The organism is Ignavibacteriales bacterium, assembly GCA_026390775.1.
GTDB lineage: Bacteria > Bacteroidota > Ignavibacteria > Ignavibacteriales > Melioribacteraceae > Fen-1258.
Genome location: JAPLFF010000007.1, coordinates 1326446 through 1384116, shown reverse-complemented (window position 1 = coordinate 1384116; position 57671 = coordinate 1326446). Strand labels below are relative to the sequence as shown.

At 35.8% G+C, this 57671-nt stretch carries 46 protein-coding genes (2 of these 46 running past the window's edge); 26 read left to right on the top strand and 20 right to left on the bottom strand.

Annotated elements, in window-relative coordinates; all coding sequences use genetic code 11:
* From NTZ27_11295 to NTZ27_11260, 8 genes are all read left to right on the top strand, one after another.
* Nucleotides 1-453 carry the 3' portion of a GDSL-type esterase/lipase family protein gene (locus NTZ27_11295; GenBank protein MCX6175327.1) on the top strand. 276 nt of this gene lie to the left of the window's left edge, so the window shows 453 of its 729 coding nt (coding positions 277-729); the start codon falls outside the window, past its left edge; the stop codon is at nucleotides 451-453.
* 7 nt (nucleotides 454-460) lie between these two features.
* Nucleotides 461-754: a hypothetical protein gene (locus NTZ27_11290; protein MCX6175326.1), complete on the top strand. Its 294-nt coding sequence runs from the start codon at nucleotides 461-463 to the stop codon at nucleotides 752-754.
* Nucleotides 755-805: 51 nt separating this feature from the next.
* Nucleotides 806-2230: a hypothetical protein gene (locus NTZ27_11285; protein ID MCX6175325.1), complete on the top strand. Its 1425-nt coding sequence runs from the start codon at nucleotides 806-808 to the stop codon at nucleotides 2228-2230.
* A gap of 32 nt (nucleotides 2231-2262) precedes the next feature.
* A complete protein-coding gene (locus NTZ27_11280) occupies nucleotides 2263-3990 on the top strand; it encodes an AMP-binding protein (protein ID MCX6175324.1) in 1728 nt (575 codons plus the stop codon).
* Nucleotides 3990-4223, top strand: coding sequence for an acyl carrier protein (locus NTZ27_11275; GenBank protein MCX6175323.1), 234 nt, complete (start codon nucleotides 3990-3992; stop codon nucleotides 4221-4223). Before NTZ27_11280 ends, NTZ27_11275 begins: the two co-directional genes overlap by 1 nt.
* 96 nt (nucleotides 4224-4319) lie before the next feature.
* Nucleotides 4320-5819 carry an MBOAT family protein gene (locus NTZ27_11270; protein MCX6175322.1) on the top strand — a complete coding sequence of 500 codons (1500 nt, stop codon included), beginning with the start codon at nucleotides 4320-4322 and terminating at the stop codon, nucleotides 5817-5819.
* A 210-nt stretch (nucleotides 5820-6029) separates the two neighbouring features.
* Nucleotides 6030-8948, top strand: a complete 2919-nt coding sequence (locus tag NTZ27_11265; protein MCX6175321.1) for a tetratricopeptide repeat protein — start codon at nucleotides 6030-6032, stop codon at nucleotides 8946-8948.
* Nucleotides 8949-9003: 55 nt separating this feature from the next.
* On the top strand, nucleotides 9004-9816 hold the full coding sequence (locus tag NTZ27_11260; GenBank protein MCX6175320.1) for a M23 family metallopeptidase: 813 nt from the start codon (nucleotides 9004-9006) through the stop codon (nucleotides 9814-9816).
* A gap of 7 nt (nucleotides 9817-9823) precedes the next feature.
* Here NTZ27_11260 and NTZ27_11255 read toward each other — a convergent pair whose 3' ends face one another.
* Nucleotides 9824-10456, bottom strand: coding sequence for an HAD family hydrolase (locus tag NTZ27_11255; protein MCX6175319.1), 633 nt, complete (start codon nucleotides 10454-10456; stop codon nucleotides 9824-9826).
* A 168-nt stretch (nucleotides 10457-10624) separates the two neighbouring features.
* On the opposite strand from NTZ27_11255, the gene NTZ27_11250 reads away from it, so the two are divergent.
* The 5 genes from NTZ27_11250 (at nucleotide 10625) to NTZ27_11230 (ending at nucleotide 16507) form a co-directional block, all read left to right on the top strand.
* Nucleotides 10625-12289 carry an amidase gene (locus NTZ27_11250; GenBank protein ID MCX6175318.1) on the top strand — a complete coding sequence of 555 codons (1665 nt, stop codon included), beginning with the start codon at nucleotides 10625-10627 and terminating at the stop codon, nucleotides 12287-12289.
* Nucleotides 12290-12430: 141 nt separating this feature from the next.
* Nucleotides 12431-13180 carry a cytidylate kinase-like family protein gene (locus NTZ27_11245; protein ID MCX6175317.1) on the top strand — a complete coding sequence of 250 codons (750 nt, stop codon included), beginning with the start codon at nucleotides 12431-12433 and terminating at the stop codon, nucleotides 13178-13180.
* Nucleotides 13181-13241: 61 nt separating this feature from the next.
* Complete coding sequence (locus NTZ27_11240) at nucleotides 13242-13403, top strand: hypothetical protein (GenBank protein MCX6175316.1); 162 nt, start codon at nucleotides 13242-13244, stop codon at nucleotides 13401-13403.
* 127 nt (nucleotides 13404-13530) lie between these two features.
* Nucleotides 13531-15309 (top strand): hypothetical protein, encoded by a 1779-nt coding sequence (locus NTZ27_11235; GenBank protein MCX6175315.1) that lies wholly within the window; start codon nucleotides 13531-13533, stop codon nucleotides 15307-15309.
* Between the two features lie 115 nt (nucleotides 15310-15424).
* Nucleotides 15425-16507 carry a serine protease gene (locus NTZ27_11230; protein MCX6175314.1) on the top strand — a complete coding sequence of 361 codons (1083 nt, stop codon included), beginning with the start codon at nucleotides 15425-15427 and terminating at the stop codon, nucleotides 16505-16507.
* A gap of 64 nt (nucleotides 16508-16571) precedes the next feature.
* Here the strand turns inward: NTZ27_11230 and NTZ27_11225 are convergent, their stop codons facing one another.
* On the bottom strand, nucleotides 16572-17882 hold the full coding sequence (locus NTZ27_11225; protein MCX6175313.1) for an aminotransferase class V-fold PLP-dependent enzyme: 1311 nt from the start codon (nucleotides 17880-17882) through the stop codon (nucleotides 16572-16574).
* 186 nt (nucleotides 17883-18068) lie between these two features.
* Between NTZ27_11225 and NTZ27_11220 the strand changes: the two genes are divergently transcribed.
* From NTZ27_11220 to NTZ27_11210, 3 genes are all read left to right on the top strand, one after another.
* Complete coding sequence (locus NTZ27_11220; GenBank protein ID MCX6175312.1) at nucleotides 18069-19286, top strand: peptidase C1; 1218 nt, start codon at nucleotides 18069-18071, stop codon at nucleotides 19284-19286.
* A 70-nt stretch (nucleotides 19287-19356) separates the two neighbouring features.
* Nucleotides 19357-19818, top strand: coding sequence for a methylglyoxal synthase (locus NTZ27_11215; GenBank protein MCX6175311.1), 462 nt, complete (start codon nucleotides 19357-19359; stop codon nucleotides 19816-19818).
* 9 nt (nucleotides 19819-19827) lie between these two features.
* A complete protein-coding gene (locus NTZ27_11210) occupies nucleotides 19828-20337 on the top strand; it encodes a DinB family protein (protein MCX6175310.1) in 510 nt (169 codons plus the stop codon).
* 173 nt (nucleotides 20338-20510) lie between these two features.
* Here NTZ27_11210 and NTZ27_11205 read toward each other — a convergent pair whose 3' ends face one another.
* The 3 genes from NTZ27_11205 to NTZ27_11195 form a co-directional block, all read right to left on the bottom strand.
* Nucleotides 20511-20930, bottom strand: a complete 420-nt coding sequence (locus NTZ27_11205; GenBank protein ID MCX6175309.1) for a cytochrome c — start codon at nucleotides 20928-20930, stop codon at nucleotides 20511-20513.
* Nucleotides 20931-21016: 86 nt separating this feature from the next.
* Complete coding sequence (locus NTZ27_11200; protein ID MCX6175308.1) at nucleotides 21017-22618, bottom strand: N-acetylmuramoyl-L-alanine amidase; 1602 nt, start codon at nucleotides 22616-22618, stop codon at nucleotides 21017-21019.
* Nucleotides 22619-22623: 5 nt separating this feature from the next.
* Nucleotides 22624-23220, bottom strand: a complete 597-nt coding sequence (locus NTZ27_11195; protein ID MCX6175307.1) for an isoprenylcysteine carboxylmethyltransferase family protein — start codon at nucleotides 23218-23220, stop codon at nucleotides 22624-22626.
* Nucleotides 23221-23442: 222 nt separating this feature from the next.
* On the opposite strand from NTZ27_11195, the gene NTZ27_11190 reads away from it, so the two are divergent.
* The 3 genes from NTZ27_11190 to NTZ27_11180 are packed head-to-tail and all read left to right on the top strand — an operon-like array spanning nucleotide 23443 to nucleotide 25941.
* The gene (locus tag NTZ27_11190; protein MCX6175306.1) at nucleotides 23443-23946 is read left to right on the top strand and encodes a hypothetical protein; all 504 of its coding nucleotides are present in this window, start codon (nucleotides 23443-23445) and stop codon (nucleotides 23944-23946) included.
* Between the two features lie 6 nt (nucleotides 23947-23952).
* Nucleotides 23953-24552 (top strand): hypothetical protein, encoded by a 600-nt coding sequence (locus tag NTZ27_11185; GenBank protein ID MCX6175305.1) that lies wholly within the window; start codon nucleotides 23953-23955, stop codon nucleotides 24550-24552.
* Nucleotides 24553-24555: 3 nt separating this feature from the next.
* Nucleotides 24556-25941 (top strand): hypothetical protein, encoded by a 1386-nt coding sequence (locus tag NTZ27_11180; GenBank protein MCX6175304.1) that lies wholly within the window; start codon nucleotides 24556-24558, stop codon nucleotides 25939-25941.
* 1 nt (nucleotide 25942) lies between these two features.
* Here the strand turns inward: NTZ27_11180 and NTZ27_11175 are convergent, their stop codons facing one another.
* A complete protein-coding gene (locus tag NTZ27_11175) occupies nucleotides 25943-26077 on the bottom strand; it encodes a DUF1731 domain-containing protein (GenBank protein ID MCX6175303.1) in 135 nt (44 codons plus the stop codon).
* A 188-nt stretch (nucleotides 26078-26265) separates the two neighbouring features.
* On the opposite strand from NTZ27_11175, the gene NTZ27_11170 reads away from it, so the two are divergent.
* From NTZ27_11170 to NTZ27_11160, 3 genes are all read left to right on the top strand, one after another.
* Nucleotides 26266-28683, top strand: a complete 2418-nt coding sequence (locus tag NTZ27_11170) for a DUF5686 family protein (protein MCX6175302.1) — start codon at nucleotides 26266-26268, stop codon at nucleotides 28681-28683.
* A gap of 15 nt (nucleotides 28684-28698) precedes the next feature.
* Complete coding sequence (locus tag NTZ27_11165; GenBank protein MCX6175301.1) at nucleotides 28699-30534, top strand: alpha-amylase family glycosyl hydrolase; 1836 nt, start codon at nucleotides 28699-28701, stop codon at nucleotides 30532-30534.
* A 153-nt stretch (nucleotides 30535-30687) separates the two neighbouring features.
* On the top strand, nucleotides 30688-33138 hold the full coding sequence (locus NTZ27_11160) for a PAS domain S-box protein (GenBank protein ID MCX6175300.1): 2451 nt from the start codon (nucleotides 30688-30690) through the stop codon (nucleotides 33136-33138).
* A gap of 267 nt (nucleotides 33139-33405) precedes the next feature.
* Here the strand turns inward: NTZ27_11160 and NTZ27_11155 are convergent, their stop codons facing one another.
* From NTZ27_11155 to NTZ27_11090, 14 genes are all read right to left on the bottom strand, one after another.
* Entirely contained in the window at nucleotides 33406-35106 is a 1701-nt protein-coding gene (locus NTZ27_11155; GenBank protein MCX6175299.1) for a hypothetical protein, read from the bottom strand.
* Nucleotides 35107-35108: 2 nt separating this feature from the next.
* Nucleotides 35109-36413, bottom strand: coding sequence for an MFS transporter (locus tag NTZ27_11150; GenBank protein MCX6175298.1), 1305 nt, complete (start codon nucleotides 36411-36413; stop codon nucleotides 35109-35111).
* A gap of 122 nt (nucleotides 36414-36535) precedes the next feature.
* Nucleotides 36536-37285 carry a 4Fe-4S binding protein gene (locus NTZ27_11145; GenBank protein MCX6175297.1) on the bottom strand — a complete coding sequence of 250 codons (750 nt, stop codon included), beginning with the start codon at nucleotides 37283-37285 and terminating at the stop codon, nucleotides 36536-36538.
* A 51-nt stretch (nucleotides 37286-37336) separates the two neighbouring features.
* Nucleotides 37337-38815, bottom strand: a complete 1479-nt coding sequence (locus NTZ27_11140; protein MCX6175296.1) for a hypothetical protein — start codon at nucleotides 38813-38815, stop codon at nucleotides 37337-37339.
* Nucleotides 38812-40266 (bottom strand): proton-conducting transporter membrane subunit, encoded by a 1455-nt coding sequence (locus NTZ27_11135; GenBank protein ID MCX6175295.1) that lies wholly within the window; start codon nucleotides 40264-40266, stop codon nucleotides 38812-38814. Before NTZ27_11135 ends, NTZ27_11140 begins: the two co-directional genes overlap by 4 nt.
* The gene (locus NTZ27_11130) at nucleotides 40266-40898 is read right to left on the bottom strand and encodes a hypothetical protein (GenBank protein MCX6175294.1); all 633 of its coding nucleotides are present in this window, start codon (nucleotides 40896-40898) and stop codon (nucleotides 40266-40268) included. Before NTZ27_11130 ends, NTZ27_11135 begins: the two co-directional genes overlap by 1 nt.
* Before the next feature lie 7 nt (nucleotides 40899-40905).
* Nucleotides 40906-41829 carry an NADH-quinone oxidoreductase subunit H gene (locus NTZ27_11125; GenBank protein ID MCX6175293.1) on the bottom strand — a complete coding sequence of 308 codons (924 nt, stop codon included), beginning with the start codon at nucleotides 41827-41829 and terminating at the stop codon, nucleotides 40906-40908.
* A complete protein-coding gene (locus tag NTZ27_11120) occupies nucleotides 41820-43802 on the bottom strand; it encodes a proton-conducting transporter membrane subunit (GenBank protein MCX6175292.1) in 1983 nt (660 codons plus the stop codon). The genes NTZ27_11125 and NTZ27_11120 overlap by 10 nt, the downstream gene beginning before the upstream one ends.
* A complete protein-coding gene (locus NTZ27_11115; protein MCX6175291.1) occupies nucleotides 43799-44473 on the bottom strand; it encodes a PTS sugar transporter subunit IIA in 675 nt (224 codons plus the stop codon). Before NTZ27_11115 ends, NTZ27_11120 begins: the two co-directional genes overlap by 4 nt.
* A gap of 344 nt (nucleotides 44474-44817) precedes the next feature.
* Nucleotides 44818-45855, bottom strand: a complete 1038-nt coding sequence (gene arsB / locus NTZ27_11110) for an ACR3 family arsenite efflux transporter (GenBank protein MCX6175290.1) — start codon at nucleotides 45853-45855, stop codon at nucleotides 44818-44820.
* Nucleotides 45852-46286 carry an arsenate reductase ArsC gene (locus tag NTZ27_11105; protein MCX6175289.1) on the bottom strand — a complete coding sequence of 145 codons (435 nt, stop codon included), beginning with the start codon at nucleotides 46284-46286 and terminating at the stop codon, nucleotides 45852-45854. Before NTZ27_11105 ends, arsB begins: the two co-directional genes overlap by 4 nt.
* Before the next feature lie 90 nt (nucleotides 46287-46376).
* A complete protein-coding gene (locus tag NTZ27_11100; GenBank protein ID MCX6175288.1) occupies nucleotides 46377-47186 on the bottom strand; it encodes an arsenite methyltransferase in 810 nt (269 codons plus the stop codon).
* On the bottom strand, nucleotides 47165-47512 hold the full coding sequence (locus NTZ27_11095; protein ID MCX6175287.1) for a metalloregulator ArsR/SmtB family transcription factor: 348 nt from the start codon (nucleotides 47510-47512) through the stop codon (nucleotides 47165-47167). Before NTZ27_11095 ends, NTZ27_11100 begins: the two co-directional genes overlap by 22 nt.
* 132 nt (nucleotides 47513-47644) lie before the next feature.
* Nucleotides 47645-49240 (bottom strand): M20/M25/M40 family metallo-hydrolase, encoded by a 1596-nt coding sequence (locus NTZ27_11090; protein ID MCX6175286.1) that lies wholly within the window; start codon nucleotides 49238-49240, stop codon nucleotides 47645-47647.
* A 310-nt stretch (nucleotides 49241-49550) separates the two neighbouring features.
* Here NTZ27_11090 and NTZ27_11085 point away from each other — a divergent pair, with 310 nt between their 5' ends.
* The 4 genes from NTZ27_11085 to NTZ27_11070 all read left to right on the top strand — a co-directional run.
* A complete protein-coding gene (locus NTZ27_11085) occupies nucleotides 49551-52835 on the top strand; it encodes a PDZ domain-containing protein (GenBank protein ID MCX6175285.1) in 3285 nt (1094 codons plus the stop codon).
* A 236-nt stretch (nucleotides 52836-53071) separates the two neighbouring features.
* A complete protein-coding gene (locus tag NTZ27_11080) occupies nucleotides 53072-56368 on the top strand; it encodes a glycosyl hydrolase (protein MCX6175284.1) in 3297 nt (1098 codons plus the stop codon).
* Nucleotides 56369-56502: 134 nt separating this feature from the next.
* The gene (locus NTZ27_11075; GenBank protein MCX6175283.1) at nucleotides 56503-57162 is read left to right on the top strand and encodes an NAD(P)H-dependent oxidoreductase; all 660 of its coding nucleotides are present in this window, start codon (nucleotides 56503-56505) and stop codon (nucleotides 57160-57162) included.
* A 182-nt stretch (nucleotides 57163-57344) separates the two neighbouring features.
* Nucleotides 57345-57671, top strand: partial view of an alpha/beta hydrolase gene (locus NTZ27_11070; GenBank protein MCX6175282.1) — the beginning only. 456 nt of this gene lie beyond the right edge of the window; the window shows 327 of its 783 coding nt (coding positions 1-327); its start codon is at nucleotides 57345-57347; its stop codon lies beyond the right edge, outside the window.

The following is a 57671-nucleotide window of genomic DNA, read 5'->3' as shown; positions in this document are numbered from 1 at the left end:
GTTCTTTACGGTTTTGAAGCGCGTCTCGGTTCAATTTATAAACTTAATCCGAAAATCGTTTTCATTATGGGAGGACTAAATGATATTTACAACTGGACTCCGGTTGAAGATATTTTTTCGATATACGTTAGAATTATCAGCGCATTAAAATCAAAAAATATAATTCCTGTGATTCAGTCAACAACTTATGCTTCTAAAACATACGGTAAGGAGTTTGGTGGATCACCTGAAGGGAACTTTGGAAGGAACAGGGAAGTTGATAAGCTTAACAAACTTCTTTCCGATTACGCAAAGAAAAACAACATATTCTTTATTGATTTAAATTCTCTTACTGCCGGTAAAGACGGATTTCTCCGTCCCGAACTAACCTGGGATGGAATTCATTTCAAGGCAGATGCATATAAAATTTGGGCGCGTGAAGTAGAAAAAGTTTTAGCGAAATATAATTTGTAATATTATTATGTCTCAACAAAATTTAAATAAATCAAAAATATTAAAGGAACTGCAAGTTATTCCCAGTATCGGTAAAGCATGTGCGCTTGATTTATGGAATCTTGGAATAAGAAAAGTTTCTGATTTAAAAGGAAAGAATCCAAAAACATTATATAATAGATCAAATAAGTTGGTTGGCATCAAACAGGATCCTTGTTTACTATATACTTTCCGCTGTGCGGTTTACTTTGCATCGGAAAAAAGATTGACTAAGGAAAAATTGAATTGGTGGTATTGGAAAGACAAAACTTATAATGAATAGTTCTATTATTTCACAATCAGTAAAAAGTTTATAAAATTCAGAAAGGTAAGAATGAATAACGAAAACAAATTTAGACACCCGTTGATTATTCTTGGAGTTACAATTGCAATTCTTTACGCGATCTCCTTCATTAATTTAGATTACGAAATTCCAGTGATCAACTTTAAATTGAAGAGTGTAGATTTTCTAAGCGACATAAAAGATATTAATCTAAACGAACCGTCATCGCTAAATTCACAAAAAAATAATTCTGCAGAAGAATCATTAAAAATCACCGAAGCATCTTTAGGTTTTTCAAATCTTTTTGTTGAAGCAATATCATTTTTCGAAAGCAAGCCCGATAAAACTGATTATGCAGACGCATTGGTTCCTCAAGGGAAAAGAATTTCTATTACCGGAAATGTTAAACAATTAAGTTATTTCTTTGATGCACTAAAAAATTCTAAAATAAAAACCGTCCGCGTAGCGCACTTTGGCGATTCTGCTATCGAAGGGGATTTAATCACATCAGATATACGCGAAGCTTTGCAAAATAAATTCGGCGGTAACGGTGTGGGATGGCTCGGTATTACTTCGCAGGACATTGCATTCAGACAAACAACAAAACATTCATTCTCAAGCAATTGGGAATCTGCTGCGCTTTATACAAACAATCCAAATGGTCTTCCTTTGGGAATCAGCGGCGAAGTTACTATTCCAAAAGGTAATGCGTGGGTTCAATATGAAACTACACGCTCAAAAAGATATTTAAAAGATTTTAGTGTTGTTCATTTGTATTACAGCAATGCAAAAAAATCTACAATCAATTATTCCTTTGATGGCGCTGTTAAACAAACCGCATCATTAAAAATGGGAAGCGGACTTCAAGAATTAACTTTGAAACCGGCATCCCGTGCAAAAACTATACGCATAGAATTTCCTCTTGCAGATCAAGCATACTTTTATGGTGTTACTTTAGAGAACGAAGCGGGCGTTTATGTTGATAATTTTCCTCTCCGTGGAAACACCGGTGTTGATCTTGGTTCACTTCAAGCAAGTATGTTAAAAGATTTTTCTAAATATCTTGATTATAAATTGATCATTCTTGAGTTCGGTTTGAACATTGCCGGATCCCGTAATACAGATTACAATTGGTATGAAAGAGAAATGATAAAGGTAATTAATAATTTAAAAACTGCTTTTCCAAAAACAAGTTTCTTGATGATCACAGTTCACGATAAATCTATGAAAAAAGGTTCCAACTTTGTAACTGATCCGACAATTCTAAGACTTCTTGAAACACAAAAGAATATTGCCAAACAAGCCGATGTTGCAATATGGAGTTTATTTGATGCAATGGGCGGAGAAAACTCAATGCCTAATTGGGTAAATGCAAATCCTCCTCTGGCGTTTAAAGATTTTATTCATTTCAACGATCAAGGTGCGGCAAAAGTTGCCGGTCTTCTAACAACCGCACTTTTAGAACAAAATAAATAGATAACTTTTTTGTGATCATAAAATGAATGCGTATGAGCAACTTTCAAATGGATGATTCTAAAACTCTTTGGCAAAGATGGAATAGAAATGCCGAACGAAATCCTGACAAAGAAGCAATCGTTCATTGGGTTGCAGGAGAAGAGCCGATACGCTGGACTTACAAAAATTTAATTGAGACTGCAAAAAAATTTTCCGTAAGAGCTAAAGAAGCCGGAATAAAACCCGGTGAAGTTTGCGCAATAGTAATGCATCACAATCCTTTTTTTTATCCATTGTATCTTGGTATATCGCGTGCCGGAGCTTTGCCTGCAGTTCTTGCTTATCCTAATCCGCGTTTACATCCCGATAAATTTCGCCAAGGATTAGAAGGAATGGCGCAGCGTTCGGGTCTGGATTATATTTTAACTGAAAGCGAACTCGATCCAATTATTCGTCCTTTAATTGAAAAACCCGGCAGTACAATCAAATCTGTTTTCTTTCCTCTTGAATGGGATTACAAAAAAGATGTTGATCAAAAACTTGATGCCGAAGTGGAACAGATAGCTTTATCAATTAAAGAAACTGATCCGATATTGTTACAGCATTCATCCGGCACTACAGGTTTGCAAAAACCCGTTGTTCTTTCTCACCGTGCAATATTAAATCATGTAAAAAATCTCGGCGATGCATTAAAACTTTCTGAGAAAGATAAATTTGCAAGCTGGCTGCCACTATATCACGATTTCGGTTTGATCGCCTGTTTTCAAATTCCCCTTGCATATGGAATTACAAGTATACAAATCAATCCTTTTGAATGGGTTTTGGCACCGATACTTTTACTTGAAGTAATAACAAAGGAAAAAGCTACCTTAACATGCCTGCCAAACTTTGCATATAATGTTCTGGCAGAAAAAATTCACGATGATGAGTTAAATGAAATTTCTCTTTCCAGTTTAAGAGCCGTTGTCAACGGGGCCGAACCTATTCGGCATGATACTCATCAAAAGTTTACAGAAAAATTTAAGAATTACGGATTCAACCCTCTTGCTCTTTCTTGTTTATACGGAATGGCGGAAATAACATTGAGTCTAACCATTCACGAACCCGGTAAACCAATTCCGGAATTAGCCGTTGATAGAAATGAATTATCAAAAGGAGTAATGAAGCTTGCCGGTAAAAATTCTGTGGCACGCATATGTGTTTCATCCGGAAAACTTATCGGCGGATGTGAAGCACGGATTGTTGATGAAACCAGAAAAGATATTCCCGATGGAATTGTCGGCGAAGTTGCAGTAAAATCTGTTTCGATGTTTGACGGCTACCGCAACTATCCGGAAAAAACCGCAGAGGTTGTTGAGAACGGATGGTATTTTTCTGGTGATTACGGTTTCAGATATAATGATGAGTTTTTTATTATCGGCAGAAAAAAGGATTTAATTATTGTAGCCGGAAAAAATATTTATCCGGAAGATATTGAAGATATTATTAATCAAGTTGATGGTGTTGTCCCCGGACGTGTAATTGCTTATGGTGAAGAAGACGAAAAAATGGGTACAGAGCAGATTGCAGTTATTGCCGAGACAAAAGCTGAAAGCGAAAAAGGAAAAAATGATTTACGCCTTGCAATACTGAAAGCTGGAATGTCAATAGATGTTAATATTCATAAAGTTTATCTTGTCCCTTCAAGATGGTTGATAAAAAGTTCTGCCGGTAAACCGAGCAGAAAGGCGAATAAAGAAAGAATTTTAAGTCGTGAAGACAAACAAGTTTGGAGCAGATAATGATCTCGCAAGAATTAAAAAAAGTTATTCTCAAAGAATTGAATCTTGACGATTTCGATCTTCAAGACGAAACGATTGCCTCGGAGGTTCCGGGTTGGGATTCTTTAAATCATATAAATATCATTTTAGCCGTTGAAAAATCTTTCAATGTAAAATTTAAAAGCTATGAAGTGCTACGCCTTAAAAATGTTGGCGATCTACAGAAGCTGCTTGATACAAAGCTCGGCAAATGACAAAGTTATCCTGAGGATACGACAAAACCGGAACGAAGAATCTAAAATCATATTTTTCCAATTACATCTATACTATTACAAGAGAAATATTTTATAGTGCTGTCTAATATCAAAATAGAAAACATTTGGAATTTTCTTAAATATAAACCGGGCGATCCGCTATTATTTAATACAAGTCTTTTTTTAATTCTATTTTTCTTTTTCCTTATTGTTTATAATCTCTTAAAGAACAATAAGCCGGCACGTGTTCTCTCATTGATCATCTTTTCTTTTTACTTCTATTATTTGTCCGCCGGATATTTTACTGCGATACTAATCGTTTCGGCAGTTATCAATTTTTTTTTCGGAAAATGGATCGCTTCAACAGAAAGTTTTACTAAGAAGAGATTTTTTCTTGTTCTCACTCTTATTCTTAATCTTGCTCTTCTCGGTTACTTCAAATACACTAATTTTTTATTGCAAGCAATTAGCGATTTACGCGGAACGGGGTTCAGTCCGCTTCAAATATTTTTACCGATTGGAATTTCTTTCTATACTTTTAAAGCGCTTACATACATCTTCGATATTTATTACGATACACTAAAACCAACAAAGAATTTTCTCGATTTCGTTTTATATCTCTCATTCTTTCCAAATGTTTTGATGGGACCGATAGACCGTGCGGCTGATTTTCTTCCTCAGATAAATAAAGAGCTGTTCATTTCTAAAGAAGATATGGGCAAAGCAACATTTTTAATTTGTTCGGGATTACTCAAGACAGTTATTCTCAGCAGTTATCTTGAAGATAATTTCATCGGAAGAATTTTTGAATTTCCACTTCGATACACCGGCGTAGAAAATTTATTTGCAATCTATGCTTATGCAATTCGTCTCTATTGCGATTTTTCCGGTTATACTGATTTAGCAATCGGAATTTCCTTATTCCTCGGTTTTAAGATTATGGATAATTTCAATTCTCCTTTCAAGGCAACAAGCATTGCAGATTTTTGGAGACGCTGGCATATTTCACTTTCCAAATGGCTTCTCGATTATCTTTTCAAGCCGATACAAATTTCATTACGAAGTTGGAGAAATTTAGGCAATGTGATTGCACTCGTTGTTACATTTTTTGTCTGCGGTTTATGGCACGGTGCCGGATGGAATTTTATTCTTTGGGGATTATACTTCGGCGTGTTAATGTCCATCGCTTTGTTCTTACAAAAGCCGAAAGAAAAACTTTATAAAATGTTAAAGATCAATAACACAAAGTTTTTAAGATTCTTCCAGATTATAATAACATTTCACTTCATTGCATTTTCATTTCTGCTTTTTAGATTAAATGATTTGCCGATTGCGAAAGATATGATTTCACAAATTTTTGAATTCTTCCACGGTGAAGTTGCTTTACAATTTGTAGAAAAGATGCCGTTAATATTCGGATTGATTGTTCTCGGATTTGTTTCTCACTTCTTCCCGGTTAAAATTGAAACTGCAATCAAAAGATCAGTAACCGCGCTGCCGCTTGCGGGAAAAATAATTTTGCTCGCCTTAGTTATTTGGCTCGTTGCACAGTTTAAGTCTGCGGATATCCAGCCGTTCATCTATTTTCAATTCTAATATGAGATTTTCTCAAATTACCGTCTCACATTAGACCAAGATTTACCAACTCAAATTCCCCTTTAGATGAAAAACAAAGCTTAATCAAACATTTCTTCGTTCGTTACTTTTTGCATAATTTTTGATAAATTGGCTTAGGAAATAATGCCCGTGAATTAATAAGCATGAATCTGCTTGAGAAGGTTATAGGTTTTTATAATTAATATAAATATGATTAAATCTCGCATACAAATATCTATTCTCATTCTAATTTTGCTTTCGCAAATTTCTTTTACGCAGCAACAAAAAGTTGATATAGAAGTTTACAAGAGTACTGCTCTCCTGCACATGAACGCCGGACGTTACGGCGAAGCAATTGATCAATTGAACAAATACATCACCGCTCTGCCACAGGAATCCGAAGGTTATAATTTACGTGCAACATGTTTTGAAAAACGCCAGCAGTATGAATACGGACGTTTAGATTACAGACGCGCGATAGCTATCGAAACAAGAGACGCGGTTAAGAGAGCTGAATATGAAAAAAATCTTCAGCGTCTTATTGGTATCTGGTACCCGATACTTAACAAAAAAATTGAAGGACATTTACGCGAGATTGCTATCGATCCGAATCAACCGTTCAATTATTTAGAGATTGGCAAAACATATAAGTTGATGGAGATCTGGGATAAAGCTGAACAATGGTATGATGAATACTTAAAACGCGATGATAATGCTTCGCCTGATGAAATAATCCGTTACACGGAAGTTCTTGCAAAAACCGGAAGCATCGTTAAGGGTGAAAGAATTCTTAAAAAATTTACCGACCGTTATCCAACCGATTGGCGTTTATGGAGCCGTTACGGATATTTTACAATGTGGCTTGGTAAATATCAAATCGCAATAAAAGCATTCGAGAATGCACTTGGCTTCAAACCGTTTTTTAAGGAAGCGCAGGACGGACTTGATATGGCGACAAACAAAGCATACGTAACTCAAGAAAATCCGCGCGCATTCGAAAAAGAATATCCGATAGATCGTTACTATCGTATTCTAAGAAGAAATGCCAATGATCTCGATACACGTTTTAAATTGGTTGATGATTTAATTCAGGCAAATCGTCTTGAAGAAGCTTATCAGCAATTACAAATTATTGGTGTTACAAAATCAGACGACACAAGATATAAAGAGAAGTGGGCATACGTTACAGAGACGCGGATAAAAACCTACCGAGAAAAATTAGATACCGCTAAAGTTCGGCTCGCTTCTAACACTGCAGATAAAGATGCTCTTAAAATGCTTGTTGAGTATTACGAATACTTAACCGAATATGACAGCGCAATGGTTATGCTAAATAAATATTTCGAACAGAATCCTGAAGAAAAAGATGCATCACTTCGTTTCAGATGGGCGCGCATCTCGGCATGGAGCCGCGAGTTTGATAAAGCAATTGAAATTACAGACAAGCTATTGCAGGATTCCCCCAACAATCTTGATTACCAACTTTTCCGTGCGCAAGTATCTGTTTGGATAAACCGTGATATTGATCTGGCAAAACAATATCTAAATAATGTTTTAAAAGCTAAACCGGATAATGTTCAAGCTCTAGTTTCAACGGGTTCAATCAAATTGATTGAAAGAGATTTTGAAGCTGCACAAAAAGAAGCAGATATTGCAAAAGGAATAGATCCCACTAACGATGATGTAATTAAACTGCAATCAAATATTGATTGGCAGAAGATGCGTTTTGAAGAAGAAAAAGTTTACGCAATTCTAGAAGAAGGACGTCTTAAAGTTGCTGCCGAAGATTGCAAAGGTGCTCTTCCCTTCTACGAAGATTATTTATCAAAAGCAGAACCAAGTAATCAAATTATTAAGGAATACGGCGATGTTCTCTTCTGTGCAAAAGATTATTCCAAAGCACTCGAGACTTACAATCAAGTTCTTTCTGCAGGACCAAATTATGAAGCACAGTTACAACGAGCGAAACTATATTATGCAATGGGCGATACCGTTAATGCTATTCATGAGTTTAAGGATATAGTAAGACAAGATTCATCCGACTATGATGCAAATTTATCTCTTGGTGATTCTTATGCAAAGTTCGGCGAACCGGATTCCGCACGGATGGTTTATAACAATTTACTCGACTGGAAAGATATAGATTCTACTCAGATCTCAGCGATCAAACAAAGAAAAGGCTGGCTGCCGATTACCGGTATTGCATCTATCTTCGAAACTTTCCCGAGCTATGTTGGTGTGAATCCCACTGTTTCTTATTACACAGATAACATGAGTTTTAGATTATTCGGCGGTGGTGCACGTTTAGAACTTGGTGTTACAAAATTTCTTTCGTTCGGAATTTCATTTTTCCGCAATTCAATGAGAGCTAATTCCGCAAGTCTCAATCAAGATATAATCAACAGCTATCCAACCGGGTATTCTTTTACCGGTGAACAGCTCTTTACAACATTCAAAGGATTATTTCTTTTGAGATTTTCAAATAATCTTAGTCTCGGTGTCGGTTTAGGAATAAGTACCGTACTAGGAAAATTTACACGTGATGACAATGATATATTCTTCCGCTATGAAAAAAGAGATACAATAGGTGTTAACCTCACTTATCAAAACACCGATGCTGCATTAATTCTTTATTCACCTTATCTAATTGATATACGGCAATACGCGGCTTTATATAAGTTTAACGGTTATTACAGAAATAGAGAAGGATTAAAAACTTCGGGGTTCTTTCAGTATGTTGCAATCAATGACGGCAATGCAGGCAATGATTTTAATATTAGATTAGGAAAATATTTCTGGTCGGATTTTGCACTCGGTTACGAGTATGCTTACTCAAATTATAAAGTTAAATCCGATTACTATTATTCACCACGTAATTTTGAATCGCATTGTATATGGCTGGATAATGATCTTGATAAAAAAGAAAATCTAAGAGTTTCGATTGGCGGAAAGATCGGAATAATTCCGCAAAGTACTCTTGTTGCACTTGAAGGACATATAGACGCAGAATACACTCCAATAAAAAAATTAATTCTCTCGGGAAAGATCAGCATAGGAAGTACATCGCGCGATAATTCCAGCTACCGTTTTTTCTCTGGCCAGCTTTCTGCCTTTTGGAATATATATTAACCTTGCCAGTCATTATCTTTTTATTATTTTAACAAGAAAGCGGAGTTATCACTTAATGAAATATTTTATTATTCTGTTCGTTATCTGCATTTCAATTTCAATTAGTGCACAAGAAATAAAATTTTTAGGTGAGGCAAAGCCCGGCGGAATTGTAATTGCGAAAGGAGATCAAATAGTAAGCGCAACATTAGACAATATTAAACTTCAAATTGATAAGAACAGTATTTTTGTTTTTGGTTTTGATCGTGACGCATCCGGAAAATTTTTGCTTAATGTAAAATTCAAAAACAAAAAAGTTCAGACTTACGAATACACAATAGAAAAAAAAGAATATGAAGAACAACGGCTCCGATTAGCAAGTAAGTATGTTACCCCACCGAAGAAATTAAGAAATAGAATTCAGCATGAAGCACAGCTCATGAAATCTGCCAGGGCAAAAGTCGGTAAAGTTAAAGATGCTTTATTTATGGAAGGATTTGTTTATCCCGTTGATAGCGTTGATATACGCGCAACGTTCGGGCTTCAAAGAATTTTGAACGGCAAACCAAGCAACGTTCACAATGGTCTTGACTTTGGCGGTTCGGAAGGAGATTCCATTCGTGCAATAACTGACGGCATTGTTCGAATTGCTGGTAAAGCTTTTTTCTATAATGGAAATTTTGTTCTGCTTGATCACGGACAAGGATTAACAAGTGTTTATCTTCATATGAGTAAAATTTTAGTTAAGGATAATCAGAAAGTTCAAAAAGGAAAAGCGATCGGTCTTGTTGGTGAAACCGGACGCGCAACCGGTCCGCACTTACATCTTGGTGTTCAGTGGTACAAAAAAAGAATTGATCCGATGAGTTTGTTTGAATTAAAATTTTAATTTCGGTTCACAGAAGTTGACGTATATTATCTATAACTAAGGCACCTGTTTTTTCCAACTTCTCCCTGTCTTGATGTCCGTTTGAACTTAAGATACAATCCGCACCAATCTCAGTCGCAACTTCGTAATCGTGTTCAGTATCGCCTATAAGAAGAGTTTCCCCTTTTCCGTTTCCGAGACGTTTCATTAAATCTTTACCGAGATGAAGTTTTCCCGCAGCGTAAATGTTATCAAGACCCACAATGTGAGAAAAATATTTAGTAAGACTGAAATGTGCTACCATTTCTTCAAGTGTATGTTGGGAATACGCCGATAGAATTGACTGCCCGATTCCAAGTTTATTTATTTTCTCCATTACATCAACAACGCCATCATAAACCATACATTCAAATTTTCTGCGTTCGTATTCATCCATCCATCTTTTACCTATTACTTCAAACGGTTCTTTATCAAAATCAAATCCAAGTGCGGCATAATAATTCTTTACTGGTATTGTAAATACATTCTTGTATTCTTCTTTTGTAATTGTATTAAGATTTTTTTCTTTCAACAGCCAGTTGATGAGTTCGACACAAAGATCCACATCGTCAATTATGGTTCCGTTCCAATCCCAAATAATGTGTTTGTATTTTTCAACCATGATAAAACAAAGTTAATAAAATTATTCTTAACTCAGAATTTTTACTTATCATTAAATAAACATTGCTTCCCTTTCCGTCAATCCATAATTTTCACAATAGATCATTGATTGTGTACGCTTTATATATTGTAAATCAGAAATTAAATAAAATCTAAAATGGACATCATTATGAAATCATTAAAAAATATTTCATTCTTAAAATTTATCATATTACTTCTTCTTAGTTCACAAATCTCTTTCCCCCAGCAAACAGAAAAAAAGATCAAAAAAGAAGATATCCCCAATGCAGAAAAAATATTCGGAATTGAATTTACAGATGTCGAGCGTGATTCAATGCAGGACGCACTGAACGAACAACTCGGTTATTATACAAATATTCACAAGATTCGTTTGGATAACAGCATTCCACCAGCAATTCTTTTTAATCCGATTCCTGCCGGCTTTAAGTTTGAACGAAAACAATACCCGTTAAAATTTAGCAGCTACTTCGGTACAAAAATGCCTGCTAAGATCGAAGATCTTATATATTACTCTGTTGGCGAGCTATCGTACTTAATTAAAACAAAAAAAGTGAGTTCAACTGAGTTAACAAAAATGTTTCTTGATAGATTAAAAAAATTCGGACCAAAACTTCACTCTGTAATAACGCTTACCGAAAAGTTTGCACTTAAGCAGGCAAAAAAAGCCGATGAAGAAATTTCAAAAGGAAAATACAGAGGCATGCTTCACGGTATTCCGTTTGGAGTAAAAGATCTGCTTACAACAAAAGATTACAGGACTACATGGGGAGCGGCACCATTCAAAGAACAAATGATAGACGAAGACGCAACAGTAATAAAAAAACTGGAAGATGCCGGCGCTGTATTGTGTGCAAAACTTTCAATGGGCGAACTTGCAATGGATGACGTTTGGTTCGGCGGAATGACTCGCAACCCGTGGGATACAACAAAAGGATCGAGCGGTTCATCGGCAGGTTCTGCTTCATCTGTTTCTGCCGGACTTCTTCCGTTTGCTATCGGAACAGAAACTTGGGGATCAATTGTCTCTCCTTCAACAGTTTGTGGTGTAACGGGATTGCGCCCAAGTTACGGACGTGTAAGTCGCGCCGGCGCAATGGCATTAAGCTGGTCTATGGATAAGATCGGCCTACTCTGTAGAAATGCTGAAGACCTCGCAATTGTTTTTGATGTTATCCGCGGAACTGACGGAAAAGATCAGACTCTTTATGATGTACCGTTTAATTATAATTCCAAAGTTGATTTTAAAAAACTAAAGATTGGTTATTTGAAAAATGATTTCGCGAAGAAATATTCTTTCCATCAAAATGATTCTTTAGCATTAAAAAAATTAGAAGCGCTCGGCGCTCAGCTGATCCCGATAGATTTGCCGGATGTCGCAGTAAATGATATTCAAATTATTTTAACAGCAGAAGCGGGTGCCGCTTTTGATGAACTAACACGATCTAATAAAGATGATCTGCTCGCCCGTCAATTTAAAGGCGCATGGCCTAATATTTTCCGTGCATCCAGATTTATTCCTGCAGTAGAATACATTAACGCAAACAGAATCCGCTATATGCTAATTCAAGAAATGCAAAAGCTGATGGAAAAAATTGATGTCTACATTGCCCCATCTTGGGAAGGAAATAATTTACTTCTGACAAATTTAACTGGACATCCTTCCGTTGTAGTGCCAACTGGTTTCACTAAAAAAGGGACATTAACAAGCATTACATTCATGGGGAAACTGTTCGATGAAGGAAAAATAATCGCTGTTGCTAAAGCTTTTCAAGATGCAACTGATTATCATAAAAAACATCCAAATTTAGATTAACACACTTATAAAAAAATTTTCACTTACCTCTACCCTTAATCCGCAACGAAAGTTGCGGATTATTTCTAATCTAAATTTTTAATTAAATTGCATGTAGAAATTTCCTCTCCTCCATTTTATAACTTAATCGGGAGGTGGAATATGAAAGTCCTTGGTTCTTACGAAAAAGCCCGCATTTATATTAACAAACATTATCAAGAATCTGAAGAAGCAGAATTCCGTAAACGAAAAATGAATCCCGGTCCTACAATCACAATTTCCCGCGAAACTGGAATTGGCGCTGTAGCAATCTGCGAAAATTTAATTGAGTATTTTAATCATTATGCCATCGATAATTATAACGATTGGACCTATTTTGACCGTGATCTGATAGAAAAGATAATGGAAGATCATCACCTGCCCGAACATTTTCGAAAATATCTATCGGAAGAGAAACAGCACAAAATTGATTCGTGGTTCGGAGAGATATTGGGAATTTCTCCTTCAAAACTTTCTCTTCTCCACAAAACCTCACACACAATTTTAAAACTTGCTGAATATGGAAACGTAATTATTGTTGGAAGAGGTGCAAATATAATAACAGCAAAAATTCCGAATGCTTTCCATATCCGGTTTGTTGCACCGCTTAGTTTCAGAATTGAAAATGCGATGCAGCTTTACAATGTTGACAGGAAAACCGCAACTGATTTTATTAAAGAGGAGGACGAATCCAGAAAAAATTATATCTGGAAATATTTTCATAAAAATATTGAAGACCCTCTTATCTATCATTCTATTGTTAATACAAACCTTCTCAAGTTTGAAGAGATTGCGGAAATGATAGGACACTGTGTAATTAGACGCTTCCCGGAATTCTTTACAAGCCCATTTAAGGAATTAGTAAACGAATAATGAAATATCTAAATTCTTATTGCTCGAATTTATTAAATGACCTATCTCAAGAATTTATGATATGTTTTATATTGATTGGGAAGATGAATTTTTAACCCGCAGCTGGGTAAAATCTGATGTGAATTTTAATTATGATATTAAGAAAATGACTTTCGAAGTTCCAAATTCTCCCGACTTCATTTTTACTGAATTACTCTTTGAAAAATTACCGGAGAATAAATAATACTCTACCAAGTACTAGAATATCTAAGGTGAATTATCTTAGTGGCTATTTAGGTAATAATAAGAACTTAATCATTTACAAATCGTCTTAATATTTACTCAATTCAAAAATTAAGGAAGTCTGATAAATGAAAAATCAAATTAGATTCTTATTCCTAACAGTTTTATTTCTTCTTGCCTCGTTAACGGCAATATCTGCTCAGCAAAAATTTTACGTAAATTTAAATGATCGTGCAGATGATCTTTTCAAAGTTACTTTAGTACCCGAAAAACTTACAGAGCAAAATAAAATTTATCAGTTTGCATCAACTGCGCCGGGAACATATCAGACAATGGATATAGGCAGATTTGTCCGTTCATTCAAAGCTTATGATGATAAAGGAAATGAATTGGGATCAAAGCAAATCTCAACCAATCAATGGGAACTTGAAGAACCTACTAAGACAGCAAAATTAGTTTATACAATTGCCGAAACGTGGGATACTCCTGTAAAAGAAAATCCGGTCTATGCAATGTGCGGAACATCTTTAGAAAAAGACAATGCGCTGATAAACGGTCAATGCGTTTTCGGATATTTTCATGGGATGGAGAAAACTCCAATTAAAATAAAATTGGATTATCCAAAAGAATGGATAGCTGGTACAGCATTAAATCTTGACAAAGATGGTTTTTACGATGCGCCCGATTATGATTATGTTGTTGATTCTCCGATCCTCCTTGGTAATCTTACAAAAACAACAACCAAAATTGAGAACACTTCAGTTGAAGTATATACTTATTCCAAGACCGGGAAAGTTACTTCAGATCAAATATTAATCTTACTCGAAGATATGCTGACGGCTACAAGTCAATTCACACAAGGACTTCCTGTGGATCATTATACTTTTCTTTTCCATTTTGAAAATTTTTCTGCTGGTGCGTGGGAACATAATTTTAGTTCCGAATATATCCTCAACGAAAGTCCTCTTGAAGAAAATGTAGCTAAAGAGATTAAGTCAATGGCTGCTCACGAATTTTATCATGTTGTTACTCCGTTAAATATTCATAGTGAATTAATTGGTAATTTCAATTTTGAAAAACCGACTATGTCTCAACATATTTGGTTGTATGAAGGAGTAACTGAATGGGCTTCCGACATTCTTCAGTTACGAGATTATCTTATTTCTCTTGACGATTATCTTGCTGATATGAAATCTAAACTTATTGTCAACGATAATTACGACCCAACAATTTCACTTGTTGATCTTTCTCTTCATTCAACAGAAAGACAAGATCAATATGGGAATATTTATCAAAAGGGTGCTGTTGTCGGCTGCCTGCTTGATATCCGTCTGCTCGAACTTTCAAAAGGGAAAAAGGGATTGCGGGAAGTACTAAATCAACTTTATAAAGACTATGGTGTTAACAAAGCATTCAGCGAAAAAGATTTCTTTGATGAATTTGTAAATCGTACTTATCCCGAGATCGCAGATTTTATCAATAGATATATTAAAGGAACAGATAAACTGCCTGTCGCGGAATATTTTGGAAAACTTGGAATTGAATACAAAGAATTTATAGGTATAGACAGTTCAAAAATTTCTCTTGGGTTTGGGATTGGAGTAAAAGATAATAAGTTTATCGTCATTCGTGTAGATAACCCAACCGCCGATGGTGTTCACGTACTTGATTTAATAACTAAAGTGAACGGTGAAGAAGTTACCTTACAAAATGCACAAAGCAAATTCGGCTTTATGAGAAATATAAAAGTAGGCGGCATATTTGTTCTTACAATAGAACGGAACGGTCAAGAAAAAGAAGTAACATGTTCTATACAGCCCAGAGCGATCAAACATCAATTTAAGGTTCTAGATGATGCTTCAGAACAACAACTTGAATTACGAAGTGCTTGGATGAAAAACTTATAATCAATTTTTAGTCTTGGCGCGGATTTATATCCGCCAAGACCTTAGTTTTCCCCCTTTATTAACATGTTTTTTTCTGTTAGATTTACTTCAGATAAGCAGCCACTCAGGTAAAACAATGATTCGAAAATTTCAAATTAGAACATTACTTGCAATGCCGCTTTTATTTTCAATTCTCTCATGTACTTCATCGTCCATTTTTGAAAAAGTTTACCCCACCTTAAATGACGGCAAATACGATAGTGAGTTTCCATACAGAAATTCATCACAACAGCTTGAAGAGGTAAGTAATTCTATCCGCTTAATAAACAGTATAGCATTTTATGAAAGCTATGTGTTCAATCGCAATAAAATTTTTACTTTACGACAACTGAATCAAATAGATTTTGAAAAGAATGCAGTTGAGAAAGTTTATTTCAATCGTACCGCATCCGGAACCGGAACAATAATATTTGCCAACCAAGGATTAGTTGCGCTGTTAACTGTTGCTCATATCGTTTCTTTCCCGGATACAGTTGTTTCATATTTTGTAAACCCAGATGGAACTTCATCTCAATTTATCGAGAGTATCTCTATCAAATCGAAACAAACAAATTATGTCGCCGATTTTCCTGAGAGCGGAGAACTTGATATAATTCTTCAAGATAAAAATATGGATATCGCATTGCTCGGAAGAAGATATACTTTAAATGAAACTTTAAGGATGACAACTTTCAACTATACCTGGGGTAATTCAGCAGAACTTGAATGGGGAAGTTTTGTTTATGTATTTGGATTTCCAATGAACTATAAAATGATCTCGAAAGGAATTGTCAGCAGTCCGGGGAAAGAAAAACATATTTTTCTAATTGATGCGGTATTCAATAAAGGTTGCAGCGGAGGAATTGTTCTTGCCATACGCGATGGTGTTCCTAATTTTGAATTGGTTGGAATTGTAAAATCTGTTCCGGCTGAATTTGAAAATACTTTACGACCTTTAATTAAAGAACGAGATCTTGAATATAATCCGATGCTTCCATATAAAGGTGATGTTTATGTTGATAAAGAACAAGTACTGCGTATAGGCATTACAAAAGTTATTGGCATTGAGACCGTAAAAGATTTTTTAATTTCTAAAAAGAATGATTTAATAAGTATGGGATATAATTTTAAAGATCTTTTTGGTCCGATTAATCAAACCATCTTAAAACAAGTTCATTAATGCTATCAGCTGTCGGCAATCGGCTAAAAAAAATCACTAAAAGTAGATGGCTGACAACCGATAGTTATTCCAATACTTCTTTTACTTCACCACGCGCAACAGATTCAATCACATCTGCGAAAAGATCCATTTCAGAAACCATTGTATAAACATTTGGTGTAATGCGTAACCCTTTGAACTCTTCAAAAATAATAACAACTACAAAGATCCTATGTTTATTTAATAAATACTCAGCAAGTTTACTGATGTTTACTCCTGTAATATTAAAATTCACTATCCCCGCCCAATTAGATTCATCATCTATATCAATCAAAAATTTAACGTTATCATATTTTTTAACACGATTGATCCACCGTTTGTGAAGATAGCGGAATCTTTCAGCTTTTCTGTCAATCCCAATTGCTTCATTGAATGCAAGAGCTTCTGCAATCGCATTATGATTTGCGGCCGGATGAGTTCCTATCTCTTCGAACTTGCGGATGTTGTCTTCCATTTCTTTTGATGCCGCCATTAACGGCCATACTTTTTTAATTAGATCTCTTTTTACATACAACATTCCGGTTCCGATCGGAGCGTAAGTCCATTTGTGAAGTGAAGTTCCGAAATAATCACATTCAAGATCTGCAAGAGTGTAAGGAAAATGATTAAACGAATGTGCCCCGTCAACAATAACTTCAATCCCTTTTTCATGTGCTGCTCTGCAAACATTACGTACAGGAAGAATCTGCCCGGTTAGAAAACAAGTATGGCTTATTAAAATCAATTTAGTTTTAGAAGTAATTCCGTTTTTGAGTGCTTCTACGTAATCATCTTTATTTATGAGAGGAGTCGGATATTGAACCTTGTTTACTTTTATACCTATTCGTCTTTCCATTTGATTAAATGTTGTTAACATGCGGGGATAATCTTGCGTGGTAGTAAGAATTTCATCTCCGGGTTTAAAATCAATTCCCAGTTGAATGATTTGCAGCGATTCGCTATCGTTTCTAGTAATTGCGATTTCTTCTTTATCACATCCGAATACAATTGCTAATTTTTCACGTACTGTTTCGATTTTAGGTTCAACATGCTGCCACATATAATATGACGGTGCTTGGTTACAATAATCTACATAACGTTTGAAAGCATCTATAACAACTCGCGGAGATGGTGAAACGCCGCCGTTATTTAAATTTATTAGCGAACGATCAACATCAAATGCCGATTGAATTCTGCCCCAGAAGTCTTCATCACTTGCTGATTCTACCGGAGAGACTGATGGATTTAATTTAGCTAATGCTTCTGTTGCACGTGCAAAGGCATCGGTTCTTAAAGCAATAAATGCACCGCCTGTAGAAATCATAAACCTATTTAAAAATTGTCGACGTGAGTACATAATAATCTCTCCTTGATTTCAAGATTAGTTTAATTGAAACTATCGCAAATCAACTTTCAAAAGCAATCTCAATTTATAAAAAGATACGCTTTTATTTCTATCAAATTTATCTATACAATCTTCCCTTTCTTTCATTAATTTTGATGTGTAAAATTTGTCCATTATTAGAATAACCGGAGAAATAAAATGAAGAATTTTAAAATCTTTCTATTCACCTTTTTATTAAGCGGATTAATCACAGCACAAGTTCATGATAAGGGAACATTTGTTCAACCGAAAAGTGAATTTTGGGATGAAATCCAAAAAGGGATTGATGATTTCAACAAAAAAGAAAAGTCCGATAATAAAATATTTAAAATGGATTATACCGGACTTAATCTTCCTAAATCAAAAAATGAATTCACATCTTACTGGCACAATGATCCCATCAATCAAGGCAACACCGGAACTTGCTGGTCTTTCTCAACAACATCTTACTTGGAATCTGAAGTTTATCGAATTCATAACATAAAAATTAAACTCTCAGAGATTTGGACTGCTTATTGGGAATATCTGGCAAAGGTTAGAAGATTCGTAACCGAAAGAGGAAATTCGGCTATCGGTGAAGGATCGGAAGCAAATGCAGTTATTAGAATTTGGAAAGAATATGGTATCGTACCGGAAAATGTTTACGACGGAAAACTACCGGGACAAAAACATAACGATCACGGAAAAATGTTTCAAGAGATCAACAATTATCTAATCGGTATCAAGAATACAAATTCATGGAACGAAGATGAAGTTGTTAGTACTGTAAAATCAATTTTAAATCATTATCTGGGCGAACCGCCAACCAAATTTACTGTTGATGGAAAAGAATACACACCAAAAGAATATTTAAGTAAAATAGTCGGGCTTAACTTAGATGATTACGTTGCCGTTATGTCGTTAATGCAAAAACCATATTATGAAAAAGTTGAGTATGAGGTCCCGGATAATTGGTGGCATAACAAAGACTACTATAATGTTCCTCTCGATGTTTTTATGTCAACTATAAAAAGTACAATCAGAAAGGGATTTACACTCGCAATTTTCGGAGATGTTTCTGAAGCCGGAATCGAATCGCACGCAAAAGTTGCTATGATTCCTTCATTCGATGTTCCTTCTGAATATATTGATGAGTCCGCACGGCAATTTCGTTTTAGCAACGGAACAACCGGCGATGACCACGGAATTCACATGGTCGGTTATTTAAATAAAGATGGTAAAGATTGGTACTTAATAAAAGATTCAGGTTCGGGTTCATTCAATGTAGGTGATAAAGGATATTATTTTTACCAAGAAAATTATGTGAAGCTAAAAATGCTTGGATTCATGGCACATAAAGATGCTATTGCTGATTTGTTAAGTAAGTTCAAGAAATAATATTTTACTTTATGCTGTTATTATTTTAGTGCGATGTTAAAGGAAAAAATAAAATATAATTAGGAGATGTATGAATAAATTTATCAACGTAGAAATGAAGAAAAAGAAAAGGATTGCTCTCGTTGCTCATGATAACAAGAAACAAGATTTGATAGAGTGGGCAAAATTCAACCGCGGTAATCTTGGTGATCATGAAATTTATGCAACGGGAACAACCGGAAAATTGCTTGAACAAGATTTGGGATTTAATGTAACCCGATTGCAAAGTGGTCCTCTCGGAGGCGATCAGCAGCTTGGCGCAAAAATTTCAGAAAATAAAATTGATGTGCTGATTTTTTTCTGGGATCCGCTTGAACCTCAGCCGCACGATCCTGATGTGAAAGCACTTCTTCGCATTGCTGTTGTTTGGAATATTCCTATTGCATGTAACAGAGCATCTGCGGATTTTATTTTTTCTTCACCTCTTATGAAGGAAGAATATTCCCGTATCGTTCTGGATTATAACGATTATTTAACACGTGATATTTCATAGAGGTAAAAAATGAAACGGCCCAACAAAGATGAATACGCTTTATACTATCATACTTATATTGAAAAAGTTCCGGACGGGGATGTTGTTAAAAGTATGAACAAGCAAATCGCTGAAGTAAAAAGATTATTCAAAAATGTTACCAAAAAACAATCGGAGTTCCGTTATTCTCCCGAGAAATGGAGCGTTAAAGAAGTTCTCGGTCATATTTTAGAAGCTGAGAGAATTTTTGCTTATCGCGCACTACGTTTTGCACGCAACGATAATAAAGATCTTCATGGATTTGACGAGAACGAATATATTCATCAATCAAATTACAGTGAGATCAAACTAGCAGATCTTGTTGAAGAGTTTTGTGCATTACGTACATCAAATATGCTGATGTTCAAAAATTTTACTGACGAGATGTCTATACGTACCGGCACTTCAAATGGGAATAAACTTTCCGTACGCGCACTTGCATATATCATGACCGGACATGCACATCATCATCTTAAAATTTTGAAAGAGAGATATTTTTAATTTTATACCTCTGCTGGTTTTAGCATATCCGCAATTAGAAAAGAAAGATTATGATTAGATGTTATTTTATTTTCGAATGATACGGCTGAGATGATCAAAAAAATTATTCTTTAAAATAATAAAACCCGGTTCCTATGAAATCGGGTTTTATATCACTACCGATTGATAATTATTTATTTGGTTAATAAAAATTCTGCAATCCTGCCAAGCTCTTTTACGTCCCTATTTTCATAAGAAGGCATAATTGTGCTTTTGTATTTCTCACGGAACGCATCAAAACGTGAACCGCCGCTGTAAGATGAAGGATTGCGCAGATAATTTATTAATCCGTCACGAGTCCAATTTTTATTAATATTAGCTAAAGCGGGAGCCGTTTGCGTTCCCTGTAAATTTTCTCCGTGGCAAGTAATACAACCAAGCTGCTTTGTTAACGTTTGTCCGTCGGCTGCAGAAGTAGTTTGAGTCGTTTGCTGTCCCATTTGTCCCATCGTTGATGGCATTGCCTGTGCTTCTTTGCGTGTAATTCTTCCAAGTAAAAAAAGAATAAGAAATAGACCAAGAAAAGCGGCAACCCATTTTTGTGCATTAGTCATCTACAATAAACCTCTATTAAAATTTAACGATGTAAAGTTAAGGCGATGAGTCTTGAATAACAAATCACATGGCTATCAGCTTTCAGCTACTTCCCAAATTCTTTCTCGTAATTCTCTTTATATTTTTTAATAGAAGAAAAAATTGCTTGGGCTATTTCATTTTGCCCTGCTGTGCTTGCAAGATGAGCTTCATCTTTTCTGTTAGATAAAAATCCGGTTTCAATTAAAACTCCAGGCATGGAAGCACCAACCAGAACATAAAACCCCGCCTGCTTAATACCTAAAACGGGAATCTTTACATCTTTTTTCCACTCTTGATCTAAGAGATCGGAAAATGTTTCTGAGTAACGCATAAATTGAGAATGCGCCATACTTACTAGAATAAAATTTTCGTCTGTAAGTTTTTGATAACGATCGGGATTGTCTTCGTATTTGATTACGCTATTTTCAAATTCTGCAATTTTAATTGCCTGCGAAGTTCTGCCGGGACGTAAAAGATAAACTTCAAATCCGCGATACGAAATATCTTTAGCTTCGGTTGAATTGCAGTGAATTGAAATGAAAAGTTTACCTCCATTTTCATTAGCGATCTTCCCCCTTTTATATAGTTCAATAAACTCATCTGTCTTACGTGTAAATACTACGTGAACTCCCTGAAGATTTTTCTCTATTAATTTTCCAAGTTTTAGAGCAACTGCAAGATTTACATTCTTCTCCTTCACTCCTGTTACACCAATAGCTCCGGGATCTTTTCCGCCATGCCCCGCATCAATTACAACAGAATCAAATAGCCATTTGGATCTTGCATCATCAACATTTAATGGTGTAGAATCAAAAAGTTTATTGTGAATTGTAATAAGAATATCATTATTATCTAAATCTTGTAATGCTTCGGTTGTGGAATATCCATCGTTTAGAACAAACTCCAGTTGATTATTTCTAGATGTGATTACTGTTTTTTTGATCCGTTGAACAAGTCCCGCATGTTTGACTAAGTTAATAATATCCGGCGCTATTGTTACTCCCGATAGGAACACATACAAAGTGTTATTGTTTATTGAGTGCCTTGGAATATTTAATTTGCGGCTCGCTTTAAGTCGGATTAATGTTCCGTTAGATTTTTCTTCCACTTCAATAGAATTTATATCATACTTCGAACTTACCTTTTCGACCGGAGTTTCTGGATCAGGTGGTTTAATTTCTTTTTCTTGGGATTGTTTTGCAGTAACAAAAGACTCTGCCGCAAACGGTTCTTCATTAATAATTAAGTTTTTAGCGCGGCTGTCGAAAGAAATTTTTTCCCCGTAACCAAGACTTATATATTCAATACAATAGATGAGAGGAATAAACACATCTTCCTTTAACAATAATGTAGAAATGGGAATTTGAAAAATTGATCGTGCGCCGTCAGATTTGCGATTGAGAATTACAAATTGATTTTTTGCTGTAAACTTGAGAATATAATCTTTGAACTTAAGTTCAATCTTTGCTGCCTCAGCATTGAAAAACTGTGTTACGCCAAGAAGAGATGATAATTCTTTTGCAGATGCATAGTCAATTCCTGCTTTAGTAACATATGATAATGTTTCTTCTCTTCCTGAAATCTGAACTGAAATTTTATATAGACGCTGCGAAAATGTAATCGAGGCAGTCAATAAGATTATAAACAGAAATAATTTGGTTTTCATAACAATTATCCGATGAACGGAATAATAAACCCGCTTTGCTTTTTATATGCGGCAAACTTTTCACCGAAATACTTTTGAAGCAGCTTATCTTCAACCGACGCTCGCATTATAAAAAGAGGCAGTTCAAATAAAATTACTATCGGAACAATTGTAAAACTTAATAGCGCTAGTCCTGCACCAAGGTCTGAAAGTATTTGACTGATATATTGCGGATGACGAATAAATTTATAGATCCCCGTTGTGTGTAGCTGGTGTTCTTTTAGAATAACAATATCTTGTGCATAATCTTTCCCAAGTGATTTGTATGTCCATACTTGAAGCCAAGAAAAAATTAGAAACATAATTAGTCCGGCAATGCGAATATTTTCAAATTGAATTTCAAAACTATCTGTTAGTGATCCAATTTTAAAGATAGATAAGATTGTTAGTATAAGAACTAAAGCGGCAATATTAGGAGGTACTTTTTGCAGAAATGTTGCCGGTCTTTCTACAACCTTAGTAATAGATGTTTTAAGTCCTTTTTTTGCACCTGAGTAATTTGCACTCATAGAAACGAACAAATTTAGGGCTACAAGAATGTTTATTGCATTTTGAGATTCCATTTTCATTCATCAGGTATTTAATCTTAAGCTCAATATAATAACTTTCGTAGAAACTTTGATTTTTCGAAACACATCCGATCGATTTGGAACAATAATACTTGTAACTATTACAGTAATTCTAATAATATGCTCGAAAACACCTAAAATTCTTTTGCACGATATTTGAATAGATACTTTTTCGGATTTTACCTATTTTTTAACCAACAAAATTCGTAGAGATAAATGAATACCGGTCAAATGATGCTCACTATAGCCGCACTACTGCTTCTCTCTATAGTAATATTACGGATTAATAACAGTTTCCTAAGTACAAATACTGCGGTTAATCAAACCAAGTACGAGGTGATGGCTGTCTCTTTGGGAACATCAATTATTGAGCAAGCAACAGACAAAGCTTTCGATGCGGCAACTGTCGGTGCTTCAGTTACAAATTTAAATTCACTAACGGCTCCCGGTTCGCTGGGTCGCGAAACTGGTGAAGTCTATCCGGACTTTGATGACTTTGATGACTTTAATGGTTATACAAAAAATACTGCCGGCGATGCAACATTTCTATCGGCTAATTTTACAGCAACTGCTGTTGTTGATTATGTTACTCCAACTGCACCTAATACCAATGCAAATGTAAGAACATGGCATAAGAGATTAAGAGTTACTGTTACTAGTCCATCTATGCCCGATACTGTAAGACTGTCAACTATTTTTAGTTATTTTTATTTCAGGTAGAAAAAAATGGGATTTAGTACTTTACTTGACATATTAGGTTCAACGATTGTTGGCGGAATACTGTTGGTAATTCTGTGGCGATTGGATGATGCTGCAACACAAAATACTTTTAATTATGGCGGCGAAGTAATAGTGCAAAGTAATCTCGTTGAAGTTGTTCAACTTCTTGAATATGATTTTAGAAAAATTGGTTACTGTAAAGATTGGACTAAAATTCCCGATCCGTCTCAAGCAATAATTTCTGCTGATTCTACAAGCATTAGATTTTTGACTGACACAAATATGAACGGAATTGTTGATACTCTGCGGTATTACTTAGGTCCTGCAAGTGAATTAACTATGACACCCAATCCGCGTGATAGAATGTTATACCGGGTAGAAAATCATAATACGCCTGCAGGCGCAAATCTTGGTGTTACACAATTTAATCTTTCGTATTATAATGCTCTGGGAGCTCTGATGAGTTTTCCAATTTCGAATCCGGGTCAAATTGCAACCATGCAAATAGATATGAAAATAGAAAGCACCGCCGCATATAACAACGAATATCCAACTGTGTTTTGGCGGCAGATTAGAATGTCATCTCGTAATTTAAGGAATAGATAAAATATGGGCGGTAAAGCAGCAATATTGTTAGTTCTTGGTTTTAGCTTAATTTTTCTTATACTCGGACAAAATTTTATGAATCTGACTACAAGAGCAGTTGACAATTCAATGAACTACTATACTTCAGCTCAAGCTTACAATATTGCCTTAAGCGGTGCAAACATGGCCGCTAATCAAATCTTTATGGATAAAACTTGGTCTGCCGGATATTCTAATCTTACAATTGGATATGGTACTGTAACTGTGTATGTAAGCAATAATACCAGCGGAACTTCAGGGAAAACTATATTGTGCCATAAACCCGGTACTCCCGCACAAAAAACTATGGATATTTTAAATTCCGCTGTCTCCGGTCATATAGGTCATGGAGATACTTACGGAACGTGTAGCGGCGATCCTGCTTATAACTCTACGATAGCTACTATTATCTCCGAAGGAACATATAACGGTGTAACAAAAACTGTTATCGTTGATCTTAAGCCGAGCAGTTTTGCTAAATTCGGAAATTATTATTCTTCAATGAGTGCAATACCTGCTACAGGCGATGTATTTGACGGACCTTTTCATGTTGAAGCTAATCTTCAAGTTTATGGATCTCCTCAATTTAATGGAAAGGTAACCGCTTTGGGAAGTTTACAACAAGTGGGACCTTCCGGTGCACCAGTCTTTAATGGCGGTTTTCAATCAGGTGTTAGTTTACCGATGTCATTTGACACAACAGGTTTGAGATCAGGAGCTGACAAAATTTTTAAATCAGGATTCAGTAATAAAGGAATTAGTGTTCAATTATATTTTAATAGTGGCGGTACAGTAACGTACAGTACTCAAAATCAAGGTTCCTCTTCCTGGTCGTCACCTATAACTACACCAATCACAACAATAGCTCCGAATGGAAAGATTTATGTTGAGGGCGGTAATATTTATACTAAAGGAACTTTAAATGGACAAGTTACAATAACCGCTACTACACACAGTCAGAGTGGTTATGGAAATATATATCAAGTAGATGATCTTCAGTACCAGAATAACCCGGTAACCAACCCAAGCTCTACGGATATGTTAGGAATGATAGCCGAACAGAATATTAGAATTCAATCTAACTCAGGAACCACAAACTCGGATGTTATTACTCAGGCTTCAATGTATTCTATGAACGGTAATGTTGGTCCTGATGATAATCTCGCAACGGGTCAATCTACTTTACATGATTGGAAAATTTTAGGCGGAATTATTGCACACGATACAAGAGTAACTGCAAATTATGATTATAATGGCAATCCGGTAAACGGATTACGTTTTAAACATACTTACGATACAAGATTCTTAACTGCAGTTCCGCCCGGATTTCCAAATACAGGCAGTTTTGAAATTGTCGGTTGGTACGAATAAATTATTTTAATAGATCTGTTAAGACTTCTTCCGCAGTTTCAAATTTGAATTTATAACCCGCTTTAATGGTTCTTTCCGGAATTACTTGAGCCCCATTTAATAAAACATCTGTTGCTTCGCCAAATAATATTTTCATTATAAATGTCCTTTATGAAAGAACAAACCACATTAAAATAATATCTTATTTTTTACATCAACAATATATTTTTCATCCTTTTTAGGTAGCGGTATATATTTTATCTTTGTTCAGCTTGATAACAAATATTATAGAACTTACAACAAGAAGATTCGTCTAATTTTCATAACATAATTTGGATTTTCGAAATGAAGAATATTTTGATTCTTTTTACACTATTAACATCTGTTACTTTTTCTCAGCAGTTCATTCTTAAAGGAAAAGTTACAGACAGATCCACATCATCTTCTCTTAGCTACTCGAACATTCGCATTGCGGGAACAACATTAGGCACAGCCGCAAATTACGAAGGCAATTTTGAACTTAGATTAAGCCGCGGTTATTATAAAATAATTGCTTCCTTCATTGGTTACAGATCAGATACAATTTCAGTAACGCTTGGGTCAAATAAAACCATTAATTTTTCACTTGAACCGGTTCAAGTCAATCTACAGGAAATAACGGTCTTTCCAGGAGAAAATCCCGCATTAGAAATAATCCGAAGAGCAATCAATTCCAAACATGACCGAAATAATAAACTTAACACATACGAATTTCACGCTTATACAAAAGGGTTGGTTAAGACAACCAAGGATTTTTCATCGACAAACACTAGCGTAAGTTTATCTATTGGTGCACAAGATACAGGCAAACTTAAGATTAGCGGTATAATTGAAAATGAAAGCAAAGGTTACTTTAAAAAGCCGAACAATTACAAAGACGAGATCATTGCAAGAAAACAAAGCGCCAATACTCCATCGTCGGTTAATATTCTCACCGGAGGAAGAATTATTCAAAATTTTTATACTGATGATATACAGTTTTTCAATCGCCCTTTACCAAGCCCCATTTCCGATGACGCAATTGATTACTATGATTATCTTATCGAAGACACTCTTGCGATGGATAACAAAAATGTTTTTCAAATTCACGTAGAGCCGATTAAAAAAACTGATCCGGGATTTGTAGGAAAAATATTTATTACCGATGATCAATTTTCTCTGGTTAAAATAGATGTGACTTTAAATGACGCCGCTAATCCGGGTAGACTCCTTAACCGCGTAAATATATTTCAGCAATACACCCCTTATGAAGATAATATTTACATGCCTGTGGATTATAGAATCTTTGCTGACGGAAATTTCCTCGGCATTTTCAAATTCGGTTTTGAGTTGAACACTGTTTTCTATGATTATAAAATCAATTCGCAAATTGATGATGACTATTTCGGAATGGCTATCATAAAAGTTTTATCAGATGCGGACAAAAAAGATTCTACTTATTGGAAATCCACACAAACGATCTCAAATACAAACGAAGAACTTGAAGCTTATAAACGAATTGATAGTCTTGAAGCTATACCAAGAACTTTCTGGGATAATTTTTCGTTTTTATCCTCCAGCATTAATGTGAACGATAATTTATCTATTACTGGACCGCTTGGACTTTATTCTTTCAATCCGGTTGAAGGGCATACTTTAAATTACGGCGCAAATATTTCTCAAGCAGCAGATAAAAGACTTAATTCCCGAATTGACTTTTCATACGGATTCAGTGATCAAAGATTCAAAACAGATTTTTCTTCAACTTATTTTATGGGTGAATATAGAACTAACTCGATTTCCGTAAATGCGTTCACAAAATTAACAGAGCTTTTTGGTGAATCAATCCGCTATAATAAACTTACTTCTACTCTTTCAAATCTTTTTGGTAAATATGATTTCAAAGATTACTACTACACAAAAGGATTTTCTATAAAACTATGGAGTGAAGTTTTTCCCGTGTTAAGATTGTCTTTGGGATTACTTAATCGGACAGATAACAATGCTTACAACAATTCTGATTTTTCAATTTTTAATAAAGAAAAAAAATACAATACTAATAAAACAATTTACGAAACAAGAATAAACGCTTTTACTGCAGGATTTCAACTCGACTTCCGAAAATATATTGAAGACGGATATTTTAGAAGAAGAACATCACAAGGAAGGTTTACGGCTATTCTTTCCGGCGAAATGCTTTTAAGTAATACCGGTACCCTTAACAGCAGTCTTGATTTCCAATCATACAAACTAACACTAAGCGGTTTTGTACCAACATTCAAATCAGCAAATATGAACTTTGTGCTGAATGGAATTTACTCTGACGGGCCGGTTCCATTTCAAATGATGTATGCGTTACCGGGAAACATTGAAAGCGCAAGTCAATCTTATACCATGAGAACTTTAAGAATTGGCGAAGTTTTCGGCGATAGAGTTTTAGCTCTTACGATTGAACATAATTTTAACGATGAAATTTTTAGAATGCTTAATCTTTCATTTCTAATTGACTTGCAAATCAATTTAAGTATGCATTTCAATGCTGTGCTGGTTGAGGTTTCTCCAAAAAGTAAATCAATATTTCCAACCGGAGCTGGTTCATTTTTCAACGAGTTTAAATCTCCATTCTATGAGATCGGTTTTGGAATAGGGCAAGCGTTATTCCCCTTCCGGTTAGAATTTACCTGGAAACTAAATTATCTTGGAGCAAATAATTTTGTCTTTGGAATAAATACGCCTTTACTTTAACTGCTTAGGATAAAAATGAAAAAATATTTTCTAATTATCGCCGCGTTAATAATTTCCACTAACGCCACCGCTCAAGAAATTATTATTAATAAAATTGAACCGCCCAACTGGTGGGCGGAAATGAAGACAAACAAAATTCAATTAATGGTTTACGGCGAAAACCTTAACAACATTTCGGCTGAGTTTAATAATAGAAACATCAAAGTTGTTCGTGTGAATAAAATTGCAAATCCCGATTACGCTTTCATAGATATAGAAATTAAAAACGATATCATACCACAAGATTATGAATTAACTCTATCACGCGGGAATGAAAAAACATCCGTTAAATTTCCAATTCTTAAAAGAGAAAAAGATAAAAAACGTTTTCAAGGATTTTCTTCTGATGATATAATTTATTTGATCATGCCAGATCGATTCGTGAATGGAGATCCCTCAAATGATTCCATTCCGGGATATTCAGATTATATGAGTAAAATTCCGGGACAGAATCGAGCCGGTGGAGATATTCAGGGAATGATTGATAAACTTGATTATCTAAAAGACCTTGGTATAACAACAATTTGGTCTACTCCGCTTGTAGAGAATAACACCTTTCGTTCATACCACGGTTATTCCGCAACTGATTTTTATAAAATTGATCCTCGGCTTGGAACTAACGATCTTTATAAAAAATTTGTAGATGGAGCTCACCAGCATGATATTAAAATAATTCTTGATCATGTTTCAAATCATTTTAGCGATGATCATGTCTGGATGAAAAATCCGCCAACACAAAATTGGACAAATGGAACTAAAGAAAATCATCTCAATGCAAATCACAATAAAATGATTTTTACGGATATTCATGCTGACAGCACAACAATAAAACAAGTTGAGCGCGGATGGTTTGTTGATTCAATGCCCGATTTAAATCAAGAGAATCCGTTTGTTGCTAATTATATAATTCAAAATACAATTTGGTGGATCGAATACTCCGGTCTCGATGGCATTCGTGAAGATACATATCCATATAACAATCAAAAATTTATGGCTCGATGGGGTAAAACATTGCTTGATGAATTTCCGACTATCAATATAGTTGGTGAAGTTATGACAGGTGAAACAGATTTTCTTGCCGGTTACCAGAAAGATACTTTTTTACCAAGAGGCTTTAATTCATATTTACCGGCATTAACAGATTTTGCTTTACGTGATGTACTAATCAGTTACTTACAAGATCGGAACAATCTTTATAATATTTTCAACGTTTTAGCAAAAGATTTTTTATATAAATATCCGGACAACTTGGTTACATTTGCCGACAACCATGATCTTACACGTGTAATGTTCTATGCAAAAGGAAATATTGCCAAGGCGCAAATTGTTTATACAATTCTTTTAACAACAAGGGGTATTCCACAAATATTTTACGGATCGGAGATTGGTATTGTCGGCGGGGAAGGTGACGGGAAATTACGCGCTCCATTCCCCGGCGGATTTCCAAACGATAAACGCGATGCATTTACTTCAGCCGGCAGAACAAAAATCGAAAATGAAATCTTTAATTTTTTGCGTGACTTAATTCATCTTCGTAAAAAATATCCTGCGCTTGCTGAAGGAAAACTTACACACTTCCCACCGGTAAATGATGTATACGTTTACTTCCGAACTCTCGCCAATGAAAAAATTATGATAGTTGTAAATAATAACAATTCAGTGTCTAATGTTAATTTGAAGATGATGAAAAATATGATCTCGGAAAAATCGAAACTTATTAATTTAAGAAGCGGTGAAGAAATAAACCTCGCCCCGGATTTATTGTTAAAGATTGCCGGAACACGTGCAGAGATTTTTAAGATTGTAGAATAATAATGAGACAATTAACTTAATACTACCACTACAAAGCCGTTTGCCGCTATAAGTACACAATCTCTTAATAAATAAAGGTTTCTCTAATTTGCTGAGAATTCTTTATATTTCTATTGTAATGAATCCTCAAAACGAATATTGTTAAGGATTATTATGTTAAACAAAAGAAATGAAGTGCAAAAAGAAAAAAGTAAACTCAAGAAAAAAAATAGATCCATCCAAAAATCAACTTTGAAACCTTCAGACAAAAAAAATATAGATGAGAACAATGTTTTATTTGAAGCGATTTTTAAAAATGCTGAATTTGGAATTGTATTAGGAAATTTCCAAGGCAAATTGTTACGTGTTAATTCAACACTCGTTAAAATGCTCGGGTATTCTGAAAAGGAACTCCTAAATTTAACAATCAAAGATATAACTCATCCTCACGATTATAAAACCGATCAAAAATTATTCAATGAAATCATTGCTGGGAAACGAAAGAGCTATAAGATTGAAAAAAGATACATCACAAAAGATGGGAAAGTCAAACACGGAAAATTAACTGTATCTCAAGTTGATAATAACAAAAGCGATGTAAAACATTTTATTGCACTAGTTGAAGATCTTTCAGAACATAAACAAGCAATAGAGAATCTTTTATCCCAACAAAATTTGTTGGTAACACTCTTAGATAATATTCCGGACAGCATATACTTCAAGGATTTGAACAGCAGGTTTATTAAAATAAACAAAGCATGTGCAATGAAACAAGGAGTATCAAAACCGGAATTACTGATTGGAAAAACAGACGCTGATTCATTCGGTTCTGAACATACTTTTAATGCTTTTGCAGATGAACAACAAATTATTAAAACCGGTAGACCAATTATTGCTAAGGAAGAAAGAGAAGACTGGCCCGATGGAAGAACAACTTGGGCATCTACAACTAAAATGCCGCTTAACGATTCGAATGGGAAAATTATTGGAACGTTTGGAATATCGCGGGATATAACTCAAATAAAAGAGGGTCAAGATTCAGTAAAAGAAAGCGAACTGTTATACCGCTCACTCTTTGAAAGTTCAGATGAAGGAATGTTTTTCACTTCCGAAAATATTATACTTGATTGTAATCAAGCTGTATTGGATATTTTTAAATGTGATCGAAGTTTTATTGTCGGTCATCCGCCATCCGATTTTTCCCCGGAAGTTCAACCCGACGGACGTAATTCTTATGAATCTGCCATTGATAAAATTAGCAAGGCTTTCAATGGAGATCCTCAGCGTTTCTATTGGCAGCACAAAAGGCCAAACGGAACTCTGATTGACTGTGAGATTTCACTAAAAGCAATTATTATCGGCGGTAAAGAGCTTATTCAAGCAACGATGCGAGATCTTACAGAGAAAATGCGCGCAGATAAAATTAGGAATGCTCTCTTCGAAATTTCTGAAGCCGCTTACACAGCTTCCGATATGTATACTCTTTATAAAAGAATCCACGAAGAGATTGGCAAATTGATGTCTGTGAAAAATATTTATATAGCTCTTTACGATGAAAAAGCTGATATGATTTCCTTTCCATATTTTGTTGATGAATTTGATCCGCCTCAACCTCCGAAAAAACCCGGTAAAGGTTTAACCGAATATATTTTACGGAAAGGCGAAGCTTGTCTCATTACTCCACAGAGAGATTTAGAACTTAGAAAAACCGGCGAGACTGAATTGATCGGTGCGCCTTCTGCAATTTGGTTAGGTGTACCTCTAAAGCTTAGCGGAAAAACCATAGGTGTTTTGGTTGTTCAAGATTATGAAAATGAAAAAGCATACGGTGAAGACGAAATGCAATTGTTAATATTCGTTGCAGAACAGATTGCTCAGGTAATTGAAAGAAAAAGAAATTCTGATGCAGTTAAAAAATATACAGAGGAATTGAAACAACTAAATTCTACAAAAGATAAATTTTTCTCAATCATAGCACATGATCTTAAGAACCCGTTTATTACAATTCTTGGCTTCTCAGATTTACTTCATACGGATTATGCCGACCTTAGTGATGAAGAACGTCTTTTCTATATAGACGAAATGAAAAAATCCGCAGAAATTTCACATAGTCTTCTTCAGAACTTATTGCAATGGTCACGCTCACAGACCGGACGCATAGAGTTCAGTCCGCTAAAATTAAATCTTTACAACATCGTTCATGGTAATACGGAATTACTTAAAGCTTCTGCTGAAAGAAAGCAGATCGGGATCAATAGTAATATTCCCGAAGACATTTCTGTTTTGGCAGATGAAGATATGCTCAACACCATTATCCGGAATTTGCTAACGAATGCTCTTAAGTTTACCGAAAAGGGCGGCAAAGTTGAAATTATTGCAGTCAAACAAAATGGTTTTATTGAAATTATTGTTTCAGATACCGGCGTTGGAATGAGTGAATCCGTTAGAAAAAATTTGTTTAAGCTTGATGCCACTCATTCTACTTCGGGAACAGAAAATGAAGCCGGAACCGGTTTAGGTTTAATTCTCTGCAAAGAATTTATCGAAAAGAACGGTGGTACTATTAATGTTGAAAGCGAATTAGGCAAAGGCAGCAAATTTATATTTTCATTACCGGCAGATTAAATACTTCTATATAAAATATTCTACTTTCAAACCGTTTTTGAATTTGAAAGTTGTTTATCATAAAAGCATTTCTTGTTTTAAATACACCTAGTATTTTCAGCCGCTGAGAAAGGAAAGTAAATATGAAAGGAACAACTTTTACTATTACATTCTCAAATTAGTTTTAATAACAAATTACATTTCATCATCGCTACAAGTCTTGCGAAATTAGAATTTTAATTAAAGAATTCTTACGCAAAGGTCAGGCAAACAAAAATTCCTACAAAACTACAACTCAAAGGTCAACTTCAAATAACCATAATTGGAATTAGTTGATATCTCCCGTGAAATATTTTTATTCATGGTCTCACGGTAGAAAAAATCAAAAATAAAATTGCGGAACGGTTCATATCTAACATTAAAAGTAAAAATATTTTGATTTATCCTTTCGCCGTCCAAAAATTCAATGTGTATAGGATCAACAATATCCCGATGAGCAACAAAGGCATCTCCTCCCGCATTAAAAACCAAATTCCCTTGCGAATCGTAAATGTTTTGTCCGTGACGAATGTATTGGTAATCAAAATTAAACCTGATCTTCTCATTAAAATTATATGCAATACGCATAAAAATTTCATCCGAGTTCGGACCGATATGGTGACCGAGTAATTGACCGAATGCAGTATAAGTGTCTTTGGGATTATCATGGGAATAAACATACGGTCGAATTCTAGTATACTCAAAAACAAGAGAGAGATCGTCTATAGAAAAAGGTGAATACCAAAACGCACCAATCTGATATCCGGTTTTATTTATATAATTAGAAAGGTCTTGCAAATTGCCTAACGGATCGTCGTCTAAGAAAAATGTAAACTGAAATTCCAAATTCTTGAAACAATTTGTCTGCAAGTCCAGCCAGAGAACTCCGTTATCTCTGTCCTGCAGAGACATCTCTTCAAATTTGTAGAACGCAAGAGGATTTAAGTAAGCTAAGTCTAATCCTCTTCCGGAATAGATCACACCTTCGCCCAGCCCAAAATCTAAAAGATTTTTGAAGTGAAGTTTGAATCGGTTCAACGCAATTAACTTTGTAAAATCTTTAGAACGGTCTGCGCTAAACTCACCGACAGTTGAAGCATGAAGAGAAGTAAAACTAAAAATTCCGTAATTAAAATTAATTCTAAAAAAATCGAGCAAGGGATGATCTCCTGATAAAACAAATTTACTTTCGTAACCATAACCTAATTTGATTTTCTCTCGTCCGATCTGGAACGCAAGCGACATATCTTTTACGGGTTCGGAATAATAACGCAAGTAACCTTCCGTAAAATCATAGTTGCTGATATTTTCAATATTCTCAATATATTTGAAATTATATTTAAGACGCGGATCAAGTATTGGCGCAAAATCTTGCGACCCGCTTACCCCGCCCTTTTGAACAGTTAAACTGTAACCGAGTTTATCGAACAAAGTTCCTCTGAAACGGAAACCGATATCGTACAACTCTGCATTTGTAATTTTCGGTTTGAAACTTTGTCCGTATATTGCTCTACCGAGAACATTCAAATAAAAATTTACGTCGTCATTACGGAACGCATAAACGTATCTCATTTTATCGGAGATAAAATCAGTTCCGCTTTTTGAAAATCCGGCTTGTTCTCCAAAAAGCTGATATGTGTTTGTGCTGTCAGCTAAGTCATCATAAAATTCATTTTGAAATTTCTTGAGTATTTTTTTCTCGGTAACGCTTAAACCATTTGATAAGGAATCAATGCATTCTAGATTTTTTCTTATTTCTGCACGCGACATGTTCGGGCTGTCATCGTGAATATTTACAGGCAAGTTTTTAACCTTCATCTCTTTAAGAAATATATAGACTTGATGATCAATCGGAACATTTTCCTGCTGGGGGAAAGAATAAGTAGTAAGTAGTAAGAAGTAAGTAGTAAGAAGAGAAGCGATAAATATTTTAATGTTATTTCTTTTCATGATTAAGCATCAACCGTTTTAGGTGCAAGAAATTTATTAAACAAAAGTAATCCAATAATTGTAGCAACACCAATCGAAGCAAAAACTAACCATAGTATAGTTGGATTATGCAAATTATCTACAAAATGAACATACAACTTTGCGCCGAGTATTCCGCCGATTCCGCTTCCTATCACTCCATATAAAAATGAATAGCCGAGATAAAGTGCTTTCTTATCTTCCGGTGCAATCAATCCAACATAACTTATAAACTTTGGATGAGCCGTCATTTCACCGATGGAAAAAATAAAAATACCCGCAATGAAAACGAACGGATGAGTTGATATTGCAAGTATTGCAATGCCAATAGTTCCTAAAACGATTCCGGTGATCATTGTAGGCAGCGCTTTTGTGTTCTTCACAATTTTTGAAATGAGAAGTTGAAGAAGGATTATCGTGCCCGCATTAATAACGGTTACATGTTCAACATCAAATTTCCAATTTGGATTTGAAACGAATAAACCCAGAATAGAATTAACAAAATTGTTGATCGGAGTTTTATCTACATAATCTTTGAAATACCAGAGGACAGAATCGAACTGCTGGAAATATAAAATCCAGAAGCCGGAATAGATTACGATCATCAAAATGAATCTGAAATCTTTCAGAACAAGCGCCGCTTCAGTTAATACTTGAGAGAGCGGTTTTGAATTTGCCGGTTTGCTTGGTTCTTTATAAACAAGAAGATTAAAAAGAAGAAGCCAGCCCGTTCCTACTGCAGCCATAACAAAAACATACGAGTAAGAAATTTGTTTTAACATCGGCACAAGTATTAACGGAAAGATGAATGCGCCGAGATTAATAGACCAATAATAAATTCCGAATGCTAAAGTGGAATTAGATTTATCAGTAACACGTGCAATCGTTCCGGAGATGATCGGTTTAAATGTTCCGGCTCCTACAACCATAAAGATCAAACTTGCAAAGACGAGAGAATAAGAAGTCATAAATCCGGTGAGCAGATAACCTAGACTCATAACAGCGAAAGCAAAAACTAATGTTGCACGGTAACCGAAACGGTCTGCAATTGCCCCGGCAACGATTGGAAGTAAATAGAGCAGCGGCTGGAACGTGCTTGTAATTACTCCGACACTTTCTTTAGAAAAACCCAAACCGCCTTCAGCAACACTTAGAACAAGATAAACCGAAAGAATAGATCTTACACCGTAATAAGAACCGCGTTCGAAAAATTCCATTGTAATTACTGTCCAGAAGTTTTTGGGGAAGGAGCGGAACATTGATTTTTTTGCTTCTGCAGTTTCAGCCATTTGCAACCCGGGTTTAATTGTAGTTTGACTAATTATTGAATCCGTAGCTCTAAGTTAAAACTATATTTTGAAATTTGCTGAAGGGAAAATTAAAACAAGTTTGATTGCTTGGATACAAATTTTCAAATTTTATCCAACCAATCCAGCAAACCATTTATAAAAGTAAGGGGGTGCGGCGGACAGCCGGGAATGAAAAGGTCTATTTTATTTTCTTCGAGAAATTTTCTTTGTAATTCCAATGAGTTTTGAAATATGCCACCCGAAATTGCACACGCGCCAAAAAGAATTATTATTTTTGGATTTGGGACTGCCTCACAACAAATCTTTGTAGCCTTTGCCATATTTTGCGTAAGTGGCCCGGTAATTACTACCCCGTCGGCATGACGCGGCGAGGCAACAAATTCAATTCCATATCTGCCCATATCAAAGTTAACGTTACTAAGTGCATTCAGCTCAAGCTCACAACCGTTACATCCGCCGGCAGATATTTGCCGCAGCTTTAATGATTTACCAAAATATTTTCTGATTTTCTCAGATGCCTTTTCCGGAGAAATAATTTTTGTTTCTTTTGTTACAACTAATTTTTCCTTTCTGTCAACCGCTAAATGATAGTTGTTTGTAAAGTGAATTATTTTTTCGGGACAAGTTTCTTCACATAACGGACAAAAGACACACAAACCCAAATCAATACTTACCGGGTTTAATTTGATTGCATTTGTTGGACAGACTTCTACGCATTTATTACAGCCATCGGGACAAGCTTTGTCTTCTATGGTTGGTAATCCGCGAAATAGTTCTGGCAGAGATACATTTCTTACATCGTGAACTATTGGATCGCCCTGAAGTATTCTTATTTTTATTGCGTCATTCATAATTATTCATAAAGGTAGAACTGATTACTAATCTGTTCTACAAAATTGTTTTTATAAATCATGACCAGCATATGACAAATCAAAACTTTTATTGCAAAGTGGAAAATCTGAAATAGCAGTTTCCCGCAAAGCCAAACTTAGTCCATACCAATTATTGAATGAAGGATCTTTGATTTTGTAATTCAACAAATTCCCTTTCCCATCTGTAAATACGATGTGAACAATTTCACCGCGCCAACCTTCGATAATTGAAATTACTCCGGAATTTGCTGTAATATTTCCGGTTTCAGATTTTATTTCTCCTTGAGGAAGATTTTCAATCTGGTCAAAAATAAATCGTAATGCTTCATCAATTTCCAATGCACGCAAACGAGCGCGAGCAAATACATCTCCGGTTGATAATGTTATCATAGAAATTGGGTTGTAACGATACGCGCTGTATGGAAACTGAATGCGAACATCTTCTTCAAGTCCGGAAGAACGTGCGGATAGACCGACCAAGCCGACGCTTTGAGCGAACTCTTTTCCAATTATCCCGGTTTCTTCAAATCGTGATAAAGCGCCAACTGATGAGAATAAATATTTGTTAATCTGCTGAACATCCTTCTGAATAATCTTAAGATTTTTTATTACTGTTTTTATTATTTCATCATTTAGATCAAAACGAACACCGCCATACACAAACAATCCGCGTCCAAATCTTGACCCGCATATCGAAGCCAGACTATTAATAGCAAGCGTGCGCAGTCTTCCATATGAAGAAGCCGGTAAAGCAAATCCAATATCATTAGAAACACCGCCAAGCCCCGATAAATGCATTGCTATTCTTTCTATTTCAGCGGCAATAGTTCTAACAACTTCTGCGCGTAAGCCCAATTGCGTTTGTGATAAACTTTCGATTGCATTGCAGTGAGCAAAAGTATGGCCGATAGTTGTATCGCCGGTAATTGATTCAGATAAAATTATTCGTTGATTCGGATTTGCTTGTAGAAAAAGTTTTTCGACTCCTCTGTGTTGGTAACCTAAATTAATTTCAAGATTATAAACAAGTTCGCCGTGGCATTGAAATCTGAAATGCCCCGGTTCAATTACTCCTGCATGAATTGGTCCAACTGCAACTTCGTGAACTTCTTCGCCTTCCAATTTGAAAAAATTATAAGGCTTCTTTCCCAGAATTACATTCTGTCTTCTTACCGGTCTAAGCCAAGGATGATTGACCGGTACATAGTCATAATTTTCCGAAAGCTCACATTCGAAATAATGTGTTTGTGGAAATTCATTCGCCCAGCTTTCAAATTCAAGTTTACCCTTACTAAAATCACCGCCGACAATATTAATCATTGATGAATTTGAATCGGCGAGAACTGCAATAATTTTATGTGGATCACTTTTATCAACCGGAGTAAGTGCAATCATTCTGTTCCCGTTATTCATCAATTCAGAAACAGAATTTCGAAATTCATCTTTCTCTAAAAAGTGAATTGCATCTCTATCGAATAACTGATTATTCTGAACTTCGAGCAATTTCATAAATTCATACCAAAATCTTTTGTGATGTTAATTATATTTGTATATAAAATATCCGGTGAAACAACTGCTATTGCAGCTAATAAAATCAATAAGATAATCGCAATAAAATGAGTGAGTTCAAATTTTTCTGTTTCGGTTTGCTGTTTTTCATCCTCTCCTTTTTGGTAGAGCATCGTAAAAATAATTTTGCCCATATTCACAAAGATGAATAGCAGGAAGAACATCACGAGTGCGAGCAAATACGGCTTGTTGGAAAAAAGAATTCCTTCGAAGATTTTTATTTCACTGAAAAATATTCCAAACGGAGGGATTCCGGAAATTGCTAAAAATGCGAGCAGAAAGAGCCATCCCGTCTTGGGCATTAAATTTAATACCGATCTAACTTTTTCAACTTCACGCGATTTATAATTGCGGTGAATATTTCCCGCCGTAAGAAAAAGAACAACTTTTGCGATCGAATTATAAAATGCGTGATACATCGCTCCGATAAATGCTAATCCGCCAACTCCCAAACCCAGCGAGATAAGCCCGAGATGCTCAACGCTTGAGTATGCAAGCATCCGCTTGTAATTGTTTACTTTGAACATAAATACGAACGCAACAAAGAGCGATAGTAACGCACCAATGATGAGAAGGATTTTCGCAAACTCGTAAGAAGATGTCGGACGAATGATTTGAAAAATTCTCATCACACCAAGAAGCGCAGTTAAACGCAGAGAGCCGGACATCAAGGCAGCAATTGGACTTGGCGCGTTGCTCGTAGCGTCAATATCACCGGAGTGCATTGGTGCAATTCCAATTTTCGTGCTCAATCCAACAAAGATGAAAATGAAACTCGCCTTCAACCAAATTGGATTTAGTTGAGTTGCGTTACGAATAAATTCCCAAAAGAATAATTGTTTCCCTTCGAGCCCTGTTCCTTTGGCGGAAAGTGTTAATAATAATATCCCGATGAATGCAAATGCAATTCCTACTGAAACCAAAAACAGATACTTCCACATTGCTTCAAGTGCTTCTTCGTTTCGGTAGAAATATATTAGCGGAGCTACACTTAATGTTGTTGCTTCTGCGGCAACCCAATACATTCCAAAATGGTTGCTGAGCATAGCAGCGGAGTTTGCGGTTAAATAAAAATTTATTAGTAAGAAATAGTATTTTTTCCCTTCCTCTGCTTTGGGTTTTACCGGTCTTTTCAAATATGAAAATGAAACAAGCACAACCCAGAAATAAACATTCGAAAGGATCAGAAGAAAAAACTTACTGAGCGAATCAACACTAAAAAATGTCGGCAGTTGTGTGTGATAAAATCCAAGAAAAACTAATAGCGATAAACCAAGATGCAATAGAGCGACAATTAAAGAAACGCCATACTGTATTCGCAAATCTTTTATGAAGTAACAAAATCCGGCGGTTAGTAGAGGAAGTAATATAAAAATGGAAAATTCGAACATCAGTCTTTCAACCTCCCGAGATGCGTTACCTCAAATCCTTCAAAAGTGTTGCTGATTCTATTCAAAGCAATACCCATTAAAAATACAACTACGAATACATCAAGCAATGTTCCTAACTCGATCATCATCGGCAGTTCGGAAGCTACCGCGGTGCCAAATAAAAATATTCCGTTTTCTAAAATTAAAAATCCGCAAACATGAACTATAAGTTTTTTTCTAAATATAATTATGTAGATGCCAATAACTATTGCCGAGAAGCCGGACGCAAATGGAATAACGTCTAATTCAGTGTTTTTCGAAAGAATGTTTGAGGCAAGAAAGATGACGATCATTGATGCAATAACTATAGGCAAAAATACCATTTGTTGTATTGTTGGTTCTATTCGTCTTTTAATATCGAGATCCAGAATGACTTTGTTAATATAACGTGGTATGAGAAAAACTTTTACAAGCAGAAGCGTTGCCGGAAGAATTATTCCAAAGATTGAAAAATGATAAATGAACGGAATCATTAGTAAGACTGACAATATTATTCCTTGTGCTCGCAAAACAGTAACATATGCTTTTACGCGTGACGTAACGACGACATAAAACAGCGATAGACAAAAAAGTATGCTTAAAACATTTTCCATAACTAACTCATTTCGTAAAAGTATAAATCAGTAAATTCAATATTCCAATTGCGGTTGCAAACAACAAATACTGCGGGATATTTTTCATCCTATATCTCGCGGTTATCGTTTCGGCTATTCCCAAAGCAAAAGTAAGGCCGATACTTCCAGTAATAAAAATTATTATGCCAACTAGATAGCTTTGCTTGCTGAACGGATAGAAAAATGATATTTCAAGAATAGCATAGATGAATAATTTTATATAACTCGAATATTGATAAAGGAATAAATCAAAGCCGGAATTATCAAGTATCATAACTTCGTGAATCATTGTGAGTTCGAGATGTGTGTTCGGATCGTCAACCGGCATCCTTGAGCACTCGGTAACCGCAAGCATAAAAACAGAAATTGAACATATTATAATAAAAACTTCATAGGAAATATTAGTAAGCTGTATTGAATGATAAATATTATAGAGAGAAGTTAATCCGCTAACAAATGAGATACTTCCGATTGTAAAAAAGAAAATCGGCTCGGCGAATAATGCGAATGTTGCTTCTCGTGCCGCGCCCATTCCTTCAAATGAGCTTCCGATATCCATCGCCGCCAAGATCTGCAAGAATCTTGCAAGTCCTAAAATGTAAGCGAATAAAATTATGTCCCCGTTAAAACTTATGAGCGGTCTCCAAAATCCAACGGGAAGCATTGCTGCAGCTATAATCAAAGTAACTAGATTTAATATTGGAGAAACGCGACTGATAAAAGAAGAATTAGCTGCGTTGATAGTTTCTTTCTTAAAAAGTCTCTGTAAATCATAGTATGGCTGCCAAATCGGAGCGCCAATCCTTCCTGTTAAAATCGCTTTTTGTTTGTTTACCATTCCGGCAAACAAAGGCGCAATTCCCAAAATTACAATTATCGAAATAATTCCTTGTAGGATTTCTATACCCATAAAAACGCTATCAAACTATAAATTGATATAATGATTAAAATAAATGCGATGTAATAACGAATATCTGTCTGGCTTAAGAATTCTATTTTTGTAACCAGCGATCTCAAAAAGTTGAACGAGGGCAAGACAAGTTTGCTATCAACAAAATCTTTTGAATGACTTTCAAACTTAGACAGTAACGGAAATGCGGTTTCAGAAACTTCAACTTTTTTGTGATATACTAAAACAGATTTGGGAATTGTGTTCAGTTCGTCTGCAAATGATGAAGCAGTATATTGCATTCGAGGATTTAGGTTTTCATATCCACAGCCCCAAGCTGCTGAAGTTCTTCTTCCGTATCTCTTTTCGAGTTTTATTTTTATCAGATACAAAACGAAAACACCAAGTGCAATAGAGGAGAAAATCACAGTGAAGTAGAGCCAATCAATATTGGCCAATGCTGAAGAAGAATTTCCCTTAATAAAATCGTTAGTGATAACTTTATTAACTACTCCAACAAAAGGTTGGGGATAAAATCCAATCACAATACAGAGCAAAGCAAAAATTCCGAGTGAGATATAATCGTAAATTGAAGTGTGGAAATGTTTTACTACCTTTCGTTCGCTTCCCAAAAACATAATTGAGTTCACTTTTGTAAAACAAGCAACTGCCAATCCACCGACAAACGCTAATCCGACTACAAACATCAACATAATAATTGGGTAATAATTTTTTAACTCGTTCGCCGTTTTGAAAAAGCCGATGTAAATAATGAACTCTGATATGAATCCGTTGAATGGAGGAATGCCGCTGATTGCAACCGAGCCAATCAGAAAAAATAAAGCTATATATTTTGCGCGGTGAACGAGTCCGCCCATCAATTCAATATTTCTTGTTCCAAGATTTTGATAGACAACTCCGCTGCCTATAAACAAAAGACTTTTAAATATTGCGTGATTCAAGGTGTGCAGAAGCGCTCCGCCAAATCCCAAAACTTCAACTGCCGGTAGATTATTTGCCGAGCCGATGAATCCAATTCCAATCCCGATTCCAATGATTCCAATATTTTCAACCGAGTGATACGCAAGCAATCGTTTAATATCGTGTTGGGCAAGCGCATACCAAACACCAAATATTGCGCTAATCATACTAACACCCAGCACTAACCAGCCACACCATTCCGGAACCGGCTTGATGAAAAGGAATGTTCTTAGTATTCCGTAAATACCCATCTTGATTATTACACCGGAAAGAAATGCGCTCAACACGGTGGGAGCAATTGGATGTGCTTGCGGAAGCCAAAAATGAAACGGCATAAATCCCGCTTTAATTCCAAAACCGATAAAAGATAAAATGAAAATTATTGGAACAACAACGCCGATCGAAAACGAAAGATGATAATCACTGAAGAACCAGCTTCCGGTTTGATGATGAAGTAAAAAGAAAAAGATGTAAAGAATAAAAATTAAAACGTGCGAAGCGGCGAAATAATAGAAACTCCCCCGTTGAACTTCTTTTTTTTCTTTTTCTAAAAGCATTGCAAGGTAGGAGGACATGCTCATCACTTCCCAGCTTACCAAAAATACAATCGCTTGGTTTGCGATTACTATAAACTGAGTTGAGATTAGTAGTATGACATAAAGTGTTACAAAACTTTTTATTGATTTTTTTTGCTCAATGTAATGTTGAAGATATGAAAAATTGTAAATGGTAGTTGGAATTGCCACCAGCTGAACAATAAATAAAAAGTAAATACTCAATCCATCGAGACGAATCCAATTAGAAAATATGTTTTTTGATGAAATTTCGACAGAAGAAAAAAGTGCCGAAGATAAAGTTGATATTAGTCCAAGAGTCAAACCGATAAGCAGAACGATGTTTGTTGAAAATAATGCTTTGCGCTCATTCTTAATGAAAAGAAAAACAATTGCGAGTAATTGGATTACAAATGCCGCAATGAATAAAACACTTCCGGAATCAATTAAATCCTTCATTGAGCTTTGTTTCTTGTCTCCTCAATTTTTTTGATAATGTCTAATATCTCTTTATACTCAAGCCGGTTCTCCAATGCGAAACGAAACGTTTCTTTCGAAAGTAGAAAACCCAAATGTGCAATTAGACTCAAGTGTTGCTTAATTGTTTGCGAGATAAGAAGAATTAAAGTATGAACCGGTTTGCCGTCTATAGATTTTAAGTCAAGTGGTTTATTAGCGAAGAAAAAATTTATCAGTGGTTTATTTTTCCCGACCATAAGCGGAACGCGCGGATGAGGCAGACTAATTCCGTTTCCGATTGCAGTGCTCATCATTGATTCCCGGCTTTTCAAAAGTTGAATAATAATTTCACGGTCAACATTTTTTTCAAAATCAATTTGCGAAACCATTTGTTCGATGTAAGAAGATTCACTTAGCTCACATTTATAATGGAATGATTCCTTATCGAGCAGAGTGCTAACTGTTTCAATGCGATATTCGCTTAATTTTTTATGTCCCGAAACGTTTATAGGAAGATTCCGCCCCAACGCCCATTCGATAATTTGTTGTTTATTAAACACAACTTTATCTTGAAGAAATTGGAAAGGAACCTCTTTCTTCTTTATTAATTGCTGAACTTCCTTATCAGACATCATCAGCAAATGGGAAATATCTTTTGTGTTAAGATCCAATTTGTTTTTCTAAAAATTGTTATCAATTATCTTTTCTGGATTCCCGCTTACGCGGGAATAGCACTTAAAATTAATCATTCTTCATTATGGTAGCAATTGCTAATAGCAGCGCAACAATTCCAACAATTATACCGGCGGTAGCATCTACAAAAAACTATTCTTTTGTATAATTTTTAACGTAGTAAAAAGTTTAGACCTGAGCATTTTTTAACTTACGGTGATTGAACTGTGATGCAAATTTAAATTAATAAAAGGTAAGATGCTGAAGGAATGGTACTCAGATTTAACTGATCGAAAGGATTAAAACAGATTTGTTTTGACCTTTTTAATCTGCGTACTATTATTTAAAAATATTTTTTCTGTAACCAAAGTGAAACATTAACCAGGCTGATTAGAACGGGCACTTCAACTAACGGACCAATAACAGCTGCGAATGCTTCACCGCTGTTGATTCCGAAAACTGCTATTGCAACAGCGATAGCTAATTCAAAATTGTTGCTTGCTGCTGTGAATGAAAGTGTTGCTGTCTTGGCGTAATTAGCGCCGACTTTTCTACCGAGATAAAACGAAACAAGAAACATTACCACGAAATAGATAATCAATGGAATTGCAATGCGGATAACGTCGAGTGGAATTTTTACAATATATTCACCTTTAAGTGAGAACATTACAATTATAGTAAAGAGCAGAGCGATCAAAGTAATTGGAGAAATCTTTGGAATGAATTTTGTTTGATACCATTCTTTGTTTTTAATTTTTATAAAAGTGAACCGGGTGATAATTCCTGTTATGAAGGGAATTCCAAGATAAATGAAAACACTTTCTGCAATTTGTCTGATTGTTATGTTCATAGCAAAAGTTTTTAAGCCCAGCCATGCCGGGAAAATAGTTAAGAACACATAAGCGTAAATCGAAAAAAAGAGAACTTGAAAAATGGAATTAAATGCAACGAGTCCCGCAGCATATTCGGTATCGCCTTTTGCAAGTTCGTTCCAAACAATAACCATTGCAATACATCGTGCGAGACCGATCAAAATCAATCCAGCCATGTATTCCGGATAATCGCGGAGAAAAAGAATTGCGAGAAAGAACATCAGTACTGGTCCGATGACCCAATTCTGTACAAGTGAAAGTGATAATAGTTTAACATTTTTAAAAACATCGCCGAGTTCTTCATACTTAACTTTTGCAAGAGGTGGATACATCATTAATATCAATCCAATCGCAATGGGAATGTTCGTCGTACCGGATTGAAATGAATTCCAAAAATTTACAATGCTCGGAAAAAGATAACCGGAAAAAACTCCAATGAACATTGCAAGAAAGATCCAAAACGTTAAATAACGATCGAGAAATGAAAGTTTTTTTGTAAGAGTTGTCATTTCAATTCTATAATAATTTTTTGATGGAATGCGGTAAACTCTTCAATTATCTCATCACGCACGTGCCGGTAAACGGAAAGAACCTTCTCTTCGGTCCCGGTTGCATCAGCGGGATCATCAAAACCAATATGAAGTTTGTGTTTTACATTTCCCGTAAACACGGGACAAGTTTCTTTTGCATTGTCACAAACGGTAATCACATAATCGAAAGATTTGTCAATAAACTGTTCAATGCTTTTTGTTTTGCCACCGCTGATGTCTATCCCGATTTCGTTCATCACTTTGATCGCATTCGGATTTACGCATTGTGCGGGATTTGTCCCGGCAGAAAAAACTTCGAGAGAAGAATCGAGTGATTTCAAAAATCCTTCTGCCATTTGGCTTCTGCATGAATTGCCAGTACATAAAATTAGAATTCGTTTAGTTATCATCTTCCGATTCTTTTTGATAATGGAACGCCGGTAACCGCAGATTAGTTTGCGAAAATCCGCCCAATCACCGTCGTCCGTGCTCTATTATTTTTAACTTTTGCTTCCAACTACCGTTATACTAAAAATGCCGACTTTACTTTCACGATATTGTTTAAGTGTCGCTTCAGGTAAATAATCTTTTAAGATTTCATCAGGCAAGTCAATTACTTTTGTTTTTTTAATTTCTACTTTCTTGAAACCGGTTTCTTTAATTATTTTTAAATATTCATCATGTTGAACCGCACCTGCGACGCATCCGGCATACATCATTGCAGATTTTTTCAAGTTAGCCGGTAATTCTCCTTTGATCACTATATCAGAAACGCAAAAATGTCCGTTGTCTTTTAGTATTCTATAAATTTCTGCAAATGCTTTTTGTTTGCTTGGTACAAGATTCAAAACACAATTGCTAACAACAACATCGGCAATGGAATTTGGCAGAGGCAGTGCTTCAATTTCGCCAAGTTTGAATTCAATATTTTTGTAGCCGAGTTTTACATTATTTCTATTTGCCTTATCAATCATCTCCTGCGTCATATCAATTCCAATTACTTTGCCTTCATTGCCAACTAATGCGCGTGCAACAAAAACATCGTTTCCTGCACCGCTGCCAAGATCAACAACAACATCACCTTTTTTTATGCCGGCAAATTCGGTCGGAAGTCCGCAACCCAAACCAAGATCAGCATCGGCAACGTATCCGTCAAGGTGGTTGTAATTATCCTGCATAACTGTATATCCTACAATTTTATTATCGGTAGTGCCGTTGCAAGAAGTTGGTCCACAGCATGAACCAGATTGTTTCGCAATCTCTCCATATTTCTCTTTTACCATTTCTTTTATTTCTTTTTCGTTCTGCATAATAAATTTTCTCCTTTGTTTATTTTGTCAAAAATATTTTTAAATGATTCACAGGCTTTTTTCAAAAAGCCGTAGTTTAAACAGTAATTAGTTTTTGGTCCTTCAATCTCGCCTTGAATAAATCCCACTCGTTTTAATTCTTTTAGATGTTGAGATACGGTTGCCTGCGCAAGGGGAAGAATCTCAACTATGTCTCCGCAGATGCAAATGTTTTTCTCTGCCAGAATTTTCAATATTTTTATTCTTGCCGGGTGCGAAAGCGCTTTTGCTGTATCTGCAAGAAGCAATTCCTCAGCAGTGAATTCTTCTTCTTTCGATTTAGCCATACTTGTTTCCTTTATCGTTCATCGCAAATATACGATAGATAAGACGGCATAGCAATAGAAAAGTTTCAAAAAAAATTAATAAATAAAAAAGCCCTCAAAATGAGGACTTAATTAATAGATTATAAACATTCATTATTGGCGTCTTTGGCGGGGTTGCTCTTCTTCGGGCTTTTTATCAACTACCAATTTATGATCAAGATTTGCAACCTGTAGTACAATGTTTGAAGAAAGTATTGCTGTTTTCAATATTTTCTCAAAATTAATTTTATCAACATCATCAGTCGGTTTGTGGTAATCAACTCTCATATCATCAAAAAAGAAAACCACAGGAATTCCTTTTCTCGCAAAATTATAGTGATCACTGCGTGAGTAAAAACGGTTGGGGTCATTCGGATCATCATATTTATAATTCAAATTATATTTAACCGTATTTGCATTTACTTCTTTTACAAGATTACCGAATTCTGTGCTTAATTTATTCGAACCGATGCAGTGAAGTGAATCAATATTTTCCCGTCCTACCATATCCATATTAATATCAACTACTACATCCTTCATAAAACTTCCGTTCTCTGTTGCATATCTTGAACCAAGTAAACCTTTTTCTTCACCGGTATTAAATATGGCAAGAACTGATCTTTTGTTTTTTCTTTCAGCTGAAAGCATACGCATTGATTCCAAAACAGCTACAGTACCGGAACCGTCATCGTCTGCACCGTTGCTTACAACACCGCCTCGCGTACCTAAATGATCGTAGTGTGCACTGATAACAATAAATTCATTTTTTAATTTTGGATCAGTACCTTCAATTAGACCGATAACATTTCTTGCACTCAATATTTTCGAAAATGGTTTTACGTCATACCTAAGTTTTTTATTTATTTCAAAAGATTGCACTGGTTCTTTCGCTTTCACTAATTCATTTATTTTTTCGTATGAATATTTTTCACCGGTTAATATTTTTTCTACAAATTTTTCGCCAACAGTAAAAACCGGAATATTTTTAACTACTTCTTGCGGCTCTTTCGAAATAAAAGAAATTGATGGCTGAGTGCCAAACTCCTTAAAGCGGTTCCAGAAAGATTTCAACCGCTCGTCAACAATTATTAAAACGCCAACAGCTCCTTTTTCTTTTGCAAGTTTTACTTTTGCATCAGGGTTAAACAAGTTCATCATCATTACGTCCGGTGTATTAACTTTATCTCTTGGTGGTTCGCCGCTCAATATTAAAACAGTCTTCCCTTTTACATCAATATTTGCGTAGTCATCGTAATTGTATTCTTTCTGAGTTAGACCATACCCGGCAAATACAATTCCGGTTGTTTGTTTTGCAAAAGATGAATCGGCATATCCTCGACCCGATCTCATAAAATCATCGCCAAGAACAAAATCGGAAATTGGTGAACCTGAATTATCAAGCAGAGCAATTTTCGATTCGATCGCATAACCGGACGAAAGAAGATCAAAATTTTGGAAATATGTGCCGTTATCTCCGTATGGTTTCACGTCATACTTTTCTAGTTCAGAAGCGATGAACAGTGAAGCTAATTTCTCTCCGTGTGTTGTCGTTTCTCTTCCTTCAAATTCATCCGATGCCAGAACTTGAAGATTTGCTTTCAAATGTGTGATGCTTGATTTATCCTCTACTTTAATCTGAGCAAAAAGAAATTGCGTTGAGAGTAACAATAACAATAAAAAAAAGATCGTGAAGGGAAACCGTGTTCTCATTTTATCCTCTGTCAAAAATATTATTTGATAGTTGGTTTATAAAAATTGAGTTGAAGTTAATCAATTATTTTTCTTAATACAGTCTCTTAACAATATTTAACGTTTCAAATTAGTAAATGAAATTATTATGTTGCATCCGGAGACTGGGTTTAACAGACCAAGGCGGCGGACTTAGATGGACGCTGCTGTCTCCGTTTATTCAACTGTATCTTGATAAATTTCTTTGTAAATTTTTCCCAAATGAAAGGCAATTTTGAATTTCTCACGTCTAATTACACACTAAAGTTTTTTAATCATTACAAGAGGACTTATGAAAAAAATCTTCACATTACTTTGCATAGTTTTATTTGCGCTAACTTCATTAACTCTTTTTGCTCAAGTAGATGCCCGCATGATGCAGAATCCCGATGTTTCCAAAACACATATCGTATTTACATACGGTGGTGATATTTGGATCGTTCTCAAAGAAGGCGGAACTGCATTAAAACTTAGCTCACCTGCCGGACAGGAATTGTTTGCAAAATTTTCTCCCGACGGTTCACAAATTGCATACAATGGAATTTACAACGGCAACTTTGATGTTTATGTAATTCCAACTATGGGTGGTTTACCAACACGCGTTACTCATCACGGAATGTCAGACAGAATAATTGATTGGTATCCCGACGGAAAAAATTTGTTGTATGTTTCTTCGATGAACAGCGGCAAACAGAGATTCAATCAATTCTATAAAGTTAGTATGAACGGCGGACTTCCGGAAAAACTGCCTGTACCTTACGGCGAAATGGCATCGCTATCACCCGATGGGAAGAAAATTGCATACACACCGATCAGTCAAGCATTCAGAACTTGGAAACGATACCGCGGCGGTTGGAATGCCAACATTTGGATTTTCGATCTTGAAAAAAATACTGCGGAGAATATTTCCAACAGTACAACAAACGATGAGTTCCCAATGTGGTCCGGAAATAAAATATATTACCTCTCCGATCGCGGAAAAGACTTACGTGCAAATATTTGGTCTTATGATCTGAACACAAAAGAAAATAAACAAATCACAAAATTCACAGACTTTGATATTCACTTTCCTTCTCTCGGACCATCCGATATTGTTTTTGAAAATGGAGGAAAAATTTATTTGCTAAATCTTACTGACGAAAAATACCGCGAAGTAAATATCAAATTGGTAACCGATGAATTAACATTGATGCCGAAGGTTGAAAAAGTTGCCAACCTGATGCAGAGCGCATGGCTTTCACCAGATGGTAAACGTGCTGTTGTTGAAGCACGAGGAGAAATTTTTTCTGTCCCGGCAGTAAACGGGCCGATTTATAATCTAACAAAAAGTTCAGGTGTCGCAGAAAGATATCCAGCATGGTCTCCCGATGGAAAGTATGTTGCTTATTGGAGTGACAAATCCGGCGAATATGAATTAACGGTTCGTAATATGGAAAACCCGAGTGAAGAAAAACAACTTACTTCTTATGGTCCGGGATATAGATATCAATTGTTCTGGTCTCCTAATAGTAAGATGCTTGCGTTCATTGATAAAGCAATGGAAATAAAAATTTATGACATGGAAAAAGATAAAACTTATGATGTTGATAAAGCGCTCTACTTCTATCAAGGAGGATTGCAGGGATTTACCGTAAGCTGGTCTTCGGATAGTAAATGGCTTGCTTACTCACGTGATCTTGAAACACAGAAAGGCGCTATCTATATATATAATGTATCCGAAGACAAAACACACCAGGTGACATCCGGTTATTACGGGGATGTAAACCCTGTGTTTGATCCTGACGGAAAATATCTTTACTTCACAACGAACAGAAATATTAATCCGGTTTACAGTGATATAGACAACACTTTCATTTATCCCAACACAACAAACATCGCTGCAATTACATTAAATGATGAAGTTCTTTCACCTCTCACACCAAAGAATGATACAACTTCAGTTAAGAAGGAAGAGCCCAAGAAAGACGATGCGAAGAAGGATGAGAAAAAAGATGAAAAGAAAGATGATAAAGACACCAAGAAAGATGATGCTAAGGATAAGCCGAAAGATGTAAAGATCACATTAGAAAATTTTGAGAACCGTTTGGTTATTCTGCCCGCAGCCCCCGGTAATTACGGAAGTATTGCCGCAGTCTCAGGAAAAGTAATTTATCTTAGAACACCGAATACAGGTGCGGCTAACAAAAATAAATCTGTTGTTTATTTCGATCTTGAATCGCGTGAAGAAAAAACAATTATTGATGATGCCGATTATTTCCAGGTCAGTGCCGATGGAAAGAAAATCCTACTCGGGAAAGGAAATAATTATTCAGTTGTAGATATCGCTCCAACCCAAAAGATGGAAAAGATGATGCCGACGGCACAGCTCGAAATGACAATCAATCCAAAAGAAGAATGGAAACAAATATTTAATGATGTCTGGAGATTTGAGCGTGATTTCTTTTACGATCCGAATATGCATGGCGTTGATTGGAAAGAAATGCGTGAGCAATACGGGAAGTTAATTGATAACTGTGTTACCAGGTGGGATGTAAATTTTGTTCTTGGAGAATTAATTGCAGAGTTAAATTCTTCGCACACATACCGGGGCGGCGGCGATACGGATGAAGCGCCCACAAAAAATGTCGGTTATCTCGGAATCAATTGGGAAATTGCCGGCGATGCTTTTAGAATTAAAAAAATAATTAACGGCGCTCCATGGGATTCTGAAGTCCGCTCACCTCTTCTGATGCCGGGATTAAAAGTTAAAGCAGGCGATTATATACTTGCAGTTAATGGTGAAACGCTCGATGTTACCAAAGATCCATGGACAGGATTTGAAGGATTGGCAGACAAAACTGTTGAACTTACAATTAACAGCAAACCAACTTTCGATGGCGCGAGAAAAATAACTGTAAACACAATTAATGATGAAACACGTTTAAGAAATTTAGAGTGGATTGAATCAAACAGAAAACGTGTTGAAGATGCCACGAACGGAAAGATCGGTTACATCTACGTTCCAAGTACAGGTATTGACGGACAAAACGAATTAGTCCGCCAGTTTGCTGCTCAGTATAAAAAAGACGGTTTGATAATTGATGAACGATTCAACAACGGCGGACAAATTCCTGACCGCTTTATTGAACTTCTTGATAGAAAGCCGTTAGCATTCTGGGCGGTTAGAGATGGAATGACATGGCAATGGCCTCCGTTTGCAAACTTCGGTCCTAAAGTTATGTTGATAAACGGATGGAGCGGCTCAGGTGGCGACGCATTCCCTGATTATTTTAGAAAAGCAAAATTAGGTCCGCTCGTTGGAACAAGAACTTGGGGAGGATTAATAGGTATCAGCGGTGCACCAGGTTTAATTGACGGCGGGACCATTACTGTTCCAACATTTAGAATGTACGACCCGGATGGAAAATGGTTTAAGGAAGGACACGGCGTGGATCCCGATATTGAAGTGATAGACGATCCTGCACAGCTTGCAAAAGGTGTTGATCCTCAGCTTGAAAGAGGAATTCAAGAAGTGATGAAACTATTAGATAAGAATCCCCCTGTGAATCCGAAACACCCCGCGTACGAGAAACGATAATTTATATTGAAAAGACGCCCTTCGGGGCGTTTTTTTATTTAAGCAGTTTAAAGTTAAAAAATGTTAGGGGACAAATTATTAATAGAATTAGACAATTATTTTTTTTAGGTTTAGCCACAATTCAAACAAAGAAGATAATCTTTATTGATGAGCAACAAAATAAATCATCCTCCTTTATTTCCCACTTCTGATTTATTTGCACATATTAATTTTCACAATAAAAACACGGAGTTGTTATGAAATTAATGCGTCTCTTTTTAATTCTTTTAATTGCGCAATCATTAGTTGTAGCGCAGGAGAAAGATGATGATAAAGATGTTAAAAAAGAAAAAGACAAACTCACAAGCGGCACTTTCAGTAGTCTAAAATTCCGAAGTGTCGGTCCTGCATTTACTTCCGGTAGAATTGCAGACTTTACAGTTAATCCTAATAATCACAGTGAATATTACGTTGCAACGGCAAGCGGCGGTTTATGGAAAACAATTAACAATGGAACTACTTGGCAAGCACTTGCAGATACAGTTCAAGCATACTCAATGGGCTGTGTTGTACTTGATCCGACAAACTCAAATGTTGTTTGGCTCGGCACGGGAGAAAACAATCATCAGCGCGCGCTTGGTTACGGAACTGGTGTGTACAAATCTATTGACGGCGGACAAAATTGGAAATTTATGGGTTTAAAAGATTCACGGCAGATCGGTGGAATAGTTGTTGATCCGAAAAATCCAAACACAGTTTATGTTGCAGCGGAAGGATCCGTTTGGGGTCCGGGCGGCGACCGCGGTCTTTATAAAACAACCGACGGCGGAAAGACGTGGAATAAAGTTTTAAACATCAGTGAAAACACCGGTGTGAATAATATTGTGATGGATCCGAGAGACTCAAATGTTTTATATGCAACATCAGAACAAAGACGCAGACACATATTTACAAAAATCGGCGGTGGTCCTGAGTCTGCAGTTTATAAATCAACTGATGCAGGCGCAACGTGGGATAAAATTATGTCCGGCTTACCAAAGGTTGATCTTGGCGGAATGGGAATTGCAATTTCTCCTGTTAACCCAGACGTAATTTATTTAATTGTCGAAGCTGCGGAAAAAAAAGGTGGCTTCTTCCGTTCAGCTAATCGAGGTGCATCGTGGGAAAAAATGAGCGATCACACTGAGCAAGGTCAATACTACAATGAAATTTATTGCGACCCAAAAGATGTTGACAAAGTTTATTCTACAGAAACTGTAACTCAATACACAGAAGATACGGGAAAAACTTGGAAGCCATTCGGCAACAGCGACCGACATGTTGACGATCATGCATTGTGGATTGATCCGACAGACACTAAACATATAATGATTGGTGGTGACGGCGGTGTTTATGAAACATTCGATTCCGGAAAGACTTTTCTTTTTAAGAACAACTTACCTGTAACACAATTCTATAGAGTTAACACTGATAATGATCTTCCTTTCTATAATATATATGGCGGTACTCAAGACAATAATAGTTTCGGTGGACCATCTCGTTCTATAAGAGGTAGCGGAGTAATTAGTGATGATTGGGTTATAACTCAAGGAGGAGATGGCTTCTGGATTGCTATTGATCCTACTAATCCCGACATAATTTATACAGAATCACAATATGGCGGAATGGCTCGCTTCGATAAAAAAAGCGGTGAATCAATTGATATTCGTCCGGAACCTGTTAAGGGAGAAAAAACTTTTAAATGGTATTGGGATACTCCTTTAATTTTAAGTCCGCATTCATCAACTCGTTTATACACTGCGGCAGAAAAAGTTTTTAGAAGTGACGACCGTGGAGATTCATGGACTGAAATTAGTGATGATCTTACAACTAAAACAGACCGTAACACATTTCAGGTAATGGGAAAATATTGGAGTATTGACGCTGATGGAAAAGATGTAAGTACATCACAATTCGGATTGATCGTTTCGCTTGTTGAATCAATTAAGAAAGAAAATCTTTTATACGCAGGGACAGACGACGGATTGATTCAAGTAACAGAAGATCAAAAGACTTGGCGTAAGATCGAAGATTTTCCTGGCGTTCCGAAATACACACTTGTCAGCGATATTCTTCCTTCGCGATTCGATGAGAATGTAGTTTACGCTTCATTCAACAATCATGAGCGGGATGATTTTAAACCTTATGTTATTAAGAGTGATGATAAAGGTAAGACGTGGGAATCAATTTCAAGTAATCTTCCTGCAAATGGTGCAGTTAATACAATTGTTGAAGACCCGATAAATTCAAAATTATTATTTGTAGGAACTGAGTGGGGAGTTTTCTTTACGGTTGACGGCGGTGAAAAGTGGATTCAGCTAAAAGCTGGAATTCCTCTTGTAAAGATTCCTGATATAACAATTCAAGAAAGGGAAAAAGATTTAGTTGTTGCAACATTCGGAAGAGGATTTTATGTGTTAGACGATTACTCGCCATTACGGACTGTTAGCAAAGAACTTTTAGATAAAGATGCTTATCTCTTCCCGATCAAAGATGCATTGATGTATATTCCAAGCGGCGGACACGGTGCGCAGGGTTCAAATTATTTTAGAGCACCAAATCCAGAATACGGTGCAACGTTTACATATTATATTAAAGATGTTCCCAAAACATTAAAAGCAGAACGTAAACAAAAAGAGAAAGCATTATTCAAAGATGGAAAACCAATTCCTCAACCATCTCTTGATGCATTGCATGAAGAAGAACTTGAAAAAGATTCATACCTTATTTTCAAAATTATGGATGAGACCGGTTTGGTTGTAAGAAAAATAACAAAATCTGCCGGAAGCGGAATTAATCGTATCAACTGGGATCTTCGTTACGAAAGCACATCTCCAATTGTTGTAGATAAATTTGAACCGGTTTCATCCGCGGTAAGCGGCAGAAGACGAAGCAGCGGCAGCGGAATTTTGGCCATGCCGGGTAAATATAAAATTTCTTTATCAATGGTTGTAAGAAATCAAGAAAAAGAATTGTTTGCACCGACTGAGTTTAATGTTGTTCCTCTTAATAACACAACAATACCAGCTAAAGACCGTTCTGAGTTAGTTGCATTCCAAAAGAAAGCTTCAGAGTTAGCCAGAACTGCATACGGTGCTCAAAGAGTTGCAGAAGATTTAGTAAAGAGAACTGAATCAATCAAGCAGGCATTGAATAATTCTGCTGCAGCACCATTTGAATTGCTGACTAAAGCAAATCAAGTTTCAGATGATCTTGATAAAATATTAATAACAATACGAGGAATGGAAGGAAGAGGTGCAAGCGCAGAAGAAAACCCACCGGCTCAGGTAACTTTGAACTCAAGACTTTCGACAATGCTCTTCACATCTTACAACACAACAACAAACTTAACGAAGAATCAGAAAGTAGCTTACGAAACTTTGTATGAAGAGATTCAACCGATAATTGAAAAGTTGAAAAAGATAATTGATGTAGATTTGAAAGCAATTGAATCTGAAATGGATAAACTCAATGTACCCTGGACACCGGGAAGGATGCCGGAATTGAAAAAATAGTATTTAGTACTTAGTAATTAGCTCTAAACGGGACGATCATATTGGTCGTCCTTTTTTTATAAGCTGCATAACTTTTTAGTTGTTAATCAGTGTAGATAAACGCATTTTATATCATTCAATGATGGAGGAATAAAATGTATAGTCACTATAAATCAGTTCGAAAAATTTTTGACCTAGTCCGTTATCCAATTTTTATAATTGCATTATTATTTTTGTCTAAATCACATTCTCTCTATGCAACTACTTCTAAGCTTGATCCTGTTACATACTGCGATGCTGATTCTGCTAAACGTCCCGAGGTTTCAATTCTAATAGTTTATTATTCATTCACAGGCAACACAGAAAAGATGGCTAAAGCTGTTGCTGAAGGGGCACAGAAGATACCTGGAGTAAATGTAATTACGAGAACTATAGATAAGGTTACAGAAACAGAACTCAAACATGCCGACGCAATTTTATTAGGTTCGCCAACTTATTATGGAAACATGGCTGGTCAAATGAAATTATTTATTGACGATTGGTGGCTAAAGTATAAAATTTCTCTCGTCAATAAAGTCGGCGGTGCATTTTCAACTGGCGGAAGTCAAACCGGCGGAAAAGAAAATGTAATTCACTCATTAGTAATTGCGATGATGAATGCAGGAATGATTCTCGTAGGTCCGACTGAAGGACCATTTGGATTGCCGGGAGCTTCTGCTTTAGATCCGGTTGACGAGAAGGGGCTTATGGAAGCACGTTCTCTTGGAGAGCATGCTGCTAGTGTCGCACAACGCTTCAAAAATACAATCCGATAATTTAAAAGTAGAAAAAAATAATTGATACTGAGTTGAAAGCAATTGTAATTCCAATGGAACGAAAAAACTTTTGATCTTGTTTTACAAATTAGCCACATGCATTTATACTGCTGTGCAAAATTTGAAACTATTTTTTTTACTTTTTTACAACTCAAATATTTCAATTGACAATCGGAATAAATATGAATAATAAAATAACAAGCAAAATAATCGTGTTCGTTCACGGACTTTTTATGAATCCCTTAAGTTGGACTAATTGGATAAAATTTTATGAAGCAAAAGGTTACAAGTGTTATTCGCCTGCATACGCATATCACGAAGGCAAACCTTTCGACTTACGATCCAACATTAATTCAAACTTGGGTAAACTTTCTTTTGGACAAACTATAAACAATCTCGTTTCATTCATTGACAAGTTACCGGAGAAACCAATTCTTATTGGGCATTCAATGGGTGGACTTGCAGTTCAAAAACTAATTGAAATGAACAAAGGAGTTGCGGGAATTTGT

Excerpts from the sequence above, each read along its gene's own strand:
- NTZ27_11290 (MCX6175326.1), top strand. The coding sequence starts at position 461 with ATGTCTCAACAAAATTTAAATAAATCAAAAATATTAAAGGAACTGCAA.
- NTZ27_11285 (MCX6175325.1), top strand. The coding sequence starts at position 806 with ATGAATAACGAAAACAAATTTAGACACCCGTTGATTATTCTTGGAGTT.
- NTZ27_11280 (MCX6175324.1), top strand. The coding sequence starts at position 2,263 with ATGAGCAACTTTCAAATGGATGATTCTAAAACTCTTTGGCAAAGATGG.
- NTZ27_11275 (MCX6175323.1), top strand. The coding sequence starts at position 3,990 with ATGATCTCGCAAGAATTAAAAAAAGTTATTCTCAAAGAATTGAATCTT.
- NTZ27_11265 (MCX6175321.1), top strand. The coding sequence starts at position 6,030 with ATGATTAAATCTCGCATACAAATATCTATTCTCATTCTAATTTTGCTT.
- NTZ27_11260 (MCX6175320.1), top strand. The coding sequence starts at position 9,004 with ATGAAATATTTTATTATTCTGTTCGTTATCTGCATTTCAATTTCAATT.
- NTZ27_11255 (MCX6175319.1), bottom strand. The coding sequence starts at position 10,456 with ATGGTTGAAAAATACAAACACATTATTTGGGATTGGAACGGAACCATA.
- NTZ27_11250 (MCX6175318.1), top strand. The coding sequence starts at position 10,625 with ATGAAATCATTAAAAAATATTTCATTCTTAAAATTTATCATATTACTT.
- NTZ27_11245 (MCX6175317.1), top strand. The coding sequence starts at position 12,431 with ATGAAAGTCCTTGGTTCTTACGAAAAAGCCCGCATTTATATTAACAAA.
- NTZ27_11240 (MCX6175316.1), top strand. The coding sequence starts at position 13,242 with ATGTTTTATATTGATTGGGAAGATGAATTTTTAACCCGCAGCTGGGTA.
- NTZ27_11235 (MCX6175315.1), top strand. The coding sequence starts at position 13,531 with ATGAAAAATCAAATTAGATTCTTATTCCTAACAGTTTTATTTCTTCTT.
- NTZ27_11230 (MCX6175314.1), top strand. The coding sequence starts at position 15,425 with ATGATTCGAAAATTTCAAATTAGAACATTACTTGCAATGCCGCTTTTA.
- NTZ27_11225 (MCX6175313.1), bottom strand. The coding sequence starts at position 17,882 with ATGTACTCACGTCGACAATTTTTAAATAGGTTTATGATTTCTACAGGC.
- NTZ27_11220 (MCX6175312.1), top strand. The coding sequence starts at position 18,069 with ATGAAGAATTTTAAAATCTTTCTATTCACCTTTTTATTAAGCGGATTA.
- NTZ27_11215 (MCX6175311.1), top strand. The coding sequence starts at position 19,357 with ATGAATAAATTTATCAACGTAGAAATGAAGAAAAAGAAAAGGATTGCT.
- NTZ27_11210 (MCX6175310.1), top strand. The coding sequence starts at position 19,828 with ATGAAACGGCCCAACAAAGATGAATACGCTTTATACTATCATACTTAT.
- NTZ27_11205 (MCX6175309.1), bottom strand. The coding sequence starts at position 20,930 with ATGACTAATGCACAAAAATGGGTTGCCGCTTTTCTTGGTCTATTTCTT.
- NTZ27_11200 (MCX6175308.1), bottom strand. The coding sequence starts at position 22,618 with ATGAAAACCAAATTATTTCTGTTTATAATCTTATTGACTGCCTCGATT.
- NTZ27_11195 (MCX6175307.1), bottom strand. The coding sequence starts at position 23,220 with ATGGAATCTCAAAATGCAATAAACATTCTTGTAGCCCTAAATTTGTTC.
- NTZ27_11190 (MCX6175306.1), top strand. The coding sequence starts at position 23,443 with ATGAATACCGGTCAAATGATGCTCACTATAGCCGCACTACTGCTTCTC.
- NTZ27_11185 (MCX6175305.1), top strand. The coding sequence starts at position 23,953 with ATGGGATTTAGTACTTTACTTGACATATTAGGTTCAACGATTGTTGGC.
- NTZ27_11180 (MCX6175304.1), top strand. The coding sequence starts at position 24,556 with ATGGGCGGTAAAGCAGCAATATTGTTAGTTCTTGGTTTTAGCTTAATT.
- NTZ27_11175 (MCX6175303.1), bottom strand. The coding sequence starts at position 26,077 with ATGAAAATATTATTTGGCGAAGCAACAGATGTTTTATTAAATGGGGCT.
- NTZ27_11170 (MCX6175302.1), top strand. The coding sequence starts at position 26,266 with ATGAAGAATATTTTGATTCTTTTTACACTATTAACATCTGTTACTTTT.
- NTZ27_11165 (MCX6175301.1), top strand. The coding sequence starts at position 28,699 with ATGAAAAAATATTTTCTAATTATCGCCGCGTTAATAATTTCCACTAAC.
- NTZ27_11160 (MCX6175300.1), top strand. The coding sequence starts at position 30,688 with ATGTTAAACAAAAGAAATGAAGTGCAAAAAGAAAAAAGTAAACTCAAG.
- NTZ27_11155 (MCX6175299.1), bottom strand. The coding sequence starts at position 35,106 with ATGAAAAGAAATAACATTAAAATATTTATCGCTTCTCTTCTTACTACT.
- NTZ27_11150 (MCX6175298.1), bottom strand. The coding sequence starts at position 36,413 with ATGGCTGAAACTGCAGAAGCAAAAAAATCAATGTTCCGCTCCTTCCCC.
- NTZ27_11145 (MCX6175297.1), bottom strand. The coding sequence starts at position 37,285 with ATGAATGACGCAATAAAAATAAGAATACTTCAGGGCGATCCAATAGTT.
- NTZ27_11140 (MCX6175296.1), bottom strand. The coding sequence starts at position 38,815 with ATGAAATTGCTCGAAGTTCAGAATAATCAGTTATTCGATAGAGATGCA.
- NTZ27_11135 (MCX6175295.1), bottom strand. The coding sequence starts at position 40,266 with ATGTTCGAATTTTCCATTTTTATATTACTTCCTCTACTAACCGCCGGA.
- NTZ27_11130 (MCX6175294.1), bottom strand. The coding sequence starts at position 40,898 with ATGGAAAATGTTTTAAGCATACTTTTTTGTCTATCGCTGTTTTATGTC.
- NTZ27_11125 (MCX6175293.1), bottom strand. The coding sequence starts at position 41,829 with ATGGGTATAGAAATCCTACAAGGAATTATTTCGATAATTGTAATTTTG.
- NTZ27_11120 (MCX6175292.1), bottom strand. The coding sequence starts at position 43,802 with ATGAAGGATTTAATTGATTCCGGAAGTGTTTTATTCATTGCGGCATTT.
- arsB (MCX6175290.1), bottom strand. The coding sequence starts at position 45,855 with ATGACAACTCTTACAAAAAAACTTTCATTTCTCGATCGTTATTTAACG.
- NTZ27_11105 (MCX6175289.1), bottom strand. The coding sequence starts at position 46,286 with ATGATAACTAAACGAATTCTAATTTTATGTACTGGCAATTCATGCAGA.
- NTZ27_11100 (MCX6175288.1), bottom strand. The coding sequence starts at position 47,186 with ATGCAGAACGAAAAAGAAATAAAAGAAATGGTAAAAGAGAAATATGGA.
- NTZ27_11095 (MCX6175287.1), bottom strand. The coding sequence starts at position 47,512 with ATGGCTAAATCGAAAGAAGAAGAATTCACTGCTGAGGAATTGCTTCTT.
- NTZ27_11090 (MCX6175286.1), bottom strand. The coding sequence starts at position 49,240 with ATGAGAACACGGTTTCCCTTCACGATCTTTTTTTTATTGTTATTGTTA.
- NTZ27_11085 (MCX6175285.1), top strand. The coding sequence starts at position 49,551 with ATGAAAAAAATCTTCACATTACTTTGCATAGTTTTATTTGCGCTAACT.
- NTZ27_11080 (MCX6175284.1), top strand. The coding sequence starts at position 53,072 with ATGAAATTAATGCGTCTCTTTTTAATTCTTTTAATTGCGCAATCATTA.
- NTZ27_11075 (MCX6175283.1), top strand. The coding sequence starts at position 56,503 with ATGTATAGTCACTATAAATCAGTTCGAAAAATTTTTGACCTAGTCCGT.